At 68.3% G+C, this 42,592-nt stretch carries 41 protein-coding genes and 1 pseudogene; 20 read left to right on the forward strand and 22 right to left on the reverse strand.

Going from position 1 to position 42,592, the window contains the following annotated elements; all coding sequences use genetic code 11:
* The 5 genes and pseudogenes from C0461_RS14450 to sdhC form a co-directional block, all read right to left on the reverse strand.
* Positions 1-77: pseudogene (locus tag C0461_RS14450) on the reverse strand (ferredoxin); the annotation flags it as partial.
* 10 nt (positions 78-87) lie between these two features.
* Positions 88-891, reverse strand: a complete 804-nt coding sequence (locus C0461_RS02765) for a succinate dehydrogenase iron-sulfur subunit (RefSeq protein ID WP_292103737.1) — start codon at positions 889-891, stop codon at positions 88-90.
* Between the two features lie 2 nt (positions 892-893).
* The gene (gene sdhA, locus C0461_RS02770) at positions 894-2,678 is read right to left on the reverse strand and encodes a succinate dehydrogenase flavoprotein subunit (protein WP_292103739.1); all 1,785 of its coding nucleotides are present in this window, start codon (positions 2,676-2,678) and stop codon (positions 894-896) included.
* A 7-nt stretch (positions 2,679-2,685) separates the two neighbouring features.
* Entirely contained in the window at positions 2,686-3,090 is a 405-nt protein-coding gene (sdhD, locus tag C0461_RS02775) for a succinate dehydrogenase, hydrophobic membrane anchor protein (protein ID WP_292103741.1), read from the reverse strand.
* On the reverse strand, positions 3,087-3,539 hold the full coding sequence (gene sdhC / locus C0461_RS02780) for a succinate dehydrogenase, cytochrome b556 subunit (RefSeq protein ID WP_292103743.1): 453 nt from the start codon (positions 3,537-3,539) through the stop codon (positions 3,087-3,089). The genes sdhD and sdhC overlap by 4 nt, the downstream gene beginning before the upstream one ends.
* A 171-nt stretch (positions 3,540-3,710) precedes the next feature.
* Between sdhC and C0461_RS02785 the strand changes: the two genes are divergently transcribed.
* Complete coding sequence (locus tag C0461_RS02785; RefSeq protein WP_292103745.1) at positions 3,711-4,322, forward strand: hypothetical protein; 612 nt, start codon at positions 3,711-3,713, stop codon at positions 4,320-4,322.
* 191 nt (positions 4,323-4,513) lie between these two features.
* Positions 4,514-5,650, forward strand: a complete 1,137-nt coding sequence (locus C0461_RS02790) for a serine hydrolase domain-containing protein (RefSeq protein ID WP_292103747.1) — start codon at positions 4,514-4,516, stop codon at positions 5,648-5,650.
* Here the strand turns inward: C0461_RS02790 and rarD are convergent.
* Together rarD and C0461_RS02800 are read right to left on the reverse strand one after the other, a co-directional pair.
* Positions 5,647-6,582 (reverse strand): EamA family transporter RarD, encoded by a 936-nt coding sequence (rarD, locus tag C0461_RS02795; protein WP_292103748.1) that lies wholly within the window; start codon positions 6,580-6,582, stop codon positions 5,647-5,649. The genes C0461_RS02790 and rarD overlap by 4 nt on opposite strands.
* A 10-nt stretch (positions 6,583-6,592) precedes the next feature.
* Positions 6,593-7,642, reverse strand: a complete 1,050-nt coding sequence (locus C0461_RS02800) for an aspartate-semialdehyde dehydrogenase (RefSeq protein WP_292103750.1) — start codon at positions 7,640-7,642, stop codon at positions 6,593-6,595.
* Between the two features lie 124 nt (positions 7,643-7,766).
* Between C0461_RS02800 and zapE the strand changes: the two genes are divergently transcribed.
* Complete coding sequence (zapE, locus tag C0461_RS02805; RefSeq protein WP_292103752.1) at positions 7,767-8,873, forward strand: cell division protein ZapE; 1,107 nt, start codon at positions 7,767-7,769, stop codon at positions 8,871-8,873.
* 60 nt (positions 8,874-8,933) lie between these two features.
* A complete protein-coding gene (locus tag C0461_RS02810; protein WP_292103755.1) occupies positions 8,934-9,410 on the forward strand; it encodes a YbjN domain-containing protein in 477 nt (158 codons plus the stop codon).
* A 54-nt stretch (positions 9,411-9,464) separates the two neighbouring features.
* On the opposite strand, the gene mdh is transcribed toward C0461_RS02810, so the two are convergent.
* The 13 genes from mdh to C0461_RS02875 form a co-directional block, all read right to left on the reverse strand.
* Positions 9,465-10,427, reverse strand: a complete 963-nt coding sequence (gene mdh, locus C0461_RS02815) for a malate dehydrogenase (RefSeq protein ID WP_292103757.1) — start codon at positions 10,425-10,427, stop codon at positions 9,465-9,467.
* Positions 10,428-10,587: 160 nt separating this feature from the next.
* Positions 10,588-11,073 (reverse strand): RNA pyrophosphohydrolase, encoded by a 486-nt coding sequence (locus C0461_RS02820; RefSeq protein ID WP_292103758.1) that lies wholly within the window; start codon positions 11,071-11,073, stop codon positions 10,588-10,590.
* On the reverse strand, positions 11,073-12,278 hold the full coding sequence (locus tag C0461_RS02825) for a divergent polysaccharide deacetylase family protein (protein ID WP_292103759.1): 1,206 nt from the start codon (positions 12,276-12,278) through the stop codon (positions 11,073-11,075). Before C0461_RS02825 ends, C0461_RS02820 begins: the two co-directional genes overlap by 1 nt.
* A 93-nt stretch (positions 12,279-12,371) precedes the next feature.
* Entirely contained in the window at positions 12,372-13,739 is a 1,368-nt protein-coding gene (locus C0461_RS02830) for a S41 family peptidase (protein ID WP_292103761.1), read from the reverse strand.
* A 127-nt stretch (positions 13,740-13,866) separates the two neighbouring features.
* Positions 13,867-14,964, reverse strand: coding sequence for a peptidoglycan DD-metalloendopeptidase family protein (locus C0461_RS02835; RefSeq protein ID WP_292103762.1), 1,098 nt, complete (start codon positions 14,962-14,964; stop codon positions 13,867-13,869).
* Positions 14,964-15,428, reverse strand: coding sequence for a 23S rRNA (pseudouridine(1915)-N(3))-methyltransferase RlmH (gene rlmH, locus C0461_RS02840; RefSeq protein ID WP_292103765.1), 465 nt, complete (start codon positions 15,426-15,428; stop codon positions 14,964-14,966). The genes C0461_RS02835 and rlmH overlap by 1 nt, the downstream gene beginning before the upstream one ends.
* Before the next feature lie 13 nt (positions 15,429-15,441).
* The gene (rsfS, locus tag C0461_RS02845) at positions 15,442-15,912 is read right to left on the reverse strand and encodes a ribosome silencing factor (protein ID WP_292103767.1); all 471 of its coding nucleotides are present in this window, start codon (positions 15,910-15,912) and stop codon (positions 15,442-15,444) included.
* A 42-nt stretch (positions 15,913-15,954) separates the two neighbouring features.
* Positions 15,955-16,545: a nicotinate-nucleotide adenylyltransferase gene (locus C0461_RS02850; protein WP_292103769.1), complete on the reverse strand. Its 591-nt coding sequence runs from the start codon at positions 16,543-16,545 to the stop codon at positions 15,955-15,957.
* Positions 16,546-16,700: 155 nt separating this feature from the next.
* Entirely contained in the window at positions 16,701-17,666 is a 966-nt protein-coding gene (locus C0461_RS02855; protein WP_292103771.1) for a DUF6624 domain-containing protein, read from the reverse strand.
* 46 nt (positions 17,667-17,712) lie between these two features.
* The gene (locus C0461_RS02860) at positions 17,713-19,005 is read right to left on the reverse strand and encodes a glutamate-5-semialdehyde dehydrogenase (protein WP_292103772.1); all 1,293 of its coding nucleotides are present in this window, start codon (positions 19,003-19,005) and stop codon (positions 17,713-17,715) included.
* Between the two features lie 50 nt (positions 19,006-19,055).
* Positions 19,056-20,246 (reverse strand): glutamate 5-kinase, encoded by a 1,191-nt coding sequence (gene proB, locus C0461_RS02865; protein WP_292103804.1) that lies wholly within the window; start codon positions 20,244-20,246, stop codon positions 19,056-19,058.
* Between the two features lie 104 nt (positions 20,247-20,350).
* A complete protein-coding gene (gene obgE, locus C0461_RS02870; RefSeq protein ID WP_292103774.1) occupies positions 20,351-21,403 on the reverse strand; it encodes a GTPase ObgE in 1,053 nt (350 codons plus the stop codon).
* 81 nt (positions 21,404-21,484) lie between these two features.
* On the reverse strand, positions 21,485-22,984 hold the full coding sequence (locus tag C0461_RS02875; protein ID WP_292103775.1) for a helicase HerA-like domain-containing protein: 1,500 nt from the start codon (positions 22,982-22,984) through the stop codon (positions 21,485-21,487).
* Positions 22,985-23,083: 99 nt separating this feature from the next.
* Between C0461_RS02875 and C0461_RS02880 the strand changes: the two genes are divergently transcribed.
* From C0461_RS02880 to C0461_RS02945, 14 genes are all read left to right on the forward strand, one after another.
* The gene (locus C0461_RS02880; protein ID WP_292103776.1) at positions 23,084-24,223 is read left to right on the forward strand and encodes an AI-2E family transporter; all 1,140 of its coding nucleotides are present in this window, start codon (positions 23,084-23,086) and stop codon (positions 24,221-24,223) included.
* A 291-nt stretch (positions 24,224-24,514) separates the two neighbouring features.
* Complete coding sequence (locus C0461_RS02885) at positions 24,515-29,449, forward strand: NAD-glutamate dehydrogenase (protein WP_292103778.1); 4,935 nt, start codon at positions 24,515-24,517, stop codon at positions 29,447-29,449.
* A 19-nt stretch (positions 29,450-29,468) separates the two neighbouring features.
* Positions 29,469-29,936 (forward strand): universal stress protein, encoded by a 468-nt coding sequence (locus C0461_RS02890; protein WP_292103780.1) that lies wholly within the window; start codon positions 29,469-29,471, stop codon positions 29,934-29,936.
* 57 nt (positions 29,937-29,993) lie between these two features.
* Positions 29,994-30,560: a NifU family protein gene (locus C0461_RS02895; protein WP_292103782.1), complete on the forward strand. Its 567-nt coding sequence runs from the start codon at positions 29,994-29,996 to the stop codon at positions 30,558-30,560.
* Positions 30,561-30,609: 49 nt separating this feature from the next.
* Positions 30,610-31,203: a helix-turn-helix transcriptional regulator gene (locus C0461_RS02900; protein ID WP_292103783.1), complete on the forward strand. Its 594-nt coding sequence runs from the start codon at positions 30,610-30,612 to the stop codon at positions 31,201-31,203.
* A 66-nt stretch (positions 31,204-31,269) separates the two neighbouring features.
* Positions 31,270-31,650: a helix-turn-helix transcriptional regulator gene (locus tag C0461_RS02905; protein ID WP_292103785.1), complete on the forward strand. Its 381-nt coding sequence runs from the start codon at positions 31,270-31,272 to the stop codon at positions 31,648-31,650.
* A 21-nt stretch (positions 31,651-31,671) separates the two neighbouring features.
* A complete protein-coding gene (gene tsaB, locus C0461_RS02910; RefSeq protein WP_292103786.1) occupies positions 31,672-32,307 on the forward strand; it encodes a tRNA (adenosine(37)-N6)-threonylcarbamoyltransferase complex dimerization subunit type 1 TsaB in 636 nt (211 codons plus the stop codon).
* Positions 32,304-32,714 carry a GNAT family N-acetyltransferase gene (locus tag C0461_RS02915; RefSeq protein ID WP_292103787.1) on the forward strand — a complete coding sequence of 137 codons (411 nt, stop codon included), beginning with the start codon at positions 32,304-32,306 and terminating at the stop codon, positions 32,712-32,714. The genes tsaB and C0461_RS02915 overlap by 4 nt, the downstream gene beginning before the upstream one ends.
* Positions 32,715-32,753: 39 nt before the next feature.
* Positions 32,754-33,224 (forward strand): Fur family transcriptional regulator, encoded by a 471-nt coding sequence (locus C0461_RS02920; RefSeq protein ID WP_292103788.1) that lies wholly within the window; start codon positions 32,754-32,756, stop codon positions 33,222-33,224.
* A gap of 49 nt (positions 33,225-33,273) precedes the next feature.
* Complete coding sequence (gene miaB / locus C0461_RS02925) at positions 33,274-34,755, forward strand: tRNA (N6-isopentenyl adenosine(37)-C2)-methylthiotransferase MiaB (RefSeq protein WP_292103790.1); 1,482 nt, start codon at positions 33,274-33,276, stop codon at positions 34,753-34,755.
* On the forward strand, positions 34,755-35,723 hold the full coding sequence (locus C0461_RS02930) for a PhoH family protein (protein WP_292103792.1): 969 nt from the start codon (positions 34,755-34,757) through the stop codon (positions 35,721-35,723). The genes miaB and C0461_RS02930 overlap by 1 nt, the downstream gene beginning before the upstream one ends.
* Complete coding sequence (gene ybeY, locus C0461_RS02935; RefSeq protein ID WP_292103793.1) at positions 35,720-36,163, forward strand: rRNA maturation RNase YbeY; 444 nt, start codon at positions 35,720-35,722, stop codon at positions 36,161-36,163. Before C0461_RS02930 ends, ybeY begins: the two co-directional genes overlap by 4 nt.
* 97 nt (positions 36,164-36,260) lie before the next feature.
* Complete coding sequence (gene lnt, locus C0461_RS02940; RefSeq protein ID WP_292103794.1) at positions 36,261-37,823, forward strand: apolipoprotein N-acyltransferase; 1,563 nt, start codon at positions 36,261-36,263, stop codon at positions 37,821-37,823.
* A gap of 72 nt (positions 37,824-37,895) precedes the next feature.
* On the forward strand, positions 37,896-38,315 hold the full coding sequence (locus C0461_RS02945) for a helix-turn-helix transcriptional regulator (RefSeq protein WP_292103796.1): 420 nt from the start codon (positions 37,896-37,898) through the stop codon (positions 38,313-38,315).
* A 68-nt stretch (positions 38,316-38,383) separates the two neighbouring features.
* On the opposite strand, the gene C0461_RS02950 is transcribed toward C0461_RS02945, so the two are convergent.
* Entirely contained in the window at positions 38,384-38,881 is a 498-nt protein-coding gene (locus C0461_RS02950) for an S-type pyocin family protein (RefSeq protein WP_292103798.1), read from the reverse strand.
* 121 nt (positions 38,882-39,002) lie between these two features.
* Here C0461_RS02950 and coaBC point away from each other — a divergent pair, with 121 nt between their 5' ends.
* Positions 39,003-40,217, forward strand: a complete 1,215-nt coding sequence (coaBC, locus tag C0461_RS02955; RefSeq protein ID WP_292103800.1) for a bifunctional phosphopantothenoylcysteine decarboxylase/phosphopantothenate--cysteine ligase CoaBC — start codon at positions 39,003-39,005, stop codon at positions 40,215-40,217.
* A 10-nt stretch (positions 40,218-40,227) separates the two neighbouring features.
* Positions 40,228-40,686 carry a dUTP diphosphatase gene (gene dut / locus C0461_RS02960; protein ID WP_292103802.1) on the forward strand — a complete coding sequence of 153 codons (459 nt, stop codon included), beginning with the start codon at positions 40,228-40,230 and terminating at the stop codon, positions 40,684-40,686.
* Positions 40,687-40,688: 2 nt separating this feature from the next.
* Here dut and C0461_RS02965 read toward each other — a convergent pair.
* The coding region (locus C0461_RS02965) for an NAD(+) synthase (RefSeq protein ID WP_292103803.1) at positions 40,689-42,592 on the reverse strand (1,904 nt) is incomplete at its 5' end.

Below are 42,592 nucleotides of genomic sequence, written 5' to 3' on the forward strand. Positions count from 1 at the left end.
TCCATGACGGACAGGCCGTTTTTCACGTCGACGACGTGCTCGGTCCCGTCATGCTCGATGTAGGTGATTTTCGCCATCAAGCGCGCGTCAGGCCGAGGCCTGTGCCTTCTTCCGTTCCTTCGACACCATCAGCTTCTTGGTCTCGGCGATGGCCTTGGCCGGGTTCAGGCCCTTGGGGCACACCTGGGTGCAGTTCATGATGGTGTGGCAGCGGTAGAGCTTGAAGGGGTCTTCCAGGTCATCCAGCCGCTTCTCCGTCGCGTCGTCGCGGCTGTCGGCGATCCAGCGGTAGGACTGCAGCAGCGCCGCCGGGCCCAGGTAGTCCTTCTGGTTCCACCAGTAGCTGGGGCACGAGGTCGAGCAGCAGGCGCACAGGATGCACTCGTACAGCCCGTCGAGCTTCTCGCGGTCCTCCGGCGACTGCAGCCGCTCGGTGGTCGGGTCCGGCTCGTCGGACTGCAGATAGGGCTGGATAGAGTCGTACTGGGCGTAGAACAGGCTCAGGTCGGTGACCAGATCCTTGACCACCGGCTGGTGGGGCAGGGGCGCGATGGTGATGGTGGAGGACGAGCACTCCTCCCACCCCTTGGTGCAGGACAGGGTGTTGCGCCCGTCGATGGCCATGGAGCACGACCCGCAGATGCCCTCGCGGCACGAGCGGCGGAACGCCAGGGTCGGATCGATGGTGTTCTTGATGTGGATCAGGGCGTCCAGCAGCATCGGCCCGTGGTCGTCGGCTGAGACCTCGAACACGTCCCAGCGCGGATCGGCGTCCACCTCGGGGTCATACCGGTAGACCTTGTAGGTCTTGACGTTGGTCGCGCCCTCGGGGGCCTTGTGGACCTTGCCCTGGGTGGGTTTGGAACCGCGCGGAAGGGTGAGCTGAACCATGCCTAGTAAACCCTCGCCTTGGGCTTGATGTAGTCGATGTCGCTGGACATCGTGTACTCGTGGACCGGTCGGTAATCGATCGCCACGCCCTGTCCCGGACGCTTCCACGCCAGGGTGTGCTTCATCCATTCCGCGTCGTCGCGGTCGGGATAGTCCTCGCGGGCGTGGGCGCCGCGGCTTTCCTTGCGGTTGGCCGCGCTCTCGATGGTGACCAGCGCCTGATCGATCAGGTTGTCGTATTCCAGGGTCTCGACCAGATCGGTGTTCCAGATCAGGCCGCGATCGGTGGTCTGGATGTCCTCGCCGGCCGCGTGGATGGCGCGCAGCTTGGCCACGCCCTCGTCCAGGGTCTTGCCGGTGCGGAACACCGCCGCGTCGGACTGCATGGCCCGCTGCATGTCGTCGCGCAGCTTGGCCGTGGGCGTGCCGCCCGAGGCGTGGCGGAAGCGGTCCAGCCGGGCCAGGTGGGCGTCGGTGGCGCCGGCGGGCGCGGCCGGGACCGGCGCGGCCTTGTCCACCACCTCGCCGGCGCGCAGGCCGGCGGCGCGGCCGAACACCACCAGGTCGGTCAGGCTGTTGGAGCCCAGGCGGTTGGCGCCGTGCACCGAGACGCAGGCCGCTTCGCCCACGGCCATCAGGCCGGGCACGACCGTGTCGGCGTTGTCGCCCACCTTGGTCAGCACCTCGCCGTGATAGTTCGTGGGGATGCCACCCATGTTGTAGTGCACGGTCGGCAGCACCGGGATCGGGGCCTTGGTCACGTCCACGCCCGCGAAGATCCTGGCGCTTTCGGAAATGCCCGGCAGGCGCTGGTGCAGGGTCTTGGGATCCAGGTGATCCAGATGCAGGTAGATGTGGTCCTTGTTGGGACCGACGCCGCGGCCTTCGCGGATCTCAATGGTCATGGAGCGGCTGACCACGTCGCGGCTGGCCAGATCCTTGGCCGAGGGGGCGTAGCGCTCCATGAACCGCTCGCCCTCCGAGTTGGTCAGATAGCCGCCCTCGCCGCGCGCGCCCTCGGTGATCAGGCAGCCGGCGCCGTAGATGCCGGTGGGGTGGAACTGCACGAACTCCATGTCCTGCAGCGGCAGGCCGGCGCGCAGCACCATGGCGTTGCCGTCGCCGGTGCAGGTGTGGGCGCTGGTGGCCGAGAAATAGGCGCGCCCGTAGCCGCCGGTGGCCAGGATCACCAGCTTGGCGCGGAAGCGGTGCAGCTGGCCGTTATCCAGCTGCCAGGCGGTGACGCCCGTGCAGGCGCCGTCCTGCATGATCAGGTCCAGCGCGAAATACTCGATGAAGAACTTCACCTCGCGCCGCACCGACTGGCCGTACAGGGTGTGCAGGATGGCGTGGCCGGTGCGGTCGGCGGCGGCGCAGGTGCGCTGCACCGGGCCTTCGCCGAAATTGCGCGTCATGCCGCCGAAGGCGCGCTGATAGATGCGGCCGTCCTCGGTGCGGCTGAAGGGCACGCCCCAGTGCTCCAGCTCGTAGACCGCCTTGGGCGCCTCGCGCACCAGGTATTCGATGGCGTCCTGATCGCCCAGCCAGTCCGACCCCTTGACGGTGTCGTACATGTGCCACTTCCAGTCGTCCTCGCCCATGTTGCCCAGCGAGGCCGAGATGCCGCCCTGGGCGGCCACGGTGTGGGAGCGGGTCGGGAAGACCTTGGTGACGCAGGCGACCTTCAGGCCCTGCTGGGCGGCGCCCAGAGCGGCCCGCAGGCCGGAGCCGCCGGCGCCCACGACGACGACGTCGTATTCGTGATCGACGAATTCATAAGCAGCCATGTGGTTCTCAGGCCCCGAAACCGGCGGGCAGCGGCGCCGAACCCAGCGCCAGCCGCGTGATGAAGAAGACGCTGGCCGCCGCCAGCACCAGGAAGATCAGGTTCGACAGGCCGATCAGCAGCGCCTTGTTGCGGGGGCGATGGATGTAGTCCTCGATGATCACCTTCCACGCCAGGCTGATGTAGCCCAGGAACACCACCGCCGTGACGCCGAGCAGCACCGCGTTGAGGGTGCTGGCGAACCACGCCGTCGCGGTTTCGTAGTCGGCGCCGGCCAGGGTGAAGGCGCTGGAGGCCGTCCAGACGCCCAGCGGCATGAGAATCAGCAGGGAGACCCGCTCGATGACCCATTCGCCCGCGCCGTGGCGCTCGGAGATCTTCACGCGGTTCTTGTACTGGGCGTAGCCGCTCACAGCGAGACCCTCCCGGTGGTGAACAGAACGGCCCAGAACAGCACGGTCAGCACCACCGGCCCCCAGACCGAAATGTGCGACAGCAGGTTCGCCGGGCCGATCTCCAGGGCCGCGCCGGTGTCCTGAACCAGGTGGCGACCGCCGTTCAGAATGAAGGAGAACATCACCAGGGTCAGACCGAATCCGATCAGCAAGCCCAGGGGCGAACCCATGAAGGCCATCACCCCGGCGTAGGCCTCGGGCCCGAAGGCCAGGGCCCCCAGCCATCCGATGACCAGGATCGCGCCGAAGCTGGCGGCGCCGATGGTCACCCGGAACAGGATCGAGGCCAGCATGGTCACATGCCAGCGCCAGATCTGAAGGTGGGGGGACAGGGGCCGGATGCGGCCGTTGGGCTGGCGCACGAAACGGCCGGTCTGGTCGTCGTCGGCGTCTGAGGCGGTCGACATGCGAATCGTTCTCAAACCGTTGTAAAATCAGCAATGATGCAGTGCGGAAGGCTTTACGAACCTGCGCAGGGGGGTGTCAACGCGGCAGGCTTCACGGTTCGCTCAACGGCCCGGATTCCCTTGCCTGCGGCCCGGCCTTGCGCTGCGGCTTCATGTCGCTACCCTTTTCCAATGATCTGGATCGCCCTGACCCTCGCCGTGACTGCCGTTCAGGACGGCCCCGTCGCCTATGTTGAGGCGTCCCCCACCTCGCTGGAGCTGTACGCCGGCCCGCCGGTGCGGCCTTATGAACCCTCGTGGGACACGCCGGGGGCGGAGGGCGACGCCTGGATGATCACCCGCCGGGCGCTGGAGGCGCCGGCCCTGCTGGAATCCTATGACGGGACCTATGAGGTCACGCCAACGGACGCCGAGGTGGTCTATCAGCAGGGGGTGACCTCAGCCGCCCTGCGCGCCAATTCCATCATGGGGCCGCTGGATGGCCGCTGGCGCGTGACGGCTTCGGACGGCGCCCCGGTGCTGGAGCTTCTGATGATGGATCGTGGCGACGGCGCCCTTGTCGAGGGGGCCTGGCGCGAGCCCACGGCGCCGAACGCGGCCCTGACCAGCCGCCGGCTGGGCGCCCTGTCGCTGGTGGTGCGGTCGGGCGACACCCTGACCATCGAGGTGGCCGACCCCGACGGTGCGGCCCGGCTCAGCCTCCAGCGGGAAGGCGTCCACTGGCGCGGAACCCTGGAGCGCGATGGATCAACCACGCCCGTGGTCATGGCCCCGTTCAGCTGACCCATGGTGGCCGCGCCGCAACAGGCGCGCCGTGATCGGTCCCCGTTTCGTCCCCCTCCTTCCCGGGCGCCCTAGAATGGCTCTGGCCCATGCCGGGGGAGGGACGATTTCGGACAATTCGGACAATTCAGACCCTGTTTTTTCCGCAGCCCGAGTCTGAAACCGCACCGCCCGGATGCTATGGAAGCGCGATGATCGACATCAAAGGCCTTTGCCCCGACCGCTTTTCAGGCGTGAAAGACGCCTTCGCCGCCAATTTCACCGACGCCCCCGAGGGCCTCGACGAACTGGCCGCCCGCTTCTCCGTCTGCATCGGCGGCGAGACGGTCATTGACCTGTGGGCCGGTCATACGGACGCCGCGAAGACAACGCCCTTCACCGAGCGGTCGCTGGTTCCGGTCTTCTCCACCGGCAAGGTGGTCATGAGCCTGATGATCGCCACCCTGGTGGAGCGGGGCCTCGTCACCTACGACACCCCGGTGGCCGAGGTCTGGCCCGCCTTCGGCCAGGCGGGCAAGGACCGGATCACCCTGGGCCAGCTGATGAGCCATCAGGCGGGCCTGGCGGGCTTCGATGAGACCGTCGACCCCTCTCTCTGGTTCGAGCCCGAGGCGGTGCTGGATCGGCTGGCCGCCCAGACGCCCCTGTGGGCGCCCGGAACCGCGTCTGGCTACCACCCCATCACCATCGGCTATCTGGCGGGCGAGGTGTTCCGACGTCTGGACGGCCGGACCATGGGAACGGCCCTGCGCGAGGACTTCGCCGAACCGTTCGATCTCGACCTGTGGATCGGCCTGCCCGAGGATCAGCACGATCGGGTGGCGCAGCTGAGAAAGCCGTCAGCCGCCCCCGATCTGGGGACCATCGACGCCATCAAGAAATCTGCATTTCTCGATCGCGGCTCCGCCCCCGGCGGACGCGGCTCCGCCGAGTGGCGCAAGATGGAGATCCCGTCCGCCAACATGCACGCCCGCGCCGACGCCCTGGCCCGCATCATGGGCGTGCTGGCGGGTGGCGGCGTGCTGGACGGCAAGACCATCCTGTCGCCGGAGACCCTGGCCGAGGCCGCCCGTGAGCGCATCCACGGCCCGGACCGCGTCCTGCCCTTCACCATCCGCTGGGCGGCGGGCTGGATGAGGAACGAGGGCCTGGGCATCTTCGGGCCAAACCCGGAGACCTTGGGCCACTGCGGCTGGGGCGGCTCCTGCGCCATGGCGGACCCGACCACCAACGTCTCGGCCGCCTACGTCATGACCCGCCAGTCGCCCCACCTGATCGGCGACCCGCGCGCGCTTCGCCTGTTCGAGGCGCTCTACGCCGGCCTTTAGGCGGGGCCTGCGGCGTCCTTCAGGGCCCGGCGCGCGGCCCGGGCCCGGTGCATGGCCGCGGCCAGGAACACCGCCGCCCCGCCCCAGATGAAGGCGAAGCTGACCAGCCGGGTCAGGTTGAACGCCTCGCCCTGGGAGACCCCGATGATGAAGCTGAGGGTGGGGGCGATGAACTGGATGAAGCCGATGGTCGACAGGGGCATGCGCCGCGCGGCCCATGAGAACAGCACCAGCGGCGCCACGGTCATGGGCCCGGCCAGGAACAGCCAGAAGGCGGCGACCGGGCTGTTGGTGAAATGCCCCAGCCCCTGATGGTGCAGCCAGACCAGCCAGGCGAGGCCGAACGGCGCCATGATCAGGCACTCCACCAGCAGCCCCGTCTGGGCGTCCGCCTGCACCCGCTTGCGGATCACGCCATAGGCCGCGAACGACACGGCCAGCGCCAGCGACACATAGGGCAGGCCGCCAATGGCCACGCCCTGCAGCACCACCCCCATGGCCGCCAGCGCAATGGCTGCATAGCCCAGCCGGCTGATCCGCTCCCGGAACAGCCAGGCCCCCAGCGCCATGTTGAACAGGGGGTTGAGGTAATACCCCAGGCTCGTCTCCAGCGTCCGTCCGCTGTTCACGGCCCAAACGAAGATGAACCAGTTGACCGCGATCAGGGCGGTGGACAGGGTCAGCCACATCAGGGTCCGCGGATTGCGCAGCACCCGCCGCACCTGCGCCGACTGCCCGGCCAGCCACACCAGCCCCGCCGCGAGCAGCACGCCCCACACCGCGCGGTGGGCCATGATCTCGCCCGCGTCCGCGCCGATGCGGCCCATGGGCTGATAGATGAGGGGCGACAGGCCCCACAGCACATAGCAGGCGACCCCGGCGATCAGGGCCGCGCGGGCGGAGTCGTCTCCGCCCGCCGGTTGGCCGGTCATGGCGAGATCCTTATCCCACGGTCAGGGTGCGGTATCCGGTGGCGGTCTTCAGCATGCCCTGCTCGTCCAGCAACTGGGCGATTTGCACGGCGTTCAGGGCCGCGCCCTTGCGCAGGTTATCCGACACCACCCACAGGCTCAGGCCGTGCTCCACGGTCGTGTCCTTGCGGATGCGCGAGACGAACACCGCGTGCTCCCCGGCGGCGTCCACAGGGGTGATGTAACCGTCGTCATCGTGCTTATCGATCACCATGATCCCGGGCGCGTCGCGCAGGATGGCCCGGGCCTCCTCCACCTCGATGGAGCGCTCGAACTCCAGCGTCACGGCCTCGGAGTGGCCCACGAACACCGGCACCCGCACGCAGGTGACGGTCAGCTTGATGTCCGGGTCCAGCATCTTGTGGGTCTCGTCCCACATCTTTGCTTCCTCGTCGGTGTAGCCGTCGTCGCGGAACTCGCCGATGAAAGGCAGGACGTTGAAGGCGATCTGCTTGGGGAACTTCTTCGGCGTGGCGTCGCCCAGGCCATAGATGGCCTTGGTCTGGTTCCACAGCTCGTCCATGCCTTCCTTGCCCGCGCCGGACACGGACTGATAGGTCGACACCACCGCGCGCTTGATCTTCGCCGCGTCATGCAGGGGCTTCAGCGCCACCACCAGCTGGGCGGTGGAACAGTTGGGATTGGCCACGATGTTCTTCTTCGTCGCCAGCTTGATGTGGTCCGGGTTCACCTCGGGCACCACCAGCGGCACATCCGGATCCTTGCGGAAGGCCGAGGAGTTGTCGATCACGATGGGCCCGGCCTTGCCGATCTTCTCGGACCACGCCCGCGACACCGCCCCGCCCGCCGACATCAGCACCAGATCCACAGTCGAGAAGTCGAATTGCTCGATGTCCTGGCAGCGGATGGTCTTGTCGCCGAATGAGACCTCGATCCCCTTGGACTTGCGCGAGGCCAGGGCGTGCATTTCATCCACCGGGAAGTTCAGCTCTTCCAGGATGGCCAGCATTTCCCGGCCCACATTGCCGGTGGCGCCAACGATGGCGACGCGATAGCCCATGATCTCGATCCTGTTCCGAAAGGGGGAGGTTTGCGCGCGGACGCGCATGCCCATTGCATTTAGTCCTTCGCACCCGCGAAGCAATCGCTTTGCAGCCCCGTTTCGAGCCTTTAAGCGCATTTCCATGCCTTCCCTGACCCGCGCCGCCTATGACCGCCGCCTTGAATCCGGCGCGCTGACCGCCGACCCCGCCCAGGAAACCGCCATCACGGCCCTGAGCCGGCTGGAGCGCGATCTGGCGAAGGGCGGATGGCTGTTTCGCAAGCCGCCGCAGGTGAAGGGACTCTACCTCTGGGGGCCGCCGGGCCGGGGCAAGTCCATGCTGATGGACCTGTTCTACGCCGAGGCCCCCGAGCCCCGGAAGACCCGCGCCCACTTCCACGCCTTCATGGCCCGGGTCCACGATCTGATCCGGCAGTGGCGCGAGGGCGACTCGGCCCAGCGCAAGGCCGTGTTCGGCCAGTCAAAAGGCGACGATCCCATCGCCCCCACCGCGGAGCTGATCGCCTCGGAGGCGCGCCTGCTGTGCTTCGACGAGTTGCAGGTCACCGACATCGCCGACGCCATGATCCTTGGCCGCCTGTTCGAGGCCCTGTTCGAGCACCGGGTGGTGCTGGCCATCACCTCCAACCGCTCGCCGGACGACCTCTACGTCAACGGCATCAACCGCCCGCTGTTCGAGCCCTTCATCGACATCATCAAGGAGCGCTGCGCGGTGGTGCAGATGGCCGGCGGACGCGACTGGCGCCTGGCCCGCATGGCCAATTCGCGTCTGTGGTATTCCGGTCTCGACATGGGCCGCTCCCAGGCCTTCGAGCATCTGTGGGAGGACCTCAAGGGTGACGAGCCGGAAGAGCCCGCCCATCTGGCGGTCACGGGCCGTAACGTGGTGATTGAGCGCACGGTCGGCGGTCTGGCCCGGGCGACCTTCGCCGAGCTGTGCGCCCGGCCGCTGGGCGCCTCCGACTATCTGGCCATGGCCGAGCGGTTCCACACCCTGTTCCTGGAAGGCGTCCCTGTGCTCGGGCCCGACAGCCAGCAGGAGGCCCGTCGCCTCGTCACCCTGATCGACGCCCTCTACGAAGCCCGCACCCGACTGGTGGTCCTGGCCGAGGCGGCGCCGGAAGCCCTCTATCCCAAAGGCGTCGGCGCCTTCGAGTTCGAACGTACCGTGTCGCGTCTGAACCAGATGTCCTCCGCCGACTGGCTGGAGCAGGCTGACGCCGCCTGACGGCCCCTTTCCCCCGATGCGGCGCCGAGGCTAGAGTGGCGGAAGCATCGGGAGGGTTTCATGCACATGCTCCGTCTGGCCACCGCCGTGTCGGCCTTGTCTCTGGCCCTGTCCGCCGGGGCCGCTTCGGCCCAGGTGACGCCGCAGGCTGTGTCAGACTGGCTCTCCGGCCGGGCGCTGACGCCGGAACTGGTCACCGAAGGCGAGGAAAGCTACATCCGCGTGCAGGACGAAGGCCTGACCTGGCTGTTGTTCTTCTACGGCTGCGAGGCCCGGGGCTGCGACAGCCTGCAGTTCGGCGCCGGCTTCACCAATGACAGCGTCACCCTGGACATGGTCAATGCCTGGAACCGCGACCGGCGTTTCCTCAAGGCCTATTTCGAGGCGGGCGAGGAAGGCTCGGCACTCGTCCAGTACGACATGATCCCCACAGAGGGTGCGCCCATGGATCATCTGTCTGACCATCTGGACCTGTGGCGCGGGACCCTCGCGGCTTTCGCCGTCCACGTCGGCTACCTTCAGCCGGCTGCGCAATAGGAAAAGGGCGGAGCGTCGGCTCCGCCCTATCTCATTTCAACGCCTTGACGAAGCTCAGGCCAGCGAGCCGTCGATGTCCTGGCAGGCCTTGATCAGGCCCTTCACCGAGTCCACCGACGTCTTGAACATGGCCTTCTCGTCGTCGTTGGTGTCGAACTGGATGATCTTCTCCACCCCGTTCGCGCCGATCAGGGCGGGCACGCCCACATACATGTCCGACACGCCGTATTCGCCCGACAGCCAGGCGGCAATCGGCAGGACGCGCTTCTGGTCCTTCAGATAGGACCGGGCCATGGCGATGGCGCTCTCGGCCGGGGCGTAGAAGGCCGAACCGGTCTTCAGCAGGGCCACGATCTCGCCGCCGCCCTTGCGGGTGCGCTCAACGATGGCGTCCAGCTCGGCCTGGGTCATGAAGCCCTGCTTGACCGCGTCCGGCAGGGGCAGGCCGCCGATGGTGGAGTGGCGCACCATGGGCACCATGTCGTCGCCGTGGCCGCCGAGGGTCCAGGCGTTGATGTCCTTGATGGACACGCCGGTCTTTTCGGCCAGGAAGTAGGCGAAGCGGGCCGAATCCAGCACGCCGGCCATGCCGACCACCTTTTCCTTCGGCAGGCCCGAGAACTTCTGCAGCGCCCACACCATCGCATCGAGGGGGTTGGTGATGCAGATGACGAAGGCGTCCGGCGCGTGGGCCTTGATGCCCTCGCCCACGGCCTTCATGACCTTGAGGTTGATCCCGATCAGGTCGTCGCGGCTCATGCCCGGCTTGCGCGGCACGCCGGCGGTGACGATGCACACGTCGGCGCCGGCGATGTCGGCATAGTCGTTGGCGCCCTTCAGGTTCACGTCCGAGCCGAACACGGCGGTTGCCTCGACGATGTCGAGCGCCTTGCCCTGCGGCGTGCCCTCGGCGATGTCGAACAGGATCACGTCGCCCAGCTCCTCGCGGGCGGCGATGTGAGCCAGGGTGCCGCCGATCATTCCGGCGCCGATGAGGGCGATCTTGGCGCGAGCCATGGGCGAGTCTCCATGTTGCTGGCCTGTCGCGCGGTCGCGCGGCGGGGCCATGGGATGGTCCTTGAGGCCCGTCGGCGTCTTGTGCGCTGCTTGAGGCCGGGATGGTGGGAGGTTGAAACCTTGGCGGCGGTCTAGACCCGGCTTCGCCGCGCCGCAAGGGTCAGGCGGCGAAGCGGGCGAAGGCGGCGGCCACCTGTTCATAGGCCGGGCGCTTGAACGGCACGATCAGGTCGCAGACCTCGTCCAGCCGGCCCCAGCGCCAGGCCTCGAACTCGATGGGCGGCCAGGCGGTCAGGTCGATCTCGGCCTCTTCGCCCGTGAAACGCATGGCGAACCACTTCTGCTTCTGGCCCTTCCAGCCGCGCGCGATCTTTGCGCCGGAGGCTTCGGGCGGAAAGTCGTAGGTGATCCAGTCGTCGGTGGCGGCCAGCAGGTCCGCGGACCGGACGCCTGTCTCCTCCAGCAATTCCCGCCGGGCCGCCCCTTCCCACTCGCCCCGTTCGGCTTCGTCCCGGTCGACGCCCCCTTGCGGGAACTGCCAGCACCAGGGTTCTGGCGTCTTCGCCCTGCGGCCCAGCCAGACCCGGCCGTCCGGATGGAACAGCACCACGCCCACATTGGGGCGGTACAGGGAGAGATCGGCCACTAGCGGCCCGGCCGCCGGGTCATGGCCGAGGCGGGCGCCAGCTGCAGACCCCGGTCCGACAGGCCATCGGCCCAACGGGCGGCCGCCTCCACCGTCACGGGATAGGAGAAGCCGGCGCCCATGGCGTCGCCGTTCTCGCGCGCGGCGGCCTCAAGGGCGTTCAACTGGGCCACTATGGCGGCGGGGCTCTGCACCTCGTCAATGATGCGGTCGGCGCTGGCGCGGGTGTAGGCGCCGGGACGGCGGCGGGCCGATCCGTCGTCCACGAAGGCCAGGCCCCGGCTGCGCATGACCCCAAGGAAGGCCGACATGGCCCCGTCCGAGGTGACGAAGCGGTCGCCAAGATAGTTGGTCACACCGAAATAGCCCGTGGCGCGGCCCAGCAGCCAGTCCAGCCGCTGGCGGATGTCGTCGGGACCGGCGTTGGAGAGAAGAGTGTAGGGGCCGGGGTCATTGTCGGGATAGCCCGTCGGCTCCATGGGGATCTCGATCAGGACCTCGTGGCCGTGCGCGCGGGCCAGGTCGATCCAGCCCTGAAGGCCCTCGGCGTAGGGCACGAAGGACAGGGTCACCTCGGCGGGCAGTCGCTCTATGGCGGCGCGGGTGGTGACGGCGTTCAGACCCAGTCCGCCGACGATCAGGGCCACGCGGGGCCGGCCATTTGGGCGGAAGGGCCGGGCGTAGGCCTCGGCCGGGGTGCGGCCGTCGGCGTTGATCACCGGCAGCAGCCCGTTGGGGCCAGGCTGGCTGAGGCCCGCGATCGGGGCTGCGGGCAGGGGATCGGCGGGCGGGCGGCGGGGCGCGGTAATGGATGAACCGCCACCGGCGCTGGCCCCGTCGGGCAGGGTGATCAGGGCCTCGCCCGCGATAGGTCCCCCCTCGTCATCCAGTTCGAAGCCGGGCGCGGTCAGGTCCTGGTACAGGCCCAGGGTGTCGAGGGTGAACGCCTCCATGCCTGTGGGCGGCTCGGCTACCGGCGCGTCGGGGCGGGTCAGGGCGGCGCGGGCAGAGGGGCTTCCGGCGGTCGGATCGCCCAGCACCAGGATGAACAGACCGGCCGCACCGATCAGCAGCGTCAGGGCCGCGCCAACGGCCGCCACCGGGTGGCGCAGAAAAGCTAGCGCCCGCGACAGCCCGGCCGACGCCCGACGGCGCGGAGCCGTTCCAGCGGTGGCTGCCAGGGCGGAATGACGTTTGGCGAACATGTGCGGGCTTGCGGAACTCGGCTGCCGGACTAAGGCCCCATGTTCGCAGTGCGCCGGTTAAGAAAGCCTAACAGCCCGTTCACCATGTAGCGATCAGTCTTCGGGACTGGCCGTCGCCACACGGATGGTCTCCTCCGGCTCGGCCAGGGTGACCACCACTGTAGCCGGCGCTGCGGCCAGGCGGGTCAGGTTTCCGCCGGCGCGCAGAACGTCCAGGGCCCGCTGCAGCTGGTAGTCCTCGTCTTCCGGGTGGTCATCGCCCGGCGCCTCGCGAGGGGTGTGGGCCCCGCGCCGCTCGGCTCCGATGGACGAGTCGAGGGCGTTGGAATAGGCCGCCTCGCTGTAGATGAAGGACGAGCGGGAGACGATGCGCGCCTCGGCGGCGGTGCGCGCCACCTCCAGGTCCGGCTCGATGCCGATCTTCTGGATCGACTGGCCCGAGGGCGTGTAATAGCGCGCCGTGGTGATGGACAGGGCCCCGTCGCGGCCCTCCCGCAGCGGCAGAACGGTCTGCACCGAGCCCTTGCCGAAGCTGGTCAGGCCCACCAGCGTCGCCCGCTCGTGGTCCTGCAGGGCGCCCGCCACGATCTCCGACGCCGAGGCGGAGCCGTAGTTGATCAGCACCGCGATGGGCAGCCCGTCGGCCAGGTCGCCCGGGCGGGCGGCATAGCGTTCGATCTGTTCGGGGGTGCGGCCGCGCTGGCTGACGATTTCGCCACGCTCGAGGAAGGCGTCCGCCACCGCGATGGCCGCGGTCAGCAGGCCCCCGCCGTTGTTGCGCAGATCCAGCACATAGCCCTGGATGTTGGGGTTCCGGGCCTTGAGGTCGGCCATGACCGTGTTCAGCTCACGGCCGGTGTTTTCGTTGAAGGTGGCCACGCGGATGTAGGCGAACTCGCCTTCCATGCGTCCGGTGACCGAATCCACGCGGATCACTTCGCGGGTCAGCACCACCTCGCGCGGCTCCTCGCCATCGCGCATGAAGGTGACCGTGACATCGGTGCCGGCGGCGCCCCGCAGGCGTTCGGAGACCTGGCTGACCGTCAGGCCTGCCGCGCTCTGGCCCTCAATGGCCGAGATGACGTCGCCTGGGTTGACGCCCGCGCGGGCCGCGGGGCCGCCGTCCATGGGAGAGATCACCTTCACCAGACCGTTTTCGGAGGTGATCTCCAGGCCCACGCCGGAATAGGACCCTTCAGTACGCTCGCGAAGATTGTCGAAATCCTCCGGCGCCATGTAACTGGAGTGAGGATCCAGCGCCGTCATCATGCCGCGCAAGGCCGCCTGGATCAGGTCGGTGTTGTCCACCTCGACCACATAGGCCCGCTCCACGATGGCCAGGACGTCGCCGAACAGCTCCAGCATGCGGAAGGTTTCGCTGCGGGGCGTCTGGCTGGCCACGGCCATGGCGCTGCCGCCCAGAGCAATGGAGGCGGCGCCGATCAGAAGCAGTTTGCGCATTCGGTCTCTCGATATCGGGAAGGATCGCAGGGTCATATCAGTCACCCCCACGGCGACGAAATCATGGCGTTGCGCCATTCGTCCATAAAATCAGGCGCGAAGGCCGCCGTCGAGCGTCTTGAACTGATCATTCCAGCCATGGCGATGGGTCCACAGGGCGGTTGTCCCTGCGCAGCTCGAAATACACTTCGGCCTCGGCGCTGTCGGGCAGTCGGCCGAGGACCTCGCCGTCCTCGACCCGGTCGCCCGTGCCCACGGCGAGCGGTCCCAGCCCGGCGATGACGGCGCGCCAGCCGGGCGAAAGGTCCAGGATCACCACCTCGCCCCAGCCATCCAGGGGGCCGGCGTGCTCGACCACGGCGTTCATGGGCGCCCGGACCTCCGCCCCGCCGTCGGCGCGCCACGTCCACCCCCGCGCGGCGCGACTGTATCGGGCGCTCGGCGGCCCGGCCACCGGGGCGGTCAACTGGTTCCGCCCGCCGGGAGCGGCGGCGGTGGCCGAGCGGGCTGCACCCGGCTCAAGCGGCGCCGACGCTCCCCCCAGTGTCTCGATGCGCGCCTCCAGAGTCCGCGCCGCCCGTTCGGCCCGTTCGGCGTCGGCGCGCAGGATGACGGCCAGTTCGCGGCGACGCCCCCGCAGGGTCTCGATCTCGGCTCGCCGGTTCATCTGGGCGCTTTCGACGGTGAACAGCGCCTCGCTGGCCAGGGCGGCGCGGCGGCGGGTGTTCTGAATTTCGACCTGCTGCTCCAGCAGGGCGTCGGCGCGGTCACGCAAGGCGGGGGCCATGGCCTGCATGAGTATGGCGGCGCGCACCGTGTCCACAGCGCGGTCGGCGGGGATCAGCAGCGGGGGCGGCGGCTCGCGGCTCATCATCTGCAGGGATGACAGCAGCCGACCCTGACGGGCCCGTTCGCCGCTCAGTCGCGCCAGCAGGGCGGCTTCGCGTTCGCCCAGTTCGGCCAGGCGCGCCCGCTGGGCGTTGATGGCCGTGGTGTCGCCCTGGTCCTCCAGCGCCAGACGCCGCAGATCCTGGTCCAGCCGCGCCACTTCCTCGGCCGCGTCTTCGGCGTCGGCGCGCAAGCGGCGGGCGCGCAACTGCTCCTCGCGGTGCTCCACACGCAGGCGCGCCAGTTCATCGGCGGGCGCGTCAGCGCGCTGGCCGGCGGCGGGCGGCGCGACCGTCAGCACAGCCAGGATCAGAAACAGGGGGCGAAGCGACGACATCAGTCGCGATGATAGGGTGATCCGGCCATGATGGTCACGGCTCTGTACACCTGTTCCGCCAGCATCGCCCGGGCCAGGGCGTGGGGCCAGGTCTGGGGCCCGAAGGCCAGGGTCGACCGCGCCGCATCCAGCACCGAACGGTCCAGCCCGTCGGCCCCGCCGACGGCGAACACCAGCCGGCGCTCGCCCTGATCCCGCAGCCCCGCGATGTGGTCGGAGAAGGCGCGCGATCCGTATGTTCGCCCCCGCTCGTCGCAGGCGATCAGGTGGGCGCCCTCGGCGGCGGCCAGAATCAGCTGCGCCTCCGGCGCCTTGCCGGGCTTCTTCGGATCAAGGTCGATGAGCTCGACCGGTCCAAAGCCCAGAGCGCGGCCAGCCATCGTGGTGCGACGCGCATAGTCCTCGGCCAGTTGGGCCTCCGGGCCGCGGCCCGCCTTTCCTATGGCGATGATGCCGATGCGCACCGGGCGCGGGGCGTCAAGCCGACTGGGTCCGGTGGGCCGAGTCCACCGACCAGATCTTCTCGATGTTGTAGAAGGTGCGCACTTCGGGGCGGAACAGGTGGACGATGACGTCCCCTGCATCGATCAGCACCCAGTCGCAGTGGGGCAGACCCTCGACCTTGGCCTTGCCCAGCCCGTGCTCCTTGAGCAGCCGCAGCAGGTGGTCGGCCAGGGCGCCCACATGACGTTGCGACCGGCCCGAAGCCACGATCATGGTGTCGGCCATGGGGCTCTTGCCCTTCAGGTCGATCAGGACGATCTCCTGGGCCTTGTCGTCATCGAGGCGTGCGAGAATGGCCGCTTCCAGGGCGGCGGCGTCGATCTCGGGCGTCTGGGGGTCTTCGGCGCCGACGGGCGCGATCAGGTCCGTTTCACGCGCGGTGTCTGAAACGGCCGGGGCTTGCGTCTTGGACGCGGGCGAGGGGGACAGCGAAGTGCTCCACATTGACTGACTTGAACCGCACCCTAGCACGTATGCGCGCGATGGTCACCCGGCGGCCCGTATGGCCGTGGAGGACGCCCGGTTCAGAGGCGCGGTCAGATAGGTCCAGGCCGGGGCGGGTGTGTCCGGCAGCAGGCGCGCCTGTTCCTGGGGGACCCGAAAGGCGGCGTAACGACGGGCCGCCGGGGCGGTGCGGCTTTGCAGTTGCGAGCCCGGCCGGGCGATCACGGCCATGGGCATGGCGGCGGCGATGTCCGTCCAGCCGCGCCAGCGATGGAATGTCGCCAGGTTGTCCGATCCCATCAGCCAGACGAACTTCACGCCCGGATGCCGCGCGGTGATGGCGCGCAGGGTGTCCACGGTCCAGCGGCAGCCCACCCGGCTCTCGAAGTCCGACACAACCATGGCCGGCCCGCGCGCGAACGCCTGCGCCGAGGCCATGCGCTCGGCCAGCGGCGCGGTCTCGCTATGGTCCTTCAGGGGGTTCTGGGGCGAGACCAGCCAGATGACCCGGTCCAGCCCCAGCCGCTGCATGGCCGTCTCGGCGACATGGGCGTGGCCCTCGTGGGCCGGGTTGAATGAACCGCCCAGCAGCCCGACCTTCAGGCCCGGCTCAAGCCGCAGGCCGTCGCGCAACAGCCCCGGTCGGGGACCGGCGGAACGGGGCGCAGGACCGGCGTGGAAAAAGGCCAAGGGCGGAGGCTCGGAGAGGCGCGGGAGCGACTTATGCTCACCCGCGCCCTAACACGCCGATGTCCGTCTGTCCCGCCAAACCGGACAGCCGTCGGCGGTCAACCGTCGTAGTGGGCGCAGAAGCGACTCATGTGAGCGCGATATTCGGTGAGGGATCCGATGTCGACCTGCTCCCGCAAGGCTTCCACCCGCGCCTCGTCCTCGATCATCCGCGGTGTCCAGACATTCGGCGCGGTGCATCGTCCCTGGGTTCCATAACGCTGGGGCCGGCCCGTGTTCACCGCCACCCGGTCATGCAGATAGGCGTAGCTGGATGGTCGCGTTTCGCCCAGAGCGACCAGCGGCTCCAGCATAGCCAGGACCGCTGTCTGGAACTGGGGGTCCTGATCGGCGTGCTGGACGATGAGCCAGGCTGCACGATCCGCCTCCTCCCCATGCTGGGATATGCGGAACCAGCCATGCGCATCTAACTCCGTTTTCAGCCAGACCGCGTTTTCCATGTCCTGGCGACAGCCCTCGGCTGCGATGGTGCGATTGATGCGCTGCATCACACCGGGCACCACGTCGCCGGCCCAGCCATCGGGCCCGTCCAGATACCCCCCGCGCCAAGCCTGATCCCACGCCGAACGCCTGAACAGTTCGGCCAGCCGGGGCGTCGGGGCGTCCCGCGCCGCCTCGATCCAGCGCTGGGCGTTCGCCAGGTCATCCGCTTGCGCCGCCTCACCGGCAAGAACCGTTTCGATCAGAGCGCGCCAGCGTTCCAGGTGGTGTTCGGCCGCCTCCCGGTCGGCGCGCCAGGCTTCATGGGATTGCGCCGCGCTCGCCGTCGCCAGCCCCGTCAGGACGGCTTGTTCAGCGGGCGTGACGCAGCGAGACCCGGCCCTCCGCCGATCCACTTCCTGCTGAAGAGCGGCGTCAAGCTCTGACAGGCGCTCCGCGTCTCCCAGCGATGGATAATCGAACGTGGCAGCCGCTTCGGCGTCTTCCAGCAGGTCGAGAAGCGGGCGGGGCGGCGTGGAGTCGAACCCTGCGAACAGGACGAGGGCGAGGACGCTTCCAATCATGCCCGCAGAGGATCACGACGTTTCGAGACTGTCCATACAGCCGACCTTACGGACGAATCTGGCCCTTGCCGCGCACCACATATTTGAAGCTGGTCAACTGCTCGGCGCCCACCGGCCCCCGCGCGTGAAGGCGGTCGGTGGAGATGCCGATCTCGCCGCCGAATCCGAACTCGCCGCCGTCGGCGAACTGGGTCGAGGCGTTGGCCAGCACGATGCCCGCGTCTACCTGGGCCAGGAAACGTTCCACGGCCCCGTCGTCCGAGGCCACGATGCATTCCGTGTGGCCCGAGCCGTAGGCGTCGATGTGCGCGATGGCGTCGTCGATGCCGTCCACCACCTTCACGGCGATGATGGCCTTCAGGTATTCCGTGGCCCAGTCGGCGTCGGTGGCCGCCTTCGCCGCTGGCACAAGGGCCTGGGCGGCTTCGTCGCCGCGCAGCTCACAGCCCTTGTCGGCCAGATCGGCGGCGATCTTCGGCAGCAGATCAGCGGCCACGCTGCGGTCGATGACCAGGGTCTCGGCGGCGCCGCAGACGGAAACGCGGCGCATCTTGGCGTTCACCGCCACGGCGCGCGCTGTGTCCGGATCGGCGCTTTCGTGGACATAGACGTGATTGACGCCTTCCAGATGGCCCAGAACGGCCACGCGGGCGTCGGTCTTGACCCGTTCCACCAGCGAACGGCCGCCGCGCGGGATCAGCAGATCGATGGAGCCGTCCAGCCCGGAGAGGATATGGCCGACCGCCGCGCGGTCGCGCGTGGTGACCATCTGCACTGCATCGGTCGGCAGACCGGCGGCGCTGAGACCCTCCATCAGGGCGCCGTGTATGGCCAGATTGGAGCGCAGGCATTCGGAGCCCCCGCGCAGAATCACGGCATTGCCCGCACGCACGGCCAGGGCGGCGGCGTCGGCGGTCACATTGGGGCGGCTTTCATAGATGATTGCCAGCACGCCGATGGGAGTGCGGACCCGGGCGATGTCCAGGCCGTTCTCAGGCGTCCAGCGCGCGGTCTCCGCGCCGACGGGGTCTGGGATGGCGGCGATGGAGTCCAGCGCCTTGGCCACGCCTTCCAGCCGGGCTTCGTCCAGACCCAGTCGGTCCAGCATGGCGGACTCCATGCCCTTTTCGCGGGCGGCGTCCTGATCGGCGGCGTTGGCTTTCAGGACGTCGGCGGCGCGGGCGCGCAGGGCCCTGGCCATGCCGCTGATGGCCCTGGTGCGGGCCTCGGGCGAGGCCAGCGCCAGCTGACGGTCGGCGGCGCGGGCGCGGCGGCCCATGGCCAACATGTCCTGTTCCAGATCGGCGGCGTCGACGGGCGGCGGGGCGGTCTTGGTCATGACAGTCATGCCCCTAACATCGCCTCAAACCCTGAAATTTCAAGGCCCGGTCAGCGTTTTGGCCGCTTCGGCCGGACATTGTGCGGCCCCCGGGTCTCCACCACCGTGTCCCTCAGGGACAGGTCGTCGGCGTGAATCACCACCGGTCCGCCCGCATAGCCCAGCACCTCCTTGAGGGCACCGGAGCGCAAGCCCTTGATGGTCTCCAGATCCTTGGCGTCATAGCGCACCAGACCGCTGGCCAGGTCCGCGCCGGTCTCGTCCAGCAGGACCACGGTGTCGCCCTTGCCGAAGGCGCCCCGGACCTCTTTCACGCCCACCGCCAGCAGCGACTTGCCCGAAATCAGGGCGCGTCGGCACCCGGCGTCCACCACCAGTTCACCGCGGGTGGCCAGCGAGCCGCCGATCCACTGCTTGTAGGCGTCCTTCACCGTCGTCGAGGCGGCGATGACGGTGCAGCGGCGGCCCTGTTCCAGATGCTGGGAGCCGCGCGTCTTGGCTCGACCCGCCGCGATCAGGGTGATGCAGCCGGCCTCCGAGGCGATGCGCGCGGCCATGACCTTGGTGGCCATGCCGCCGGTGCCCACGCCCGCCTCGGCATTGGCGCCTGTGGCCATGGCCTCGATCTCTGGCGTCAGGGTCTCGATGTAGGGAATATGCTTCGCGTCAGGATCGACACGCGGGTCGGCGGTGTAGATGCCGTCCACGTCCGACAGCAGGATCAGCAGGTCGGCGCTGATCATCTGGGCCACGCGGGCGGCCAGGCGGTCGTTGTCGCCGTAGCGGATCTGTTCGGTGACGATGGTGTCATTCTCGTTGATGACCGGCACCGCGCCCATACCAAGCAGGGCGCCCACGGTGGCCCGCGCGTTCAGCCAGCGCCGCCGTGTCTCGGTGTCGTCCCGGGTCAGCAAGATCTGGGCGGTGATGACGCCGTGGGGGTCGAACGCCTGCTCCCACCCGGCCATCAGCAGCGACTGACCCGCGGCGGCCGAGGCCTGTTTTTTCTCCAGCCCCGGTCCCCGCGCCCTGGGACCCAGGCGGCGGCGGCCCAGGGCCACGGCGCCGGAGGACACGATCAGCACTTCCTTGCCCTGGGCCTTCCAGCCCGAGATATCGGCGGCCAGGCCTTTCAGCCGCACGTGGTCAACCTGATTGGTCTTGCGGTCTACCAAAAGGGATGAGCCGATCTTGACCACGATGCGTCTGGACTCCGAGATCACCCGTGCAGCGCGCGTCATGCGCCGGGGCTTGTCGGCGTGGTCGTCCGTGGCGGCGTCGGTCTGGGTCTCGGCCTGCGTGGCCGTCCGGATGTCGTCAGTCATGGATTGAATGGGGCGGTCCCTCAGGGGGTCCAGCCGCCCTGCGTCTCCTCGGTGGTTTCTTCTTCGGCGGGGATCTCGCCCCGGGTCTTTCGCACCTCGGCCCAGGCGGCGCGCAGCAGTTCGGGCACGCCCTCGCCGGATACGCCGGACACCAGCATGGGTCGTCGGCCGGCCACGGCTTCCAGTTCGGCGGCTTTCTGTTCGCGCAGTTCCGGGGTCAGGGCGTCGATCTTGTTCAGGGCCAGAATCTCGGTCTTTTCCCCCAGACCCTCGCCATAGGCTTCCAGTTCGGCGCGGATGGTGCGCCAGGCCCCGGCCACATCATCCTGGGTCCCGTCGATCAGATGGATCAGGCTGGCGGTGCGCTCAACGTGGCCGAGGAAGCGAGTGCCCAGTCCCGCCCCCTCGCTGGCCCCTTCGATCAGGCCGGGGATGTCGGCGATGACGAAACGCTCGGTCGGGCTGAGATCCACCACGCCGAGGTTGGGCGTCAGGGTGGTGAAGGGATAGTCCGCAATCTTGGGCTTGGCCGCGCTGGCCGCCGCCAGGAAGGTGGACTTGCCCGCATTGGGCAGGCCCGCCAGACCCACGTCGGCGATCAGCTTCAGCCGCAGCCAGATCCATTTCTCCTGGCCTTCCTGGCCCGGATTGGCGTGGCGCGGGGCCTGATTGACCGGGCCCTTGAAGTGGACGTTGCCCCAGCCGCCGTTGCCGCCGCTGAGCAGCTTCACCAGCTTGCCGGGCTCGTCCATGTCCAGCAGGACAGTCTCCTTGTCCTCGTCCAGCACCTGGGTGCCTACCGGCACCTTGAGCACCACGTCCTCGCCCTTGGCGCCGTGCATCTGGCGCCCCTGGCCGTGGTGGCCGGTCTGGGCCTTGAAGTGCTGCTGGTAGCGATAGTCGATCAGGGTGTTCAGTCCCTCGACCGCCTCGATCCAGACGTGGCCGCCCCGGCCGCCGTCGCCGCCGTCCGGTCCGCCGTTGGGAATGAATTTCTCGCGTCGGAACGAGACGGAGCCCGCCCCGCCGTTGCCCGAGCGAATATAGATCTTGGCCTGGTCGAGGAACTTCATGACGGGTTTATGCCGCAATGCGGCATCCAGCGGTAGGGCGCCGCCCACAAACCGCTGATCGAACGGCTTTCGAACGATCCCCTAGCGCCGACGCAGGCCGCCGAGAACACCGCGTAGAAGTTCCCGGGTGATGGTTGTTCCGGCCGTCCGAAGGACGGATTTGGTCAGCGCCTCCATGGGCGTCTGGCGGTTGGAGGTCCGGCGCCGGGGAGCGGCCTTGGGGCGCGGGGTGGAGCGGGAGGGCTTCCGGCTGGGCGTTCGCTCCTCGGTCTCGTGCGCTTCCGCCTTCTCTTCCGCCGCCTGGGCCTCGGCGCGGGCGGTGAGGATTTCGTGGGCGGATTCGCGGTCCACAATATGGTCATAGACGCCGCGCACGGGGCTTTGGGACATCACCTGGGCGCGCTCGACGTCGGTGGCGGGGCCGAGGCGGCTGGCGGGCGGACGGATCAGGGTGCGGGCCACCACCGTCGGTGCGCCCTTTTCGTCCAGCACCGAGACCAGGGCCTCGCCGACGCCGAGCGACTGGATAGCCTCGGCCGTATCAAAGGCGGGATTGGCGCGGAATGAACCGGACGCCGCCTTCAGGCCTTTCTGCTCGGCGGGGGTGTAGGCCCGCAGGGCGTGCTGGATGCGATTGCCGAGCTGGCCCAGCACGCTGTCGGGAATGTCGGCCGGATTCTGGGTGACGAAATAGACGCCCACGCCCTTTGAGCGGATCAGACGAACCACCTGCTCGACCTTCTCCACCAGGGCGCGTGGGGTATCGTCGAACAGCAGGTGGGCCTCGTCGAAGAAGAATACCAGGCGCGGCTTTTCGGGATCGCCCACCTCGGGCAGCTGCTCGAACAGCTCCGACAGCAGCCAGAGCAGGAAGGCTGCGTACAGCCGCGGGCTGGCCATCAGCTTGTCGGCCGCCAGCACATTGACCTGGCCGCGTCCGTCGAGCCCCGTCCGGATCATGTCCTCCAGCCGCAGCGCCGGTTCGCCGAAGAAGGCGGCCGCGCCCTGCCGCTCCAGCGCCAGCAGGGATCGCTGGATGGCGGCGAGGGAGGCCGGGGCCACATGGCCGTAGGCCTTGCCGATCTCTGACGCGTTCTCGGCCACATGGGTCAGCAGGGCGCGCAGGTCGGCCAGGTCCAGCAGCAGAAGCCCCTCCTTGTCCGCCACATGGAAGACCACCGAGAGCACATCGGTCTGGACGTCCGAAAGCTCCAGCATCCGCGCCAGCAGCAGGGGCCCCACCTCGCTGATCGTGGCGCGCACGGGATGACCTTTTTCACCGAACAGATCCCAGAAGACCGTAGGGGCGGCTGCGGGCTGGAGGTCCAGGCCGATGGTCCTTGCGCGGGTCAGCAGTTTCTCGTTGGGCGTTCCGGCGATACAGATCCCCGACAGGTCGCCCTTCACGTCGGCGCAGAACACTGGAACGCCCGCGTCCGAGAACCCCTGGGCCATGATCTGAAGGGTCACAGTCTTTCCCGTACCCGTGGCCCCGGCCACCACCCCGTGGCGATTGGCGCGGTCCAGCCTGAGGAACTGCGCCTCCCCGGCCCTGCCCAGGAACAGATCGGTGTCGGTCATGGCGTGCTCTCCTGCATGTCGCGGGTCGATTGTTAGCGCAGTGGCGAGGCGGCGCCACCGGCGATTGACGCGCGCCCCGGCGACGCGGACAAGGGAGGCATGAAATCGCCCATCACCCTGCCTGGCTCCGCGGTGTCCAGAAACGCCCTGGTCATTCTGGCCGTGGTGGCGGCAGGGGCGGCCATCTACTGGCTCAGGGACATTCTGACGCCCCTGGCCATGGCGATCTTCCTGTTGATCATGATCGACGGGGTGCGCCGGGTCATCGAGCAACGCACCGGCCTGGCGAATGGGCTCTCCATGGCTGCTGCGGTGACCCTCGTGCTGCTGGGGTTCATCGCCTCCATCTGGATCATCGTCGACGGCGCGGCGGGCTTCATCGCCCAGGCGACGACGGTTGTTGAGCGGCTGGACGCCATAATCGCCGACATCGCCGGGCTGATTGGCATCGAGGTGGCGCCGACCGCGCGCGAGTTGATCGGCGAAATCAATCTCCGCGGCCTGCTGGCCGAGGTGGCCATGGACGTCCAGAACATCGCCACCGGCGCCTTTTTTGTTCTGGTCTATCTGGGCTTCCTTCTCGCGTCCCAGGTCGGGTTCAGGAAGAAGATCGTCAACATGTTCCCCCGCCGTCACGACCGGCAGGAGGCCATGGCGGTGTTCGAGCGGGTGCGCGGCGGGGTTGAGGGCTATCTGTGGGTCCAGACCGTAACCGGGGCCATGATCTGTGCGGTGGCCTATGTGTTGATGCGCGCGGTGGGGCTGGAGAACGCGGGCTTTTGGACCTTCGTCATTTTCGTCGTGGGCTATATCCCGATCCTTGGCGGCGCCATCGCCGGCCTGGCCCCGCCGCTGTTCGCCCTGGTGCAGTTTGAAACCTACTGGCAGGCGGTGGTGCTGCTGACCGGACTTCAGGCGTTGCTGTTCATCATGGGCAATGTGATCCAGCCGCGCATGCAGGGCGACAATCAGAACATCGACCCCGTGGTTGTCCTGCTGTCCCTGGCGTTCTGGGGTCAGATCTGGGGCGTAGTGGGCATGTTCCTTTCCACGCCTCTCGCCGTGGCGGCCATGGCGATCCTCGCCGAATTCAAGGGCTCGCGCTGGATCGCCGTGCTGCTGTCGGGGGACGGGGACCCCTATGCCGACGCTCCCCGCGAGTCCGATGACAAGCCGCCCAGGAAGTCGCTACTGGACAGGCTGCGGCGGAAAGACGCGGGCGGTTCGACCGCCACTTGATCGCCGCTTTCTACCCCCTATCTGGATCTCAGCAGCCCGGCCTTCCCTCCCCCTCCCGACGGCCGGGCCAGCGGTCGATCCTCTCCCCTCCCCGGATCGGCCATAGAGACCGCCGGACGCCTCGCGTCCGGCGGTTCTTAATTCCGACCCCGTCATCTCCTCTCCCCCCTTTCGCCGTAACCGCGGCTGGACTAGCAAGCGCGAAACGGTTGATCGGGCGCACAACACGGCTAGGGTCAACCACAAGATCAGAACAAAGCGGCCCTGGGCCGCGGCTCGGACGGAAACATCATGCGCGGCGAAAACCGGACCCCGGCGAAGGATTCCAACGCGGGGGCGGACGAACCGATAACCCTTGAGGTCTTGAGTCGGCGCTTCATCAAGGCCCTGGGCGCCAAGGGCGCGCCCGACGCCTTGCAGACGGCGTTCCTGCGTCAAGCGTTTGAGGACTACGAGGCCGACGAGACGCCGGAGGTGGGGCCCGACGACCTCGCCTGCGTCCTGGCGGCCTTCTGGCTGCTGGGCGACAAGCGCAAGACCGGCGACGCGCCCCTGATCGACATCGCCCCCATGTTGGACTGCAAGGGCGAGGCGTTGGGCTATGACGCCATCCAGGTGATTCAGGACGACGCGCCGTTCCTGGTCGACAGCGTCATGGGCGACCTGGCCGCCGCCGGCGTCTCTGTGCGCGCCATGTTCCATCCGCTTGTCGAGGTCGGGCGTGACAAGGCCGGCGCGCGGGTCGACGCTCAGACCCGTGAGTCCATGATCCTGGTCATTGTCGACACCCTGCCGCCCGAGCGGCGCGCGGCGGTGGCCGCCAGCCTCGGAGAGACCTTGTCAGACGTACGCGCCGCCGTCGCGGATCACGGGCGCATGGCGCGGCTGATGCAGCGCTGTCTGAACGACCTGAACAGCCAGGCGCCGGAAATGGACGCCGAGGCGCTGGAAGAAAACATCGCCTTCCTGAAATGGCTGAACGCTGATCATTTCGTCTTCCTGGGCGCGCGCGAGTACGAGTTTCCCCGCACGCCGGACGGCGCCTATGAGGCTGAAGCTCCGCTGTCGCAATCCGGGGAGGGGTTGGGCGTCCTGCGCGATCCGGAGCGCCGGGTTCTCCGCCGGGCCAGCGAGCCCGCTGTTCTGACCAAACAGATGAAGCGCCAGCTGAACCTGGGCGAGCCCGTCAGCGTGGCCAAGGCCAATCTCCGCAGCCGCGTCCACCGCCGCGCCTACATGGACTATGTGGGGGTCAAGCGGTACGGCGCCGACGGCAAGGCGGCGGGCGAGACCCGCTTCGTGGGCCTGTTCACCGCCGAGGCCTATGACCGGTCCGCGTCCGAAGTGCCTTTGATACGCCGCAAGGTCAGGAATGCCCTGGAGCGCGCCGGGAAGGCCCCGGGCAGCCACAATCACAAGCGCCTGAAGAACGTCCTGGAGAACTACCCCCGCGACGAGCTGTTCCAGATGAGCGAGGATGAGCTGCTGGAGATTTCGCTGGGCGTCCTCCACCTGATGGACCGGCCCCGGGTCAAGATATTCACCCGCAAGGATCCCTTCGACCGTTTCGTTTCGGTGCTGACCTATGTGCCCCGCGAACGCTATGACGCCAGTGTGCGTGAGCGCATCGGGCGCATCCTGGCGGCGGCATGGGGCGGGCGGCTCTCGGCCTGGTATCCGCAGCTGAGCGACGCGCCGCTGGTGCGGATCCACTACATCATCGGCGTAGAGCCGGGGGATCACCTCGAGCCGGATGTGGCGGACGTGGAGTCCATGGTGGTGGACACCAGCCGAAGCTGGGCGGATCGTTTCGAGAGCGCGGCGCGCCGCGCGGGCGTGGCCGAGGCCCAGATCGGGGCCCTGACATCCAAATGGTCCGAGGCGTTCAGCCCCGGTTATCGCGACCGCTATGACGCTGTCGAGGCCGTGACGGACCTGTTCGAATTCGACGTCCTCGGGGAGGAAGGCCAGGGCGCCCCGGTGGCTGTGCGGGCGTTCCGCATGCCCGAGGACACACCCCTGCAGTTCCGTTTCAAGCTGTACCGCCGAGGTGATCCGGCGCCCCTGTCCGACGTCCTGCCGATCCTTGCGGACATGGGCCTGAAAACCATCGAGGAGTACGGTCATTCTCTCAAGCCTGCGGGCGACACCCCGGTGCATGTGCACGAGTTCCTGCTCGAGGATCCGCGCGGCCAGAACCTCAACTTTGCCGATGTGAAGGCGCCGTTCGAGGCTGCCTTCGCCGCCGTCTGGACCGGCCGCACCGAGAGTGACGGCTTCAATCGATTGGTGGTCGAGCTGGGGGTCGACTGGCGCCAGGCGGCCTTGATCCGCACGCTCGCCCGATATCGCCAGCAGACCGGCCTGGATCCCAGCCAGGCGGTTCAGGAAGAGGCCCTGCGCGAGCATCCCGTGGTGGCGCGCACCCTGCTGTCCTTGTTCGACGCCAAGTTCGATCCCGCCGGAGGGGGGGCGCCGGAGGCGCGCGAAGCCCAGGTCAAGGCGTTGACGGACAAGATCGACCGTGCGCTGCAGGACGTGGCCAGCCTTGATCATGACCGCGCCCTGCGCCGGCTGTCGCTGCTGATCCAGGCGATCAAACGCACCAACTACTACCAGACCGGCGAGGACGGCGAGCCCAAGCCCTATATCTCCATCAAGATCGCCTCGCGCGAACTGGCCGACGTGCCCGCGCCCAAGCCCTATCGTGAGATCTTCGTCTGGGCGCCCCATGTGGAAGGCGCGCACCTGCGCTTCGGCCCGGTGGCGCGCGGCGGCCTGCGCTGGTCGGACCGGCGCGACGATTTCCGCACTGAGGTCCTGGGCCTGGTCAAGGCGCAGCAGGTCAAGAACGCGGTCATCGTGCCCGTGGGCTCCAAGGGCGGATTCTACCCCAAACAGCTGCCGCGCGGCGGAAGTCGGGACGCCGTCCAGACCGAGGCGATACGGGCCTACAAGACCTTCCTGTCCGGCCTGCTGGACCTGACGGACAACATCGCGGCCTCAGGAGCGGTGGTTCGTCCGCCCGCCGTCGTCGCCTGGGAAGGGGATGATCCCTACCTGGTCGTGGCCGCTGACAAGGGCACGGCCACCTTCTCGGACATCGCCAACGGCATTTCGGCCGACTACGGGTTCTGGCTGGGTGACGCCTTCGCCTCGGGCGGCTCGGCGGGATACGACCACAAGGAAATGGGCATCACCGCGCGCGGCGCCTGGGAGGCGGTCAAGCGCCACTTCCGCGAGATGGGCAAGGACATCCAGTCCGAGCCCTTCACCGTGGTGGGGGTGGGCGACATGTCGGGCGACGTGTTCGGCAACGGCATGCTCCTGTCGAAACAGATACGTCTGGTCGCCGCTTTCGATCACCGGGACATCTTCATCGATCCCGATCCTGATCCCGCGACGTCTTTCAAGGAGCGCAAGCGCCTGTTCGAGCTGCCGCGTTCATCCTGGCAGGACTACGAAGCGTCGAAGATATCAAAGGGCGGCGGGGTGTTTTCGCGCTCGGCCAAGTCCATCAAGCTGACGCCCGAGATCAAGGCGGCGCTGGAGATCGAGGCGGACGAGGTTGATCCCTTCACCCTGATGAAGGCCATCATCACCGCTCCGGCCGAACTCCTCTACTTCGGCGGCATCGGCACCTATGTGAAGGCGGAGCACGAGACCGACCTTCAGGTGGGCGACAAGGCCAATGACGCCATTCGCGTCAACGGCGTCGACCTGCGGGCCCGGGTGGTTGGCGAAGGCGCCAATCTGGGCCTGACCCAAGCCGGACGCATCGGATTCGCGCGCAACGGCGGCCGCATCAACACCGACGCCATCGACAACTCGGCGGGCGTGGATTCCTCGGATCATGAAGTCAACATCAAGATCCTGACCGGCTCGGCCATCGCGGGCGGAAAGCTGAAGGAAAAGGACCGAAACGCCCTTCTGGCCTCCATGACCGAAGACGTGGCCCGCAAGGTGCTGGTGCACAACTATGACCAGACCCTCGCCATCAGCCTGCAGGAGCGCAATGCCGCCGCTGAACTGGAGGCCCAGATCCGGTTCATGAACCGCCTGGAGTCCGAGGGAAAGCTGGATCGGATGGTCGAGGGGCTTCCCGGGGATTTGCGCCTGACCGAGATGCAGGCGTCCAGGGCGGGCCTGACGCGGCCCGAGCTGTCGGTCGTCACCGCCTATTCCAAGCTGGAGCTGGCCGAGGACATTGTGGCTTCCGCGGCGCCGGAGGATCCCTTCTTCGAGCGGGTGCTGGAGGGCTATTTCCCCGAGGCGCTGGGCAAGTTCGACAAGGCCATGAACAGCCATCGCCTGCGTCGCGAGATCGTGGCCACGGTGCTGTGCAACGACATCGTCAACATGTGCGGCCCCACCTTCCCTGAGCGCCTGAGGGTCAGCGCCGAATGCGACACCACGGCCCTGGTGATAGGGTTCGAGGCGGCGCGGCGCATCTTCCGCCTGGACGAGGCGTGGGACGCGGTTTCGGCGCTGGACGGCAAGATCCAGGCCGAGGCCCAGTTGAAGCTGTACGAAGAGATCGCCGTGATTCTGCGCCGCCAGACCTTCTGGCTGGCGCGCCGCGTCGCCCGCCAGAACATGGGCGGGGTGGGTGATCTGATAAAGGCCTATCGCCAGGCGGCCGACGACCTGCGCGGGTCGAGCGCCACGGTCCTTTCCAGATTCGAGCAGGCCCGTCTGAAGGCGCGCAAGGAAACCTTTATCGAGGCGGGCGCGCCGCGCGAACTGGCTGGATCCATCGCCCTTATGCGCCCCATGGTGGCGGCCAGCGACATCGCCGATCTGGCGCGCCAGCTGAAATGGTCTGCGCCGACCATGGCGCGGCTTTATCACCAGGTCGGCGCTGCTTTCGATCTGGACCGACTGCGCGCTGCGGCCGGATCGCTGGCCTCGGCGGACCATTATGAGCGCCTGGCCGTGCGCCGGATGGTCGAGGACTTTATGGCCGAGCAGGTGGTCATCACCCGCGCGGTGGCCCGAGGCTGCAAGGAATCCGTGGGGGAAAGCGAAAAGACCGCCGAGGCCGCTGTGGATGCCTGGGTCGGTGATCGCCTGGGCATCGCCGAGGGCGTGCGCAGCACCGTGGACGAGATCGAGCAGTCGTCTCACGGCTGGAGCTTCGCCAAGCTGACCATCGCCAACGTGGCCGTCCGAGACTTCGCCGCCGCTGCTGCTCAATCCATGGCCGCGACCAATCGGTCCGGCTAAGCTAGGACAGGGACTGATCATGGCGCGGAAGTTCCTTGTGGTGGTGGATGACACCCCCGAGTTCGATTCGGCCCTGCGCTTCGCGGCCCGCCGCGCCCGCTCCACCGGCGGGCGCGTGGTGTTGTTGCGCGCCATTCCGCCCTCGGCCTTTGAACACTGGTCCGGCGTGCGCGAGGAGATCGAGCGGCAGCAGCGGGAGGAGGCCGAGGCCCTTCTCAACCGTTTCGGCGAAAAGGCCGCCGACCTGTCCGGCTCGGCGCCTGTGTTCCTCGTGGAGGAGGCCGAGACCCGCGACGCCATCATCAAGGCCGTGGATGCGGATCCCGAGATCAAGATCCTGGTCCTCGCCGCCGCCATCGGTACGCGCGGGCCGGGTCCGCTGGTGGCGGCCATCGCCAAGGAGGGCGCCGGTGTAGGTGGTCGTCGTTTGCCGGTCACAGTGGTGCCGGGCGACCTGACCGACCAGGAGGTCGAGGACCTGGCCTGACCCTGCCCGCGCATGGGCGCCCTTGCGAAGCGATGAACGGACGCGCATCTGAGGCCCATGTTCATCCAGACCGAAGCCACGCCCAATCCCAACGTCATCAAGTTCCTGCCGGGCCGCGACGTTTCGCCCGAGCGGGCGCTGGAGTTCCGCACCATCGACGAGGCCGCGGTTTCGCCGCTGGCCGAAGGCCTGTTCCAGCTGGAGGGGGTCGAGGGCGTCTTCTTCGGGTCTGACTATGTGGCGGTGACGCGGGCGGCCGCCGGCCCGGACTGGAGCGCCCTGAAGGCGCCGGTTCTGACCGCCCTGATGGATCATTTCACCTCCGGTGCGCCCCTGACGCGAGGTGAGGCCGCAAAGGCCGACGCCCATGCGGGCGGCGAGGGCGACAGCGAGGTGGTGCGCGAGATCAAGGCCCTGCTGGACACCCGCATCCGTCCGGCGGTGGCCCAGGACGGCGGCGACATCCTGTTTGACCGGTTCGACGAGGCCGATGGTGTGCTGTGGCTGCGCATGCGCGGGGCCTGTGCCGGGTGCCCCTCGTCGTCGGCCACTCTCAAGGCGGGGGTGGAGAACATGATGCGCCACTATGTGCCCGAGGTGGAGCGGGTCGAGCAGACCCTGTGAAACCAAACAGTCGCTCGTATCAAGCGGCTGGCTGGTCCATTCTGTTTCCATGACGCGATTCCGCGATGACCCCGACGCCAATGCGCTGGGTCAGGCCCTGGCCGGCCTGCGCAAGGCGCGCGGCCTGAGCCAGGCCGAGGCCGGCGCCCGCATGGGCGTAACCAGTCAGGCCTGGGGGCTGTATGAGGCCGGGCGTCGTCCCGGCATGTTCCGCCCTGACGTGCAGCGCCGCCTGACCGCCGCGCTCGACCTGACGCCTGAGGATCTGGCGCTGGAAATGGCGCGCCGGCCCGCTGTCCCGGCGCCGGCTTCCGACCGGCTTGAAGAAAGCGGGAGGGCCTTTTCCACCAAGGGTCCGCCGGGATCGGTCAGGCGGACGCTGCAGTTGCGCGATGACGATCTGGCGCCGTGGGCGGGTTCAGGCGTGGTGCTGGTCTACGACCTGTCCGTCTGGCCGCGGCGGGATCAGGGCTGCGTGGTGGAGACCGCCGACGGGCCGGTGATCGGTCTTTACCATCGGGGCGACCGGGATACGGTGGTGCTTCGCGGGCCGGGCGGCGACAAGCGGGTGCTGCAGCGGAGCTGGATCGGGTCGGTGGGGGCGGTGGTGGCTCGGCTCGAGGGTGTGGATTGGCCGCAATGAAACAAAATGGTTGTATTTCCGGCGCGGAAATGAAACCCTGAGGCGTCGTAGCCGTCGGAGGTTCCATTGCCGCGCCGCCCGCCCCATCCTTCGCCCGAAGCGGATTGGCTGGACCGCGATCTGGGCGCGGCCATCCGCCGGTTCCGCACCGACCTGGGCCTGTCCCAGCACGCCCTGGCCGCGCGCTTGTCGCTGAGCGGCCAGCAAATGCAGAAATACGAGAGCGGGGCCAACCGGGTGTCTGCCTCGACGCTCTACCTGATCGCCCGGGAGTTGGACCAGCCGGTGGCGGCCTTCTTCCCCGTGCATGGCGGACCGGATGACGCGCAGGCGCTGCTGGACACGCCGGAAGGGCGCGCCCTGTCACGCGGCTTTTCCCGCATCCACGACATGGGACAGCGACGGGCGCTGGGGGTGATCGTGGAGGGGCTGGCGCGTACGGCCTAAGCGGCCTATTCCGGCGACCTGATGAAGACCCTGATCATCGACACGGCGCTGGGCGCCTGCACAGCCGTCGCGGCTGACCATTCGCATGTGGTTGCGGCCGCAACAGAAGACATGGTGCGCGGCCATCAGGAGCGTCTCGGCGGCATGGTCAGGACGGCCATGGCCGCAGCGCAATGGCGCTATGACGATCTGGACCTCATTGCTGTGACCACGGGGCCGGGCTCGTTCACAGGCCTGCGCGTCGGACTGGCTTTTGCGCAGGGCTTGGGGCTGGCCCTTGATCGTCCGGTCTCGGGCCTGTCGACGCTGGCCGCGCTGGCGCTGGACGTGGAGTCCGGGGGGGTGGTGTGGGCCCTGATCGACGCGCGACGGGGACAGATCTACGGGCAGCCGTTTCAGGACGGCGCGCCGCTGGCCGATCCTGCCGCCCTGACTCTCGAAGCCGCCGCGCTGCGCATGACCGGAACGCAGGCGCGCATCGCCGTGGGGTCAGGAGCTGCGCTTGTGTCTGTGACCGGCGTGGAGGCCGTGGTTCGCGCTGCGCCGTCGCCCGGCGCGCTGGCGCGTCTGGCTGCGGATCAGCCGCGAAACGAGGCGCGGCCGCTCTATCTGCGGGCGCCTGACGCCAAGCTGCCGGGCGGGCGTGATCCGGAATGAAGGATCCGGTGCATCTGGCGGCCATCCACGCCTCGGCTTTCGATGCGTCCTGGGACGCCGCGGCGATCAAGGCGTTGCTGGACATGCCGGGCGCCGAACTGGAAGTCGAGGTCGACAGCTTCCTGCTGTGGCGCCGCGCCGCGGACGAGGCGGAGATCGTCACGCTGGCCGTGCGGCCCGAGGCCCGGCGGCGGGGACTGGGCGGGCGGTTGCTGGACCGGACCATGGATCGCGCGCGGGAGCGGGGCGTGACGCGGTTGTTCCTGGAGGTGGCCCATGACAACCCCGCAGCCTTGGGGCTGTATGGCTCACGGGGGTTCGAGCCGGTCGGAAAACGCCCCGACTACTACGTCCGGCCGGATGGGTCGCGCGCGGATGCCCTGATACTCGCTCTCAACTTGTCCTGACCGCTTTCCTCTTGGCCGGGGGATGACTATTCTGGCCTCATGGACCGGATCGAGAAACTCTGCGCCGAGCGCGGCATGCGCATGACCGAGCAACGTCGCGTCATCGCGCGGGTGCTGTCGGAAGCCGAAGACCACCCCGACGTGGAGGAGTTGTACCGCCGCGCCTCGGCCATCGATCCGCATATCTCCATCGCCACGGTCTATCGCACCGTACGTCTGTTCGAAGAGGCGGGCGTGGTGGAGAAACACGACTTCGGCGACGGGCGCAGCCGCTATGAAGAAGCCGGTGACGACCACCACGACCACCTGATCGACACCAAGTCCGGCGAGGTGATCGAGTTCTTTGACGCCGAGATCGAGCGCCTGAAGACCGAGATCGCCGAGCGGCTGGGCTTCAAGCTGATCGGGCACAAGCTGGAACTGTACGGCACGGCGATCGAGGGCGCCTCGCCCACCAGCCGCGAAGGCCTGATCTTCACCCGGCACAACCGCCGCACCGAGGACGCCTGATTCTTCGCTTACGCTTGTGGGGGCTGTGCGAAATCCCCATAACCGCGCGATGATCGACGCCCAAGACAAGCCGACGTCCGAACGGGCCGAAAAGCGCCTGTTCATCAAGACCTACGGCTGCCAGATGAACGTCTATGACTCCGAGCGCATGGCCGATGTCCTGCGCCCGCTGGGCTATGCGCCGACCGACACGCCCGAAGACGCCGACTTCGTCATCCTGAACACCTGCCACATCCGCGAGAAGGCGGCCGAGAAGGTCTATTCCGAGCTGGGCAAGCTGCGGATGCTCAAGGACGAGAAGGCGTCGGACGGCCGGGGCGCCATGACCATCGCCGTCGCCGGCTGCGTGGCCCAGGCCGAGGGCGAGGAGATCATGCGTCGCCAGCCCGCCGTGGATCTGGTTGTCGGGCCGCAGGCCTATCATCAGCTGCCCGAACTGCTGACCCGCACGGCGCGGGCCCGGGGTGAGCGCATCGGGGCCGACTTCGCCCCGAACGCCAAGTTCGACGCCCTGGCGGGCGAGAAGATCGGCGCGCGAGGCGTCAAGGGACCGACCGCGTTCCTGACGGTGCAGGAGGGTTGCGACAAATTCTGCACCTTCTGCGTGGTGCCCTATACCCGCGGGGCCGAATGGTCGCGCCCGGCCGCCGACATCCTGAGCGAGGCGCGCGAGCTGGCGGCGCGCGGCGTGCGCGAGGTCACCCTGCTGGGCCAGAACGTCAACGCCTATGATGGCGCGGGGCCGGACGGCGCGGTCTGGACGCTGGCGCGGCTGGCGTATGGACTGGCGGAGATCGAGGGGCTGGACCGCATCCGCTACACCACCAGCCACCCCAACGACATGGGCGATGACCTGATCGCGGCGCACGCCGAGCTGGACGCCCTGATGCCCTATCTGCACCTGCCGGTTCAGTCGGGTTCGGACCGCCTGCTGCGCCTGATGAACCGCAAGCATGGGCGTCAGAAATATTTCGATCTTATAGACCGCGTGCGCGCGGCCCGGCCGGACATGGCCCTGTCGGGCGACTTCATCGTCGGCTTCCCCGGCGAGACCGACCGGGATTTCGAGGACACCCTGGATCTGGTGCGGCGGGTGAACTACGCCTCGGCCTTCTCTTTCATCTATTCACCGCGGCCCGGCACCCCGGCGGCGACCATGGGCGCGCAGGTCGAGCCCCATGTGGCTTCGGAACGGTTGCAGGCGCTCCAGACCCTGCTGTTCGAACAGCAGGTGGCCTTCAACCAGTCCCAGGCGGGCAAGGTCCTGCCGGTGCTGTTCGAGCGCAAGGGCCGTCACGGCCGTCAGGCCATCGGCCGCTCACCCTATCTGCAGTCCGTATACGTGGAGGACGCCGACCACCTGATGGGGCGGATCGTCCCGGTCCGGATCGAACGGGGCCAGCAGAACAGCCTCACCGGCGCGCTGGTTGAAGAATCGCACAGCTCTTTCAAACCACAGGCGTCCGAAAGCATGACCCCCCTGCGCCCTCAAGCAGCGAGCGACCGCGTCGCGAGCGTCAGGGCCCGATAATGGCCAGAGAATCCGAGTTTCTCGCCCTGTCCGACGTCGCCCTGCGGTCCGTCATCGGCCCCGGCAGCCGCCACGTGGCCCTGATCGAGGACGCCTTCAAGGTGCTGGTGGAGTCCCCCGGCGGCGGGGTGTCCATCAACGGCTCGACCAAGGACCGGGCCGCCGCCAAACGCGTGGTCGAGGTGCTGGCCAAGCGGGCCGATCTGGGCGCCGAGATCACCGAAGCGGACGTGCGCACGGCCCTGGGCGCCCAACGGTCTGGCGGCAAGACACCCGAGGGGGTGGCCCTGCCGGTGGGGCGTCGCGGCGCCATCGCCCCCAAGACCCCGGCCCAGGCCCGCTATCTGGAGGCCCTGGCCAGGTGCGAACTGACCTTCGGCGTCGGCCCGGCGGGCACCGGCAAGACCTTCCTGGCGGCTGCCTATGGCGCATCGCTGCTGAGGCGAGGGCAGGTGGATCGTCTGGTCATCACCCGCCCGGCCGTGGAGGCGGGCGAGAAGCTGGGCTTTCTGCCCGGAGACCTGAACGAGAAGGTGGACCCCTATCTGGCGCCCATCTGGGAGGCCCTGAACGAGATTCTGGGCGCCGACGACGTGCGCCGCAGGCGGGACAAGGGTGAGATCGAGGCCGCGCCGATCGCCTTCATGCGCGGGCGGACCCTGTCCCACGCCTTCATTATCGCCGACGAAGCCCAGAATCTGACCCGGCTGCAGATGAAGATGGTTCTGACCCGTCTGGGCGAAGGCGCACGCATGGTGGTGACCGGCGACCCCAGTCAGGTGGATCTGGTCAACACCCGGGATTCCGGCCTGCCCCACGCCTTGCGTATTCTGGAGAACGTCAAGGGCGTCGGCGTGCTGCGCTTCGAGGCCGCGGACGTGGTGCGCCACGCCATGGTGGAGCGGATCGTGCGCGCCTATGACGCCGACGCGGCGGCCGCGCGCGGCGGTGACGCGACCGCGCCATGATCGACATCGAGGTCGAGGACGACGCCTGGTCGGTGAGCGCGCCGGATGTGCAGGATCTCGTTCTCCGGGCGGCTGAACAGGCGGCGCCGCCGGGCGATGTGGTGATCCTGCTGACCGACGATGAGACGGTGCGCGATCTGAACGCCCGGTTTCGCGGCAAGGATCGCCCGACCAATGTGCTGTCGTTTCCGGCGCCCGATAACGCCCGGCCCCACCTGGGCGACATCGTTCTTGCCTACGGCGTCTGCGCGGTCGAGGCGCGGGAGCAGGGCAAGCCGTTCGCCGATCACCTGAGCCATCTGGTCATTCACGGCGTGCTGCATCTGATGGGCCACGACCATGAGGCGGATGACGAGGCCGAGGCGATGGAGGCGCAGGAGCGCACGCTTCTTGCGGCGCTGGGGATTCCTGATCCGTACCTGTTCCGAAATGACACCTGAACACCAATCCGCTGATCTTGACCAAGCCCGGCCTGGTGCGGCGCCGGAGACGGCTGACGCAGCGCCGCGCCGCCGCTCAAGCGGCGTCTGGCTGCGGGTGGGCGCGGGCCTGACGGCGCTGATTCTCGGGGCCGCCGCCGCCGCGGCGCATCCGCCGTTCGGCTTCCTGATCGGAATTCTCGCCTATCCGGCCCTGATGCTGCTGGTCGAGCGAACGCGGACTCTGCGCGGCGCCTTCGGCCTGGGCTGGCTGGCGGGTTTCACCTATTTCTTCATCAGCTGCTGGTGGGTGGCCGAGGCCTTTCTGGTCAACGCCGAGGCCCACGCCTGGATGGCGCCCTTCGCCGCCTCCCTGCTGCCGGCGGGCCTGGCCCTGTTCTGGGGCGCGGCCCTGGCCGTCTATCGCCGGTTCCATGTGGCGGGCCACCCGCTGCGGCCTCTGCTGTTCGCGGTGGTTTTCTGCGCCTTTGAATGGCTTCGCGGCACGGTGCTGACCGGCTTTCCCTGGAATCCCGCGGGCGCCGCCTGGGGCGCGGGATCGGCGGCGTCCCAGTTCGCGGCGTTGGCGGGAATTTATGGGCTCAGCCTCGTCACCGTGGCGGGCGTGTCCCTGATCGGCCCGCTGTTCGCGCCCGGACGGCTGAAGACAAGGATCGGCGCGGCGGTGCTCGGGGCGCTGATGATCGGCGCTTTGGTGATCGGCGGCGCCTATCGGCTCAGCATGGCGCGGCCCGAGGCGTCGGACACGACTGTGCGCATCGTTCAGGCTGATGTGGAGCAGCAGGCCAAGTGGGACGAAGCCAATTTCGAGGCCATTGTTCAGCGCTACGTGAATCTGACGGCCCGGCCCGGGGCGCAGGTCCCGGATGTGATCGTCTGGCCGGAGGGCGCCTTGCCGGTGACTGCGAACGAAGCATTTGCCGAGGGGGCTCCCGTGGCCGCCGCCATGGCGCGCGCGGTTCAGCCGGGCCAGACCCTGCTGGCGGGCTTCAGTCGCGCAGAACCGACGCCCGAGGGGGAGTGGCGCTATTTCAACAGCCTGTTCGCCCTGTCCGACGCCGGCGAGGCGGGACTGAGAGTCGAGGCGGTCTACGACAAGCACCGGCTGGTGCCCTTCGGCGAGTATCTCCCCTTGGGCGACCTCATGAGCCGCACGGGCCTGCGCAGCCTGGTGCATGTGCCGGCCGATTTCAGCGCCGGTCCCGCCCCCGCGCCGCTGAACCTGCCTGGCCTGCCCGATGTGCAGCCGCTGATCTGCTATGAAAGCCTCTATCCCGGCTTCACGCCGGGGGGCGCGGCGCGGCCGCAGTGGATCGCCAATGTATCCAACGACGCCTGGTTCGGGCGCACGTCCGGCCCTGTCCAGCATCTGAACCTGGCCAGCTTCCGGGCCATAGAGACGGGCCTGCCCATGGTGCGGGCGACGCCCACCGGCATTTCGGCTCTGATCGATCCCTGGGGCCGTGTTGTGCCGGGCAAACGGCTGGAGCCGGGTGAGAGCGGGGTCATCGACGCCCGCCTGCCCCGCCCGCTGGGCCGGACCCTCTACGCCATGGCGGGCGACCTGATCTTTCTGGGGTTGATGCTGGCGGCGCTGGCCGGGGCTCTGTGGCCTTTCCGGTCCCGGATTTCCCGCGCCAGGAGTCTATCCGTGAATTAAGATGACTTCTGGGATTTTGAGGCTCATTCAGGCTTCAATGTCCTGCTTCAGGGTGCACGGAAGGCGCGTGAGATGGCGCGAGGCAAAGGCGACGACGGACCCCATCTGGTGGATCGCCATGTGGGGCGGCGGGTCGAGACCCGGCGCAAGTCGCTGGGCTACAGCCAAAGCCAGCTGGGCGCCGCCCTGGGCCTGACGTTCCAGCAGATCCAGAAATACGAGAAGGGCGCCAACCGCATCTCGGCCTCCAAGCTCTGGGAGATCTCCCAGTTCTTCAAGGTGGAGATCGGCTACTTCTTCGACGGGCTGACGGCGGCCGAGCCGGGGGTGGCCGAAAGCGACACGGTGTCCTTCGATCACGATTTTCCGGTTACCCGCCAGAGTCAGGAGATTGCCCGGCTCGCGCCCCGCCTCAGCCTCAGCCAGCAGAAGGCGGCCCTGGCCATGGTTCGCGAACTGGCCGGCGAGCGCAAGGGCGACGAGCGGGACTGACCAGACCCAAACTGGTTCATTGGAACGCCGTCCGACCGGATGCACCTCATCGATCAGGGCCTCATGGGTCAGCCCGAACCCGCCGCGCGCGCCTTCTGCTGGTCCCAGTAGGCGGGGCCGTCGTCCGGCTTGAACATGGTGCGCGGCGTCCCGTCCGAGGTGGCCACCAGGAACGTGTTCGTCGCCGCGTGGTAGTAGAGGGTGTCGCCGTTGCCCCGGCGCACGGTCTCGGTCCCGGCGGGCGGCGCGATGATGAAGGCATGGGCCTTGTCCACATAGTCATCGGCGGACGCGGCGCTGAAGGCCGCGCCGTTGCGCTCGAACAGACGCTGGATGTTCTGGTCGGCGGTGTTGCGGCTGTTGGAGGTCCAGCGGGCCGGCGCGCCGGACCGCGCCGTCGCCCTTCCGGACTCCACAGCGCCGGCGACGGGCTGCACAGCAGCCTCGGTCGCGGCCCGCTCCGAACGGTCGCGCGTCTCGACCGCACTGGGCCCGTTGTCGCAGGCCGTCAAAGCCGTCACCGCCAGGGCGACGCCGCCCGCCAGCCATAGATTACGCAAGGTCATGAAACCCTCCCTGGAAAACCCGCGGAACAAGGTTATGCACAAAGTTAATGTTCCTGCAATGTTCTTGTCGGAGCCAGCGGCGCCCCTCGACGACGGCGGCGGCGCCCGGTAAGGCGAAGGCATGACCCGGACACCCCCGAAAATCCTGTTGATCGTCGGCGGCGGCATCGCCGCCTACAAGGCGCTGGAGCTGGTGCGCCTGATGAGGAGGGCGAACATGACGGTGCGCGCGGTGCTGACCGGGGCCGGCGCCGAGTTCGTCACCCCCCTGTCCCTGGCCTCCCTGACCGGCCATCCGGTGCATCAGGCCCTGTTCTCGCCCGAGGACGAGACGGCCATGGGCCATATCGAGCTGTCCCGGTGGGCCGATCTGGTCGTGGTGGCGCCGGCCACCGCCGGGCTGATGGCCAAGGCGGCGAACGGTCTGGCGGACGATCTGGCCTCCACCACTTTGCTGGCCACCGACAAGCGGGTGCTGCTGGCCCCGGCCATGAATGTGCGCATGTGGGAGCACCCGGCGGTGAAGACCAATCTGGCGCGCCTGACCGGCTTCGACGGCCTGCACGGCATGGCGGTGGTCGGGCCCGACGAGGGCGAGATGGCCTGCGGCGAGTACGGACCGGGCCGCATGGCCGAGCCGGCCGCGATCCTTGAAGCGGTGCAGGGGCTGCTGGCGGGCGCCGCCGGACGACCCCTGAAGGGCAAGCGGGCTCTGGTGACGGCGGGCCCGACCTTCGAACCCATCGACCCGGTGCGGGGGCTGACCAATCGCTCCAGCGGCAAGCAGGGCTACGCCATCGCCGCGGCCCTGGCCGAGCTGGGCGCCGAGGTGACGCTGGTGTCGGGCCCCACGGCCCTGAGCGCGCCGCCGGGCGTGAAGCGGGTGGACGTGGAGACGGCCGCCCAGATGCATGCGGCCTCCATGGCGGCCCTGCCCGTGGACGTGGCGGTCATGACCGCGGCGGTGGCCGACTGGCGCGTGGACGATGTGGCCACCGGCAAGATCAAGAAGGCGCCGGGTGGACCGCCCATGCTGAGCCTGATCGAGAACCCCGACATTCTGGCGGCCGTGTCGTCGGCCAAGAGCAGGCGTCCCCGGCTGGTGGTCGGCTTCGCCGCCGAGACCAGCGATCTGGAGGTCCAGGCCCGCGCCAAGCTGTCGCGCAAGGGCTGCGACTGGATCGTGGGCAATGACGTGTCCGACGAGGTGTTCGGCTCGGACGGCAACGCCGTGACCCTGATCACCAAAAGCGGGGCCGAGACATGGCCGCGCCAGTCAAAGGCCGCCGTGGCCTGCGCCCTGGCCGCCCGCATCGCCGAAACCCTGACAGACTGACGGACCGAGAATGACCGAGACCGTGACCGCCCGAATCCTGCGCCTGCCCCATGCCGAGGACCTGCTGCTGCCCGCCTATGAGACGGAAGGGTCGGCGGGCATGGACCTGCGGGCGGCGCTTCCGGAGGATCAGCCCGTAACCCTGGCGCCGGGGGCGCGGGCGCTGGTGCCGACGGGGCTGAAGATCGCGCTGGAGCCGGGCTTCGAGGCCCAGGTGCGGCCCCGCTCGGGTCTGGCGCTGAAGCACGGCATCACCTGTCTCAACAGCCCCGGCACCATCGACAGCGACTATCGCGGCGAGGTCGGAGTGATCCTGGCCAATCTGGGGTCCGAGCCCTTCGTGATCCGGCGCGGCGAGCGCATCGCCCAGATGGTCATCGCGCGGCACGAACGGGTGCAGTGGTCCGAGGTGAAGAGCCTCGACGACACCGAGCGCGGCGAGGGCGGCTTCGGCTCCACCGGCCGATAGGGTCAGTCCGGGACGTTCGCGTCCAGTTCGTCCAGCCACACCCGCGCCGTGGCGTCCGACGGCGCCCGCCAATCCCCGCGTGGCGACAGCGAGCCGCCGGTGACCACCTTGGGCCCGTTGGGCAGGGCCGAGCGCTTGAACTGGCTGGTCTGGAAGAAGCGGATCAGGAATTTGCGCAGCCAGGATTTTATGGTCGCCAGATCATACTCGACCATCTCCGCCTCGGGCAGGTTGGCGGGCCAGGCGCCGTGGGTGCGGTCGCCCCACGCCTGATGGGCCAGGTACGCCACCTTGGACGGCTTCAGGCCGAAGCGGGTGATGTAAAACAGGAAGAAGTCATTCAGCGCATAGGGCCCCACCGTCGCCTGGGTGGACTGGATCGCCCCGCTCTCGTCGGCGGGCACCAGTTCCGGTGAGATTTCGGTGCCCAGGATGGCGTGCAGGGTGGGCGCCGCCTCTGCGCCGACGACCTGCTTGTCGGCCACCCAGCGGATCAGGTGCTGGATCAGGGTCTTCGCCACCCCGCCGTTGACGTTGTAGTGGCTCATGTGGTCGCCCACGCCATAGGTGGCCCAGCCCAGCGCCAGTTCCGACAGGTCGCCGGTGCCCAGCACGAAGGCGCCATGGTGGTTGGCCAGACGGAACAGATAGTCGGTGCGCAGGCCCGCCTGCACATTCTCGAAGGTGATGTCGTGGACCGGCTGGCCCTTTGAATAGGGATGGCCGATGTCCTTCAGCATCTGTTCGGCCGCCGGGCGGATGTCGATCTCCTCGCCGGTCACGCCCAGCGCGGTCATCAGGGCCCAGGCGTTGGACTTTGTGCCCTCGGACGTGGCGAAGCCGGGCAGGGTGAACGCCAGGATGTTCTTGCGCGGCAGGTCAAGACGGTCGAACGCCCGGCAGGCCACCAGCAGCGCCTGGGTCGAATCCAGCCCGCCGGAGACGCCGATTACGATGCGCTCGCCGTTGGTCGCCTTCATGCGCCGCATCAGGCCCTGCACCTGAATGTTGAACGCCTCGTAGCAGTCCTGATCCAGCCGCGCCGGGTCGTCGGGCACGAAGGGGAAACGGTCCAGCGGCCGGATCAGGTCGGTGGGAGCGCCAGGCTCCGCAGCGAAGAAGGCGACGGGTTGGAACTCGTCCGCGGCCAACTCGCGCCGGGCGCAGTCCGCGAATGTGCCGGTGCGCAGGCGCTCCAGACCGATCCGCTCCACATCCACGTCGGCGATGGTCAGATGGGAGTCCATCGCGAACCGCTCGCCCGACGCCAGACAGGCGCCCATTTCGTGGATCGAGGCCTGACCGTCCCAGGCCAGGTCGGTGGTGCTTTCGCCCCACCCCGCGGCGGCGAACACATAGGCGCAGACCGCCCGTGACGACTGGCTGGCGCACAGCATCGCCCGCTCATCCGCCTTGCCGATCACCACGTTTGAGGCCGACAGGTTCAGGATGATCCGCGCGCCGGCGAGAGCGGCGCGGGTCGAAGGCGGCAAGGGGGCCCAGAAATCCTCGCAGATTTCGACGCCGAAGGAGAAGCCGGGCCGATTCTCGGCCTGAAAGATCAGGTCAGTTCCGAAGGCGTGGCGCGTGTCGCCGATGATGATGCTGCTGTCGACTTCCTGTGGCCCGGCCGGCGAGAACCAGCGCTTCTCATAATATTCCCTGTAGTTCGGCAGATATGTCTTGGGAATGACGCCCCATATCTGGCCGTTGGTCATCACAACGGCGCAGTTGTAGAGCCGATCGCCCTGTCTGACGGGCGCGCCCATGACGGCGACCAGGTCGGCCTTCTTTGTCGCCGAGGCGACGCGGTCAATCTGGGCCTCCACCTCCGCCAGCAGCGCGTCCTGCATCAGCAGATCGTCGATGGCGTAACCGGTCAGGCTCAGCTCCGGGAACGCCAGCA

Origin of the sequence: Brevundimonas sp., assembly GCF_013823285.1 — a bacterium.
Taxonomy (GTDB): domain Bacteria; phylum Pseudomonadota; class Alphaproteobacteria; order Caulobacterales; family Caulobacteraceae; genus Brevundimonas.

Excerpts from the sequence above, each read along its gene's own strand:
- tsaB (WP_292103786.1), top strand. The coding sequence starts at position 31,672 with ATGAAGACCCTGATCATCGACACGGCGCTGGGCGCCTGCACAGCCGTC.
- C0461_RS02930 (WP_292103792.1), top strand. The coding sequence starts at position 34,755 with ATGGCCAGAGAATCCGAGTTTCTCGCCCTGTCCGACGTCGCCCTGCGG.
- coaBC (WP_292103800.1), top strand. The coding sequence starts at position 39,003 with ATGACCCGGACACCCCCGAAAATCCTGTTGATCGTCGGCGGCGGCATC.
- C0461_RS02785 (WP_292103745.1), top strand. The coding sequence starts at position 3,711 with ATGATCTGGATCGCCCTGACCCTCGCCGTGACTGCCGTTCAGGACGGC.
- rsfS (WP_292103767.1), bottom strand. The coding sequence starts at position 15,912 with ATGTGGAGCACTTCGCTGTCCCCCTCGCCCGCGTCCAAGACGCAAGCC.
- C0461_RS02895 (WP_292103782.1), top strand. The coding sequence starts at position 29,994 with ATGTTCATCCAGACCGAAGCCACGCCCAATCCCAACGTCATCAAGTTC.
- C0461_RS02915 (WP_292103787.1), top strand. The coding sequence starts at position 32,304 with ATGAAGGATCCGGTGCATCTGGCGGCCATCCACGCCTCGGCTTTCGAT.
- C0461_RS02880 (WP_292103776.1), top strand. The coding sequence starts at position 23,084 with ATGAAATCGCCCATCACCCTGCCTGGCTCCGCGGTGTCCAGAAACGCC.
- C0461_RS02790 (WP_292103747.1), top strand. The coding sequence starts at position 4,514 with ATGATCGACATCAAAGGCCTTTGCCCCGACCGCTTTTCAGGCGTGAAA.
- C0461_RS02875 (WP_292103775.1), bottom strand. The coding sequence starts at position 22,984 with ATGACCGACACCGATCTGTTCCTGGGCAGGGCCGGGGAGGCGCAGTTC.
- C0461_RS02810 (WP_292103755.1), top strand. The coding sequence starts at position 8,934 with ATGCACATGCTCCGTCTGGCCACCGCCGTGTCGGCCTTGTCTCTGGCC.
- sdhA (WP_292103739.1), bottom strand. The coding sequence starts at position 2,678 with ATGGCTGCTTATGAATTCGTCGATCACGAATACGACGTCGTCGTCGTG.
- C0461_RS02950 (WP_292103798.1), bottom strand. The coding sequence starts at position 38,881 with ATGACCTTGCGTAATCTATGGCTGGCGGGCGGCGTCGCCCTGGCGGTG.
- C0461_RS02855 (WP_292103771.1), bottom strand. The coding sequence starts at position 17,666 with ATGATTGGAAGCGTCCTCGCCCTCGTCCTGTTCGCAGGGTTCGACTCC.
- sdhC (WP_292103743.1), bottom strand. The coding sequence starts at position 3,539 with ATGTCGACCGCCTCAGACGCCGACGACGACCAGACCGGCCGTTTCGTG.
- C0461_RS02835 (WP_292103762.1), bottom strand. The coding sequence starts at position 14,964 with ATGTCGTCGCTTCGCCCCCTGTTTCTGATCCTGGCTGTGCTGACGGTC.
- ybeY (WP_292103793.1), top strand. The coding sequence starts at position 35,720 with ATGATCGACATCGAGGTCGAGGACGACGCCTGGTCGGTGAGCGCGCCG.
- C0461_RS02860 (WP_292103772.1), bottom strand. The coding sequence starts at position 19,005 with ATGACCAAGACCGCCCCGCCGCCCGTCGACGCCGCCGATCTGGAACAG.
- mdh (WP_292103757.1), bottom strand. The coding sequence starts at position 10,427 with ATGGCTCGCGCCAAGATCGCCCTCATCGGCGCCGGAATGATCGGCGGC.
- C0461_RS02830 (WP_292103761.1), bottom strand. The coding sequence starts at position 13,739 with ATGCGCAAACTGCTTCTGATCGGCGCCGCCTCCATTGCTCTGGGCGGC.
- dut (WP_292103802.1), top strand. The coding sequence starts at position 40,228 with ATGACCGAGACCGTGACCGCCCGAATCCTGCGCCTGCCCCATGCCGAG.
- proB (WP_292103804.1), bottom strand. The coding sequence starts at position 20,246 with ATGACGCGCGCTGCACGGGTGATCTCGGAGTCCAGACGCATCGTGGTC.
- C0461_RS02800 (WP_292103750.1), bottom strand. The coding sequence starts at position 7,642 with ATGGGCTATCGCGTCGCCATCGTTGGCGCCACCGGCAATGTGGGCCGG.
- zapE (WP_292103752.1), top strand. The coding sequence starts at position 7,767 with ATGCCTTCCCTGACCCGCGCCGCCTATGACCGCCGCCTTGAATCCGGC.
- C0461_RS02885 (WP_292103778.1), top strand. The coding sequence starts at position 24,515 with ATGCGCGGCGAAAACCGGACCCCGGCGAAGGATTCCAACGCGGGGGCG.
- miaB (WP_292103790.1), top strand. The coding sequence starts at position 33,274 with ATGATCGACGCCCAAGACAAGCCGACGTCCGAACGGGCCGAAAAGCGC.
- C0461_RS02765 (WP_292103737.1), bottom strand. The coding sequence starts at position 891 with ATGGTTCAGCTCACCCTTCCGCGCGGTTCCAAACCCACCCAGGGCAAG.
- rarD (WP_292103748.1), bottom strand. The coding sequence starts at position 6,582 with ATGACCGGCCAACCGGCGGGCGGAGACGACTCCGCCCGCGCGGCCCTG.
- C0461_RS02890 (WP_292103780.1), top strand. The coding sequence starts at position 29,469 with ATGGCGCGGAAGTTCCTTGTGGTGGTGGATGACACCCCCGAGTTCGAT.
- C0461_RS02900 (WP_292103783.1), top strand. The coding sequence starts at position 30,610 with ATGACGCGATTCCGCGATGACCCCGACGCCAATGCGCTGGGTCAGGCC.
- obgE (WP_292103774.1), bottom strand. The coding sequence starts at position 21,403 with ATGAAGTTCCTCGACCAGGCCAAGATCTATATTCGCTCGGGCAACGGC.
- C0461_RS02920 (WP_292103788.1), top strand. The coding sequence starts at position 32,754 with ATGGACCGGATCGAGAAACTCTGCGCCGAGCGCGGCATGCGCATGACC.
- C0461_RS02825 (WP_292103759.1), bottom strand. The coding sequence starts at position 12,278 with ATGTTCGCCAAACGTCATTCCGCCCTGGCAGCCACCGCTGGAACGGCT.
- C0461_RS02945 (WP_292103796.1), top strand. The coding sequence starts at position 37,896 with ATGGCGCGAGGCAAAGGCGACGACGGACCCCATCTGGTGGATCGCCAT.